Annotated in this window: 54 protein-coding genes, 1 tRNA gene and 3 pseudogenes (1 of these 58 cut by a window edge); 33 read left to right on the top strand and 25 right to left on the bottom strand. The window is 52.1% G+C overall.

Features of this window, described 5'->3' with window-relative positions; translation table 11 throughout:
• Together yghB and metC are read right to left on the bottom strand one after the other, a co-directional pair.
• Positions 1-213, bottom strand: the start of a protein-coding gene (gene yghB, locus ACKI5T_RS19405) for a DedA family general envelope maintenance protein YghB (RefSeq protein ID WP_407439538.1). Its footprint begins 447 nt before the window's first position; the window shows 213 of its 660 coding nt (coding positions 1-213); the start codon lies at positions 211-213; the stop codon falls past the left edge of the window.
• Between the two features lie 142 nt (positions 214-355).
• Complete coding sequence (gene metC, locus ACKI5T_RS19400; RefSeq protein ID WP_407439536.1) at positions 356-1543, bottom strand: cystathionine beta-lyase; 1188 nt, start codon at positions 1541-1543, stop codon at positions 356-358.
• A gap of 250 nt (positions 1544-1793) precedes the next feature.
• On the opposite strand from metC, the gene exbB reads away from it, so the two are divergent.
• Positions 1794-2525, top strand: coding sequence for a tol-pal system-associated acyl-CoA thioesterase (gene exbB, locus ACKI5T_RS19395; RefSeq protein ID WP_041689525.1), 732 nt, complete (start codon positions 1794-1796; stop codon positions 2523-2525).
• A 6-nt stretch (positions 2526-2531) separates the two neighbouring features.
• Positions 2532-2957, top strand: a complete 426-nt coding sequence (exbD, locus tag ACKI5T_RS19390) for a TonB system transport protein ExbD (protein WP_015960404.1) — start codon at positions 2532-2534, stop codon at positions 2955-2957.
• Between the two features lie 43 nt (positions 2958-3000).
• Here exbD and ACKI5T_RS19385 read toward each other — a convergent pair whose 3' ends face one another.
• The 3 genes from ACKI5T_RS19385 to ACKI5T_RS19375 form a co-directional block, all read right to left on the bottom strand.
• Positions 3001-3897 carry an SDR family oxidoreductase gene (locus tag ACKI5T_RS19385; protein ID WP_407439535.1) on the bottom strand — a complete coding sequence of 299 codons (897 nt, stop codon included), beginning with the start codon at positions 3895-3897 and terminating at the stop codon, positions 3001-3003.
• Between the two features lie 143 nt (positions 3898-4040).
• The gene (locus ACKI5T_RS19380) at positions 4041-4493 is read right to left on the bottom strand and encodes a cytoplasmic protein (protein ID WP_407439533.1); all 453 of its coding nucleotides are present in this window, start codon (positions 4491-4493) and stop codon (positions 4041-4043) included.
• Positions 4486-4890 (bottom strand): hypothetical protein, encoded by a 405-nt coding sequence (locus ACKI5T_RS19375; protein ID WP_133631415.1) that lies wholly within the window; start codon positions 4888-4890, stop codon positions 4486-4488. The genes ACKI5T_RS19380 and ACKI5T_RS19375 overlap by 8 nt, the downstream gene beginning before the upstream one ends.
• Positions 4891-4991: 101 nt before the next feature.
• Between ACKI5T_RS19375 and ACKI5T_RS19370 the strand changes: the two genes are divergently transcribed.
• Complete coding sequence (locus ACKI5T_RS19370) at positions 4992-5495, top strand: ESA_00282 family adhesion-associated protein (protein WP_407439531.1); 504 nt, start codon at positions 4992-4994, stop codon at positions 5493-5495.
• A gap of 81 nt (positions 5496-5576) precedes the next feature.
• Positions 5577-6074: a TIGR00645 family protein gene (locus ACKI5T_RS19365; RefSeq protein WP_015960399.1), complete on the top strand. Its 498-nt coding sequence runs from the start codon at positions 5577-5579 to the stop codon at positions 6072-6074.
• A gap of 47 nt (positions 6075-6121) precedes the next feature.
• Here the strand turns inward: ACKI5T_RS19365 and ACKI5T_RS19360 are convergent, their stop codons facing one another.
• Positions 6122-7162 (bottom strand): aldo/keto reductase, encoded by a 1041-nt coding sequence (locus ACKI5T_RS19360; RefSeq protein ID WP_407439529.1) that lies wholly within the window; start codon positions 7160-7162, stop codon positions 6122-6124.
• Between the two features lie 82 nt (positions 7163-7244).
• On the opposite strand from ACKI5T_RS19360, the gene yghX reads away from it, so the two are divergent.
• Positions 7245-8132 carry a YghX family hydrolase gene (yghX, locus tag ACKI5T_RS19355; protein ID WP_407439527.1) on the top strand — a complete coding sequence of 296 codons (888 nt, stop codon included), beginning with the start codon at positions 7245-7247 and terminating at the stop codon, positions 8130-8132.
• Positions 8133-8176: 44 nt separating this feature from the next.
• On the opposite strand, the gene ACKI5T_RS19350 is transcribed toward yghX, so the two are convergent.
• On the bottom strand, positions 8177-10723 hold the full coding sequence (locus ACKI5T_RS19350) for an autotransporter domain-containing protein (protein WP_407439525.1): 2547 nt from the start codon (positions 10721-10723) through the stop codon (positions 8177-8179).
• 548 nt (positions 10724-11271) lie between these two features.
• Here ACKI5T_RS19350 and ACKI5T_RS19345 point away from each other — a divergent pair.
• Positions 11272-12909, top strand: coding sequence for a methyl-accepting chemotaxis protein (locus ACKI5T_RS19345; protein WP_407439523.1), 1638 nt, complete (start codon positions 11272-11274; stop codon positions 12907-12909).
• A gap of 103 nt (positions 12910-13012) precedes the next feature.
• Entirely contained in the window at positions 13013-13300 is a 288-nt protein-coding gene (locus ACKI5T_RS19340; protein WP_407439522.1) for a DUF2623 family protein, read from the top strand.
• Here the strand turns inward: ACKI5T_RS19340 and fucR are convergent.
• From fucR to ACKI5T_RS19325, 3 genes are all read right to left on the bottom strand, one after another.
• The gene (fucR, locus tag ACKI5T_RS19335) at positions 13282-13998 is read right to left on the bottom strand and encodes an L-fucose operon activator (RefSeq protein WP_407439520.1); all 717 of its coding nucleotides are present in this window, start codon (positions 13996-13998) and stop codon (positions 13282-13284) included. The two genes, ACKI5T_RS19340 and fucR, sit on opposite strands and share 19 nt — an antisense overlap.
• Positions 13995-14978 carry a diguanylate cyclase domain-containing protein gene (locus tag ACKI5T_RS19330; RefSeq protein WP_407439518.1) on the bottom strand — a complete coding sequence of 328 codons (984 nt, stop codon included), beginning with the start codon at positions 14976-14978 and terminating at the stop codon, positions 13995-13997. Before ACKI5T_RS19330 ends, fucR begins: the two co-directional genes overlap by 4 nt.
• 313 nt (positions 14979-15291) lie before the next feature.
• Positions 15292-15900: a helix-turn-helix domain-containing protein gene (locus tag ACKI5T_RS19325; RefSeq protein WP_407439516.1), complete on the bottom strand. Its 609-nt coding sequence runs from the start codon at positions 15898-15900 to the stop codon at positions 15292-15294.
• Positions 15901-16204: 304 nt separating this feature from the next.
• Between ACKI5T_RS19325 and ACKI5T_RS19320 the strand changes: the two genes are divergently transcribed.
• The 3 genes from ACKI5T_RS19320 to ACKI5T_RS19310 all read left to right on the top strand — a co-directional run bounded on the left by ACKI5T_RS19320 (position 16205) and on the right by ACKI5T_RS19310 (position 17993).
• A complete protein-coding gene (locus ACKI5T_RS19320) occupies positions 16205-16465 on the top strand; it encodes a hypothetical protein (protein WP_407439515.1) in 261 nt (86 codons plus the stop codon).
• 311 nt (positions 16466-16776) lie between these two features.
• Positions 16777-17370 carry a LuxR C-terminal-related transcriptional regulator gene (locus ACKI5T_RS19315; protein WP_407439513.1) on the top strand — a complete coding sequence of 198 codons (594 nt, stop codon included), beginning with the start codon at positions 16777-16779 and terminating at the stop codon, positions 17368-17370.
• An 8-nt stretch (positions 17371-17378) separates the two neighbouring features.
• Positions 17379-17993, top strand: coding sequence for a helix-turn-helix transcriptional regulator (locus ACKI5T_RS19310; protein ID WP_407439511.1), 615 nt, complete (start codon positions 17379-17381; stop codon positions 17991-17993).
• Positions 17994-18044: 51 nt separating this feature from the next.
• Here the strand turns inward: ACKI5T_RS19310 and ACKI5T_RS19305 are convergent, their stop codons facing one another.
• Genes ACKI5T_RS19305 through mscS form a run of 3 tightly spaced genes read right to left on the bottom strand, consistent with a single transcriptional unit; the run spans position 18045 to position 20328 of the window.
• Positions 18045-18377: a glycine zipper family protein gene (locus ACKI5T_RS19305; protein WP_407439509.1), complete on the bottom strand. Its 333-nt coding sequence runs from the start codon at positions 18375-18377 to the stop codon at positions 18045-18047.
• Positions 18374-19456 carry an AI-2E family transporter YdiK gene (gene ydiK / locus ACKI5T_RS19300; protein ID WP_407439508.1) on the bottom strand — a complete coding sequence of 361 codons (1083 nt, stop codon included), beginning with the start codon at positions 19454-19456 and terminating at the stop codon, positions 18374-18376. Before ydiK ends, ACKI5T_RS19305 begins: the two co-directional genes overlap by 4 nt.
• Positions 19453-20328, bottom strand: a complete 876-nt coding sequence (gene mscS / locus ACKI5T_RS19295; protein WP_407439506.1) for a small-conductance mechanosensitive channel MscS — start codon at positions 20326-20328, stop codon at positions 19453-19455. The genes ydiK and mscS overlap by 4 nt, the downstream gene beginning before the upstream one ends.
• 167 nt (positions 20329-20495) lie before the next feature.
• Between mscS and ACKI5T_RS19290 the strand changes: the two are divergent.
• Both ACKI5T_RS19290 and ACKI5T_RS19285 read left to right on the top strand, forming a co-directional pair.
• Positions 20496-21209, top strand: a pseudogene (locus tag ACKI5T_RS19290) (ABC transporter substrate-binding protein); the annotation flags it as partial.
• Positions 21210-21342: 133 nt separating this feature from the next.
• Positions 21343-21663, top strand: a complete 321-nt coding sequence (locus ACKI5T_RS19285; RefSeq protein WP_407439613.1) for a substrate-binding domain-containing protein — start codon at positions 21343-21345, stop codon at positions 21661-21663.
• 27 nt (positions 21664-21690) lie between these two features.
• On the opposite strand, the gene yghU is transcribed toward ACKI5T_RS19285, so the two are convergent.
• Positions 21691-22560, bottom strand: coding sequence for a glutathione-dependent disulfide-bond oxidoreductase (yghU, locus tag ACKI5T_RS19280; protein ID WP_407439504.1), 870 nt, complete (start codon positions 22558-22560; stop codon positions 21691-21693).
• 257 nt (positions 22561-22817) lie between these two features.
• Here yghU and gss point away from each other — a divergent pair, with 257 nt between their 5' ends.
• From gss to ACKI5T_RS19245, 7 genes are all read left to right on the top strand, one after another.
• Complete coding sequence (gene gss / locus ACKI5T_RS19275) at positions 22818-24680, top strand: bifunctional glutathionylspermidine amidase/synthase (RefSeq protein ID WP_407439502.1); 1863 nt, start codon at positions 22818-22820, stop codon at positions 24678-24680.
• A gap of 504 nt (positions 24681-25184) precedes the next feature.
• Positions 25185-25730, top strand: a complete 546-nt coding sequence (locus tag ACKI5T_RS19270; RefSeq protein WP_407439500.1) for a YfaZ family outer membrane protein — start codon at positions 25185-25187, stop codon at positions 25728-25730.
• Positions 25731-25864: 134 nt separating this feature from the next.
• Positions 25865-26416 (top strand): peroxiredoxin, encoded by a 552-nt coding sequence (locus tag ACKI5T_RS19265; protein ID WP_407439498.1) that lies wholly within the window; start codon positions 25865-25867, stop codon positions 26414-26416.
• Positions 26417-26445: 29 nt separating this feature from the next.
• A complete protein-coding gene (locus tag ACKI5T_RS19260) occupies positions 26446-27678 on the top strand; it encodes a protein-disulfide reductase DsbD family protein (protein WP_407439496.1) in 1233 nt (410 codons plus the stop codon).
• 5 nt (positions 27679-27683) lie between these two features.
• Positions 27684-28259 carry an RNA polymerase sigma factor gene (locus tag ACKI5T_RS19255; protein ID WP_407439494.1) on the top strand — a complete coding sequence of 192 codons (576 nt, stop codon included), beginning with the start codon at positions 27684-27686 and terminating at the stop codon, positions 28257-28259.
• Positions 28246-28872, top strand: coding sequence for a DUF1109 domain-containing protein (locus ACKI5T_RS19250; RefSeq protein ID WP_407439492.1), 627 nt, complete (start codon positions 28246-28248; stop codon positions 28870-28872). Before ACKI5T_RS19255 ends, ACKI5T_RS19250 begins: the two co-directional genes overlap by 14 nt.
• A 98-nt stretch (positions 28873-28970) precedes the next feature.
• Positions 28971-29759, top strand: coding sequence for an HNH endonuclease (locus ACKI5T_RS19245; RefSeq protein WP_407439490.1), 789 nt, complete (start codon positions 28971-28973; stop codon positions 29757-29759).
• 79 nt (positions 29760-29838) lie between these two features.
• Here the strand turns inward: ACKI5T_RS19245 and ACKI5T_RS19240 are convergent, their stop codons facing one another.
• Both ACKI5T_RS19240 and ACKI5T_RS19235 read right to left on the bottom strand, forming a co-directional pair.
• Positions 29839-30459 carry a DUF2238 domain-containing protein gene (locus tag ACKI5T_RS19240; RefSeq protein WP_407439489.1) on the bottom strand — a complete coding sequence of 207 codons (621 nt, stop codon included), beginning with the start codon at positions 30457-30459 and terminating at the stop codon, positions 29839-29841.
• A 117-nt stretch (positions 30460-30576) separates the two neighbouring features.
• Positions 30577-33498, bottom strand: a complete 2922-nt coding sequence (locus ACKI5T_RS19235) for an autotransporter domain-containing protein (protein ID WP_407439487.1) — start codon at positions 33496-33498, stop codon at positions 30577-30579.
• Between the two features lie 190 nt (positions 33499-33688).
• Between ACKI5T_RS19235 and ACKI5T_RS19230 the strand changes: the two genes are divergently transcribed.
• Positions 33689-34534, top strand: coding sequence for an alpha/beta fold hydrolase (locus tag ACKI5T_RS19230; protein ID WP_407439486.1), 846 nt, complete (start codon positions 33689-33691; stop codon positions 34532-34534).
• Between the two features lie 25 nt (positions 34535-34559).
• Here the strand turns inward: ACKI5T_RS19230 and ACKI5T_RS19225 are convergent.
• Positions 34560-34868: pseudogene (locus ACKI5T_RS19225) on the bottom strand (HlyD family secretion protein); the annotation flags it as partial.
• Here ACKI5T_RS19225 and ACKI5T_RS19220 point away from each other — a divergent pair.
• Positions 34867-35403 (top strand): annotated as a pseudogene (locus ACKI5T_RS19220) (AraC family transcriptional regulator); the annotation flags it as partial. The pseudogenes ACKI5T_RS19225 and ACKI5T_RS19220 sit on opposite strands and share 2 nt — an antisense overlap.
• A gap of 200 nt (positions 35404-35603) precedes the next feature.
• On the opposite strand, the gene ACKI5T_RS19215 reads toward ACKI5T_RS19220, so the two are convergent.
• Positions 35604-35679, bottom strand: a tRNA-Phe gene (locus ACKI5T_RS19215).
• Between the two features lie 95 nt (positions 35680-35774).
• Positions 35775-36488 carry a DUF554 domain-containing protein gene (locus tag ACKI5T_RS19210; RefSeq protein WP_407439484.1) on the bottom strand — a complete coding sequence of 238 codons (714 nt, stop codon included), beginning with the start codon at positions 36486-36488 and terminating at the stop codon, positions 35775-35777.
• A gap of 397 nt (positions 36489-36885) precedes the next feature.
• Between ACKI5T_RS19210 and ACKI5T_RS19205 the strand changes: the two genes are divergently transcribed.
• Entirely contained in the window at positions 36886-39021 is a 2136-nt protein-coding gene (locus ACKI5T_RS19205) for an ornithine decarboxylase (protein ID WP_407439483.1), read from the top strand.
• A 330-nt stretch (positions 39022-39351) separates the two neighbouring features.
• Here ACKI5T_RS19205 and ACKI5T_RS19200 read toward each other — a convergent pair whose 3' ends face one another.
• Together ACKI5T_RS19200 and ACKI5T_RS19195 are read right to left on the bottom strand one after the other, a co-directional pair.
• Positions 39352-40044 carry a response regulator gene (locus ACKI5T_RS19200; RefSeq protein ID WP_407439481.1) on the bottom strand — a complete coding sequence of 231 codons (693 nt, stop codon included), beginning with the start codon at positions 40042-40044 and terminating at the stop codon, positions 39352-39354.
• Positions 40034-41671: an ATP-binding protein gene (locus tag ACKI5T_RS19195; protein WP_407439479.1), complete on the bottom strand. Its 1638-nt coding sequence runs from the start codon at positions 41669-41671 to the stop codon at positions 40034-40036. Before ACKI5T_RS19195 ends, ACKI5T_RS19200 begins: the two co-directional genes overlap by 11 nt.
• Positions 41672-42016: 345 nt before the next feature.
• On the opposite strand from ACKI5T_RS19195, the gene ACKI5T_RS19190 reads away from it, so the two are divergent.
• Genes ACKI5T_RS19190 through citG form a run of 8 tightly spaced genes read left to right on the top strand, consistent with a single transcriptional unit; the run spans position 42017 to position 49338 of the window.
• Positions 42017-43378 (top strand): 2-hydroxycarboxylate transporter family protein, encoded by a 1362-nt coding sequence (locus tag ACKI5T_RS19190; protein WP_041689518.1) that lies wholly within the window; start codon positions 42017-42019, stop codon positions 43376-43378.
• A gap of 17 nt (positions 43379-43395) precedes the next feature.
• Complete coding sequence (locus tag ACKI5T_RS19185; protein ID WP_186752198.1) at positions 43396-44259, top strand: fumarylacetoacetate hydrolase family protein; 864 nt, start codon at positions 43396-43398, stop codon at positions 44257-44259.
• 10 nt (positions 44260-44269) lie between these two features.
• Positions 44270-45295, top strand: coding sequence for a [citrate (pro-3S)-lyase] ligase (gene citC, locus ACKI5T_RS19180; RefSeq protein WP_407439477.1), 1026 nt, complete (start codon positions 44270-44272; stop codon positions 45293-45295).
• Between the two features lie 16 nt (positions 45296-45311).
• Positions 45312-45605 carry a citrate lyase acyl carrier protein gene (gene citD / locus ACKI5T_RS19175; protein WP_235134035.1) on the top strand — a complete coding sequence of 98 codons (294 nt, stop codon included), beginning with the start codon at positions 45312-45314 and terminating at the stop codon, positions 45603-45605.
• The gene (citE, locus tag ACKI5T_RS19170; RefSeq protein WP_133631378.1) at positions 45602-46477 is read left to right on the top strand and encodes a citrate (pro-3S)-lyase subunit beta; all 876 of its coding nucleotides are present in this window, start codon (positions 45602-45604) and stop codon (positions 46475-46477) included. The genes citD and citE overlap by 4 nt, the downstream gene beginning before the upstream one ends.
• 9 nt (positions 46478-46486) lie before the next feature.
• Positions 46487-48004 carry a citrate lyase subunit alpha gene (gene citF, locus ACKI5T_RS19165; RefSeq protein ID WP_407439475.1) on the top strand — a complete coding sequence of 506 codons (1518 nt, stop codon included), beginning with the start codon at positions 46487-46489 and terminating at the stop codon, positions 48002-48004.
• Between the two features lie 4 nt (positions 48005-48008).
• A complete protein-coding gene (citX, locus tag ACKI5T_RS19160; RefSeq protein ID WP_407439474.1) occupies positions 48009-48548 on the top strand; it encodes a citrate lyase holo-[acyl-carrier protein] synthase in 540 nt (179 codons plus the stop codon).
• Positions 48526-49338: a triphosphoribosyl-dephospho-CoA synthase CitG gene (gene citG, locus ACKI5T_RS19155; RefSeq protein WP_407439473.1), complete on the top strand. Its 813-nt coding sequence runs from the start codon at positions 48526-48528 to the stop codon at positions 49336-49338. Before citX ends, citG begins: the two co-directional genes overlap by 23 nt.
• A gap of 20 nt (positions 49339-49358) precedes the next feature.
• Here citG and ACKI5T_RS19150 read toward each other — a convergent pair whose 3' ends face one another.
• The 4 genes from ACKI5T_RS19150 to mutY all read right to left on the bottom strand — a co-directional run bounded on the left by ACKI5T_RS19150 (position 49359) and on the right by mutY (position 53428).
• On the bottom strand, positions 49359-50615 hold the full coding sequence (locus tag ACKI5T_RS19150) for a nucleoside permease (RefSeq protein ID WP_407439472.1): 1257 nt from the start codon (positions 50613-50615) through the stop codon (positions 49359-49361).
• Positions 50616-50943: 328 nt separating this feature from the next.
• A complete protein-coding gene (gene mltC, locus ACKI5T_RS19145; protein WP_407439610.1) occupies positions 50944-52020 on the bottom strand; it encodes a membrane-bound lytic murein transglycosylase MltC in 1077 nt (358 codons plus the stop codon).
• 56 nt (positions 52021-52076) lie between these two features.
• Complete coding sequence (locus tag ACKI5T_RS19140) at positions 52077-52349, bottom strand: oxidative damage protection protein (RefSeq protein ID WP_059177561.1); 273 nt, start codon at positions 52347-52349, stop codon at positions 52077-52079.
• 26 nt (positions 52350-52375) lie between these two features.
• Positions 52376-53428: an A/G-specific adenine glycosylase gene (gene mutY / locus ACKI5T_RS19135; protein ID WP_407439608.1), complete on the bottom strand. Its 1053-nt coding sequence runs from the start codon at positions 53426-53428 to the stop codon at positions 52376-52378.
• A gap of 144 nt (positions 53429-53572) precedes the next feature.
• Here mutY and trmB point away from each other — a divergent pair, with 144 nt between their 5' ends.
• The 3 genes from trmB to ACKI5T_RS19120 are packed head-to-tail and all read left to right on the top strand — an operon-like array spanning position 53573 to position 55384.
• Positions 53573-54292 carry a tRNA (guanosine(46)-N7)-methyltransferase TrmB gene (gene trmB, locus ACKI5T_RS19130; protein WP_059177563.1) on the top strand — a complete coding sequence of 240 codons (720 nt, stop codon included), beginning with the start codon at positions 53573-53575 and terminating at the stop codon, positions 54290-54292.
• A complete protein-coding gene (locus tag ACKI5T_RS19125; protein WP_133631614.1) occupies positions 54289-54615 on the top strand; it encodes a YggL family protein in 327 nt (108 codons plus the stop codon). Before trmB ends, ACKI5T_RS19125 begins: the two co-directional genes overlap by 4 nt.
• Before the next feature lie 49 nt (positions 54616-54664).
• Positions 54665-55384 (top strand): DUF2884 domain-containing protein, encoded by a 720-nt coding sequence (locus ACKI5T_RS19120; protein WP_015960353.1) that lies wholly within the window; start codon positions 54665-54667, stop codon positions 55382-55384.
• The last annotated feature ends 627 nt before the right edge of the window (positions 55385-56011 follow it).

The following is a 56011-nucleotide window of genomic DNA, read 5'->3' as shown; positions in this document are numbered from 1 at the left end:
GGTAGGGGCGAAGTCCATGACGCCTTTACCGATTAACGCACCTGCCAGTAACAGCAGGCTATCCCCTGGAAGAAACGACGCGGGAAGCAAACCATTTTCCAAAAACAACGTTGCGAACATGACAAAATAAACAATGCCCACAACGTGTGGATCCGCCAGCGCAGCAAAATCGTGATGCCAGAGCGCAGCGATAATATCTTGAATGACAGCCATGGACTTTCCTGTGGAACAACTTATATGCGGCTATTGTACTCCTCATTTCACCCGCTGGCGTTGATCGCTCACGCAACAAATGCAGACTTTTCTGCTAATGGCGTCGATAAAACGGTTCGGGAGTACAGTTTAAGCCTGCACATTACACGATACGCTCAAAACCTGCCGATAAATCCGCAATCAGATCGTCAACATTCTCTAAACCGATGTGCAGTCGGATCAGCGTGCCGGTAAAATCCACTTCGCCGCCGGGACGCAGGTCGGCAATCTGTTCTGGTTGGTTAGGCAGAATCAGCGATTCAAACCCGCCCCAGGAATACGCCATGCTGAACAGCGTAAAGTTATCCAGATAGGTTGCCAGCTCGTCATTGCTCAGACGTTTATTCAGAACAAATGAGAACAAGCCGCTGCTGCCCGTAAAGTCACGTTGCCAGAACTCATGGCCTTTACTGCCCGGCAGCGCCGGATGATTAACGCGAGCCACCTGGGGATGTTGCGCCAGCCACTCGGCCACTTTCAGACTGCTTTCATGATGCTGACGCAGGCGTATACCGAGCGTGCGTATTCCGCGGCTGGTCATATAGGCGGTATCGGCATCCACCATTTGGCCCATCAGATAGGCATTTTCACGCAGTTGATCCCAACAGCGGGCGTTAGACACCGCCGTACCGATCATGCCGTCAGAGTGGCCGATAAGGTATTTTGTGGCGGCCTGAATGGAGATGTCGATGTCGAAATCCAGCGCTTTGAACAATACACCTGCGGCCCAGGTGTTATCGATCATGATAATGGCGTCCGGTGCGACGCGACGCACGGCGCGAACAATCGCCGGAACGTCATGCACTTCCATGGTGATGGAACCCGGTGATTCCAGGAATACAATCCGCGTATTTGGCTGAATAAGTTCCGCAATGCCTTCGCCAATCAACGGATCAAACCAGCCGGTCGTGACGCCAAGCTTGGTGAGGATTTTGGTACAGAAATCCTGGCTAGGTTCGTAGGCGGTGTTGGTCATCAGAATATGATCGCCCTGTTCAACAAACGCCAGAATAGTATTCGCGACAGCCGCCGCGCCGCATGGGAACAGGGCACAACCGGCACCGCCTTCCAGTTCGCACATCGCATCCTGCAGCGAAAAATGGGTCAACGTGCCGCGACGACCATAAAACAGTTCGCCTTTCGCGCGGTTGCGGGTGGCATGTTTTTTGGCTTCGACGGTTTCAAAAACCAGCGAGGAGGCGCGCTGGATAACGCTATTTACCGAACCCTGAGTGTACTTTTTACTGCGTCCGGCCTGGACAAGCGTGGTATCAAGATGTTTCTCTGCCATGTTCGCTAAACCTGTTTTATCCGTCTGGACGTCCAGACTACCATGAATGTGAAACTCTGCACCCCAATGCTTAGCGAATAAGCACATTATTTTCTAAAAAATATGCATAAGAAATTTTTACTGTGTAAGCGCAAGGAAAATGAGCGGAAATTACGGCAGTATGTAAATACTAATGAGAACCACTATCAATTCGATGCGGTTTTGATATTATTATGCTCAGAAAATGTGATTTGCGTCCTGGAGATACAGAGTGGGTAATAATTTGATGCAGACGGATCTGTCCGTCTGGGGCATGTACCAACATGCTGACATCGTGGTTAAGATTGTGATGATCGGCCTGATTCTGGCGTCCGTGATCACCTGGGCTATTTTCTTCAGCAAAAGCGTTGAGCTGATTTCCCAAAAGCGTCGCCTGAAGCGCGAACAACAGCAACTGGCTGAAGCACGCTCTCTGGATCAAGCAAATGACATGACGTCGGCGTTCCATGCGAAAAGCCTGACCTCGATGTTAGTGAATGAAGCGCAGAACGAGCTGGAACTTTCCGCAGGCAGTGAAGATAACGAAGGCATCAAAGAGCGTACCGGTTTCCGCCTGGAACGTCGCGTTGCTGCCGTCGGTCGTCACATGGGGCGCGGAAACGGTTATCTGGCTACTATCGGTGCGATTTCCCCGTTCGTTGGTCTGTTTGGTACGGTTTGGGGCATCATGAACAGCTTCATCGGTATTGCCCAGACGCAAACGACCAATCTGGCCGTTGTGGCGCCAGGTATCGCAGAAGCATTGTTGGCAACAGCTATCGGTCTGATTGCAGCAATTCCTGCGGTGGTTATCTATAACGTCTTTGCCCGTATGATTGGCAGCTTCAAAGCGACGTTGGGCGATGTTGCCGCGCAGGTTCTGCTGCTGCAAAGCCGCGATCTCGACCTCAGCGCCAGCAACGTTAAGCCGGTTCACTCTGCTTCGAAACTGCGTTTAGGTTAATCAATTATGGCAATGCGTCTTAATGAAAATCTGGACGATAATGGCGAAATGCATGAAATCAACGTGACGCCGTTTATCGACGTTATGTTGGTTCTGCTGATTATCTTCATGGTTGCCGCGCCTCTGGCGACTGTGGATGTGAAGGTCAATCTGCCGGCGTCCTCCAGCCAGCCGCAGCCGCGTCCGGAAAAACCGATTTATATCTCAGTGAAAGCCGATAAATCGATGTTTCTGGGCAACGATCCGGTGACGGATGACTCTGTTATTCCCGCGCTCGACGCAATGACGCAAGGTAAGAAAGACACCACGGTCTTCTTCCGGGCGGACAAAACCGTCGACTACGAAACCATGATGAAAGTGATGGACACGCTGCACCAGGCGGGTTATCTCAAAATTGGTTTAGTCGGCGAAGAGACGGTCAAACCGAAATAAAAAAAGCTGGCGAAAGCCAGCTTTTTTGTCTCCAGTACAGTGGTTATCCCAGGTGTTCCCCGCCACATACGCCATGCACTTCTGCCGTGACGTAGCTTGATTCCTGACTCGCCAGATAAACATAGACCGCTGCCAGTTCAGCCGGTTGCCCCGCGCGCTTCATTGGCGTCTGCTGACCAAACTGTGGGATTTTTTCCTGCGGCTGACCGCCAGAAATTTGCAGTGCCGTCCAGATTGGACCCGGTGCGACCACGTTTACCCGAATGCCTTTCTCCGCAACCTGTTTTGCAAGTCCACGGCTGTAGTTGAGGATCGCGGCTTTTGTTGAAGCGTAATCCAGCAGATGTGGACTGGGCTGATAGGCCTGAATCGAAGAGGTCGTCACAATGCTGGACCCGGCTGGCAGGAGTGGAATCGCCTCCTGAGTTATCCAGAAAAGCGCCAGCACGTTCACCGCGTAAGTCTCTTTAAACTGTTCCGTGGTGAGGTCGGCAATGTTTTCGACCGCAGTCTGTTTACCCGCGACCAGCGCCAGCGTATCCAGCCCGCCCAGCGCGTCGTGTGCGGTATGCACCAAAGAGCGGGCAAACGACTCATCGCTTAAATCGCCTGGGATCAGCACCGCTTTATGGCCAGCTTCTTCGATGAGCTGTTTAACCTGCTGAGCATCTTCTTCTTCGGCGGGCAGATAGTTAATCGCTACGTCTGCACCTTCACGTGCGTAAGCAATTGCCGCTGCGCGTCCGATACCGGAGTCACCCCCCGTGACCAGCGCTTTGCGCCCACTTAGCCTGCCGCTTCCTTTATACGTCTTCTCGCCGCAGTCGGGGACGGGCGTCATCTTCGATTGCACGCCGGGAGCAGGTTGTTTCTGTTTAGGGAAGTCACCGGTGTGATACTGGGTAGTTGGATCCTGGAATGTTGTCTGGTGATTTGCCATAGGGAATCTCCTTGCTCGCGTTGTAAAACAATAAGCGTAGATGATTCATCCAGGCTTTAGGGATTATTCAGGATAATCCTTAATCCCAGGACGGAACACGATCAGACGGGCTAATAAAGGCGACACAAGGGGAGAGGTTAATTCTAGGGCGTGTTCGAGGAAGTATCTGTTTTAGAGGCCAGCGCGTCTTCATCCAGCGCAACCGTGGTGACATTGGATGTGCGATAGTCGCCATCAGCCAGTTTACGGGAGAGGCGCAGGGTGGCGGTTTCTCGGGCCAGTAAATATTGGTAATTTGTTTCCAGGCGGCCCATTATTTTATCTTTCAGCTCGGGCTTAAGTTCCATCACTGCATTCATCATCGCACCGTAGATTTCTTCTTTAACCTGCAAAGAATATATTTCATGACGGTTTTGCCATTTCAAACGGACGACGGCTGCCGGGATCGATACCACGTCTTGTGCAATGCGGGCCATCTCGTCTTTTTTATGTTTTTTCAGGGCCTCGAGATTTTGCTTTAAGATAAACTCATCACTTTTATGGTTATCTAAAGTCAAATAAACGTTATTATCTTCAACTTCTTTCACGTTAATCATCCTCTAGTTTATAAAAAATAGGGTTGTTTTTCTCTCTGGTAATAAGATTAAGCCAAATTTCGTTGCCTGCTTCATTTATTTGTTCGGTCTTTTCAGCCATTATTTGACTTAATGTCTGGGCATCTATTTCGCCTTCGGCCTGCAGGTCGTTAAGGAGATGCGCAAAAGCTTCGATCTTTATCACGCGAAACAGTCGGTCTTTAATATGTCTGTCGTGCTCTTCCAGTAGCATATTACGGGATTTACCGGTACGGGTAACACCAATTAATATGTCGGCTTCGAAATCGGAAAGTTTTCTTTTTCCCTGAGTGAAATTAGCATGGCTTTCTGCTTCCCCCGATTTTGGAACCACAGACGCGATGTGGAACCTGACCGGGACGAGATTCTCGGGCAGCATTTTTATTTCCTTTAATTTCAACCGGGTAGGATCAGATAGGGCGTGAGATTCGTTGACAATAACATGAGGCAAATTTAAAATCAAAAAAAATGGAGCCAACCATGAACAGCATTTCTTATTCTGTCATTACATTACTTTTGCTTACCGCTGGCGTTCTTTTATTGATGCGCGAGTTCAATAAAACGAAAGACGCACGGCCACTCGGCGAGCAGCCTCAGCCCATTCCGATGACCAAGGAAGAGGGGGAAGATCATTTCTCGCTGCTGATGAATTCGATAACTCCGGTATGGTACTGGCGCGTCAATCACGAATATATCGATTTTCTTCATGCAACAATCAAGCGAATGAAGATGACCGAAATAAATGATACGCCGGGCCTTTTTGAAGCACAGCGCCGTTGCAGTGACCTGAATTCAGCAGTTTATAAATATTACGACAATATCAAAAAGCGCTGTCTTAACGGCGAAAAGGTCTCTTATTCAGACCTCGACGTGTTGAACCTGCGTCAGTGTTTTCGTGAGTTTAGTCTGGAAGCCTATCCGGATCTGGTGGTGATCGTCTGGCCGGAATATCAACGCCCGTTGGTTAACCCCTCAGAAGTGTAAGGTTTTTGTTGGTAAGTTGTTGCAAACAGTTCACCGCGCTGCGATATAATGCAGCCTGGTTTCGCTTGCTGACAGGACTTTATGGAACGCTTTTTTGAAAATGCAATGTACGCTTCGCGCTGGTTATTAGCACCCGTCTATTTTGGGTTATCACTGGCACTCGTCGCGCTGAGCATCAAATTTTTCCAGGAAATTTTTCACGTTCTCCCCAATATTTTCTCAGTGGCAGAGTCCGATCTGATTCTGGTGCTGCTGTCGTTAGTGGATATGACGCTGGTGGGCGGGCTGCTGGTCATGGTGATGTTCTCGGGCTACGAGAATTTCGTCTCTCAGCTGGATATCGCCGAGCACAAAGAGAAGCTCAGTTGGCTGGGCAAAATGGACGCCTCGTCGCTAAAAAATAAAGTTGCGGCATCCATTGTGGCGATCTCTTCCATCCACCTCCTGCGCGTGTTTATGGATGCGAAAAACATCCCGGATAATAAACTGATGTGGTACGTCATTATTCATCTGACGTTCGTGCTGTCGGCGTTTGTCATGGGGTATCTGGATAAAATCAATCGCAGCGGCAAGTACTGATTCCCTTCGCCCTCTCCGCCAGGAGAGGGCATCTGGTAGCACAAACACTATTTATCCGACGACGCCTGCCATAAATTCAACTGCCCATCTTCGACATGTTGATCAATGCTTTTCAGCTCATCTTCGCTAAAGCGCAGATTGTTCAGCGCTTGCACGTTCTCCTCCAGCTGTTCCGGACGGCTGGCACCAATCAATACGGACGTCACGCGCTCGTCTTTGAGCAGCCAGCTTAACGCCATTTGCGCCATCGTCTGACCTCGCGCCTGCGCCATTTCATTGAGCAAACGCAGGCTATTGAGGTTTGCCTCGGTCAGCATCTTCTCCGTTAAACCGCGCACTTTTTTGCCTTCTCGCTGCATGCGGGAGCCATCAGGAATGCCGTTCAGGTATTTTCCGGTTAACAAACCCTGCGCCAGCGGCGTAAACGCAATACACCCGGTGCCGTTGGCATGCAGCGTATCCAGCAGGCCGCTCTTATCCACCCAGCGATTAAGAACGTTGTACGAAGGCTGATGGATAAGCAGCGGGATTTTCCATTCACGCAATAAATCAGCCATCTCCTGCGTGCGCTCGGGTGAATAGGATGAGATCCCGACGTAAAGCGCTTTTCCGCTCTGAACGGCGTGCGCCAGCGCTGAGGCGGTCTCTTCCATCGGCGTATTTTCATCAACGCGATGCGAATAGAAGATGTCGACATACTCCACACCCATGCGCGTGAGGCTCTGGTCGAGGCTCGCCAGCAGATATTTGCGCGAGCCGCCGGAGCCATACGGGCCAGGCCACATGTCGTAACCGGCTTTGGTAGAGATGATTAACTCATCGCGATACGCCGCGAAATCATGGCGCAGCAGGCGGCCAAAATTCTCTTCGGCACTGCCCGGAGGCGGACCGTAGTTGTTGGCCAGATCAAAATGGGTGATGCCTAAATCAAACGCTTTGCGCAGCAGGGCGCGCTGGGTATCGAGAGGTTGCACGTGGCCGAAGCTGTGCCACAGGCCGAGTGATAGCGCGGGCAGACGTAAGCCGCTTTTACCGCAGTATCGATACTGCATATTTTCGTAGCGGCTTGGGTAGGGGGTCCAGGTCATGATGTCTCCTTTCATAGCGATGAATTTTCGAAACAGTGTTTTCATTCTATCCTTATACAATCACAATTCCTGGAGATATGCGATGACGCGCCTGACCGCTAAAGATTTTCCGCAAGAGTTGATCGAATATTACGACTACTACGCGCACGGCAAAATTAACAAACGCGAGTTTCTGAATCTGGCTGCACGCTACGCTGTGGGCGGTGTGACGGCGCTGGCGCTGTTTAATATGCTCAAACCGAATTACGCTCTCGCGGAACAGGTGAAATTTACCGACCCCGATATTCTCCCTGAATATATTCACTACCCTTCGCCGAACGGGCACGGGGAGGTGCGCGGCTATCTGGTGAAGCCAGCCAAAGCGACGGGAAAGGTGCCTGCGGTCGTTGTCGTGCATGAAAACCGGGGGCTGAATCCGTATATCGAAGACGTCGCCCGACGCGTGGCAAAAGCGGGATACATTGCGCTGGCGCCGGATGGGCTAAGTTCGGTCGGCGGCTATCCCGGCAACGATGAAGAAGGGAAAGTGCTGCAACAAAAAGTCGATCCGACCAAACTGATGAACGATTTCTTCGCCGCCGTTGAGTTTATGAAAACGCATCCGGAGGCGACCGGAAAAGTGGGGATCACCGGATTTTGCTATGGCGGTGGCGTGTCGAATGCCGCTGCGGTGGCGTATCCCGAACTGGCGTGCGCAGTGCCGTTTTATGGCCGTCAGCCAGCGGCCAGCGATGTGCCTAAAATCAAAGCCCCATTGTTGCTTCACTATGCCGAGTTAGATAAGAACATTAACGAGGGGTGGCCCGCTTATGAAGCGGCGCTGAAAGCGAATAATAACGTGTACGAGGCTTACATTTATCCCGGTGTAAATCACGGATTCCACAATGATTCCACGCCGCGTTACGACGAGTCCGCCGCAGATCTTGCGTGGAAACGGACCCTGGGCTGGTTCGAGAAGTATTTGAGTTAAGCGTCTGGCCGGGCGGACGTTCGCGCTGCCCGGCCATTTAACGATTAGAAGCTGTAGCTCATACCCGCCTGAACGCTGGCGTCGTTATCCGCATCGCCCGTTCCCACGTATACGCCCGTGTTGATCGTAAAATTATGGGCAATCGTAGCGTTAACACCCGCACCGAAAATGCCCATGGTGTTGTTGTGACCTGAAGTATTGTGATAATCCGCCGCTTTGATATCGGTGTCGTCGCTGAATTCTTGCTGGAAGCGAGCATCAACCCACGGCATCACCTGCACGTTTTTATTCAGATCGCGAAGCGTAGTCGTCAAGCGCACGCCCGCGCCGCTGTTCCATGAAGAAACCTGGCTGTCGGCAAAGGTCACTGCGCTATCGGAGAAGCCGTTCGCTTTGGTTTGATCCCAGCCTAACGTGACGTAGGGCTGCAACAGCGTTTCGCCCGGCAGCACGACGTTTACCCCGGTGCGCCCCTGAGCCCTATACAGACTCCCGTCGGTCGAACCGTGAAGCGCCTCGGTCATGCCGCTGGTATCGCCGGTAACGTTATTGGCGGATAGTGAATAGCGCATATCGCCATAGCTCATGCTGCCGTCAGTAAACATCCCCCAGGATTTGCCATTCAGCGCTTGCTGCCAGCCGCCGTAAAGGCTGTAGTAATTACCGTAAACGCTGTCTTTGAAGCTGTCTGCGCCCTCGTCGGTATCCTGTACGCGGCTGCGGGTCCATGCCAGAGCGATACCGGCTGTTACGCTATCGCCATTATCCAGATGTGCTGTCCAGTCAACGCCGCCCTGGGCACCCTGGGTAATGCTTTTATAATCGACATCGCTACTGTAGTTGCCGTTCTGATACAGGAAATCCCCCCATATCTGGGCACCATTCGGTTGCTCACCGTACAGATTCGCGAGATGGACCTGATTCATGTGGTTACTGATGTCATCTGCCACCTGTTGTCCGGCCTGTTCTGCAGCATCCAGACCTGCAATCAGCCCCTGGACGTCACTCGCCAGCGAACCTTTCGCGCTAGTAAATTCGATATTCCAGCTCTGGCTGTTATCCGCCGCACGTTGTGTTTGCGGCGCGCTGTCGGCGGCAACAATATTCAGCTCATTGTTATAATTATATGCACCGCTGCGGTTCTCGACACTCTGCTGACCATTCGTAAACGTCGCCCCCGCGTACGCTTGCGGCGTGTTAGTCCTGGCGGTATTGAATGTCCCCAGAATGACATTTTTCTGATTGCGTACAGAAGCGGTAATACTGCTCACCACCACCGCGTTATTCGCGCCTGTAATAGTGCCAAAATCCACAAAACTATCGGTGCTCATCGTAACGGCCGCATTGCTGCCGGTGGACTGAGCAACAAGACGTGAGCCGTTTTGCAGATCCCAGGTGGTGGTATCGTTAATTTTATCGATGCTGATGCTGTTATTACTGGTGGTATTGACCGTTTCGAACTGACTAATTTGTCCGGAAATTGAACTTCCGGCATCCATCGACAGCGTATCGCGTCCGTCACCGCCGTTGACATTTCCATCAACGCGCGAATTATTGGTCAATATAAGCGTGTCATCACCTTTACCGGTGGTGATATTGCCGTTAACGGCGGCATTATTTTGCAGTGTGATGGTGGTATTGCCGCTATTCTGGCTGGCATTCACATTGCCATTAACCGTGCTGTTATCCACCAGAAGGTCATTCGCAGAATGACCTTCTAGCGTGACGTCACCCTTGACCACGCTGTTATTAGTCAGGGAAAGAGTGGTTGCGCCGTTTTCATTGATAATACCAATATCGCCCGTCACCGTGCTGTTATTGAGCGCCAGCGAATCGTGGGTTGTGCCATACATGCCGATGGCGACATCACCAAAAGCATCGACATTCATATCGCTGAAGGGCTTGTATTGACTCAGTTTTGCCGCGAGAGCATCGATGTTTTGTGCGATTTCACTTTGAGCTGCATCGACAGAAGATCGCGTCAGCGTAATTGTGGTATCGGCTTTATCGCTCCCGGCGTAAATTCCGCCCTTATCCATCGAACTGTCACTTAAGGCTATATTTTGCGCGCCCGCACCACCACTAATTATGCTGCCATGAAGGACGCTGCCGTTAGTAATATTCACCGCGTGTGTTCCTTTATCCATTGGATCGAGATAGATAGCAGAACCCATCATGTAATCTTTAGGATTATTGTAATCCCCGCTCGCGTTTTCACCATTGAGAGTGGAATGATCAACGTTCACCATTGTGTTAGTGGTTGAACCAGGTGTACCGGCTTCAATCATATCAACCGTTGCATTATTATTTACGGTTATGTTTACATTGCCACCATTGCTGCCCTGAATGTACCGTCCCGACATATCCGTTCCGGAAACGGTTAATGACTGCGTTTCACCGTCTCCTCGGGCACCGTCCATATAAATATTATCCGACGTTGCATCTGCCATTACGGCATCAGTGACGCCTTTGTCCTGATAGTAGCTCCCGTTATTATATTGCGACAGACCACAAGTTTGTGCTGTGCTGTTATTAGAGCAAGGTGTGTCAGTAGATTTCGCAGCAAAGGCTGATAGAGAAGTTAACGACATTAATACACATTGTGAAAGCAATGAGCGTTTAAGTAATTTACGCATTTTATCATCTCGAAGGTTTAAGTGGGATTGGCTCCTTTTTAAATGAATGCTGCTTATTTAAGAATGTTCTTATGGTGAAATGATGTAATGAAATATTCGGGTTTATTTGGAGGGGAAATAACCTGTGAAATATAAAAACCTGATTAATCAAATAAATTATATTTACACGACAAATGATAATGATTAATTAGCACGCAAATTATGCGGATAATGAACTTAAAGTGCCTTGATTGATAGATTCAGCCTGAAGTGAAATTAGTCCTTCAGAGGGGTAGGGTTAATTTAATGAAAGCTTGTTTTACATTCCCTTATCTTCTGACATGTTAAAAAACTATTCTAAATGAGAATTAAACTCTTCAGGAAAAATTCGCATAACATCAGTCAGTCTGTGAATTATTTTTAAAATTACGTGCGTGAATAGGTATAAGTTCGCCATTTTCTGCCGATAACGAAAGTAAGACTCGCCTTTGGGCGAGTTTTCCCTAACGGCAAGGATAACTCTTATGCATATGCTTCGTAATTTTACCATCCGTTTCGTCGTGCTGGCGATTCTGGGTGTTTTTTGTTTAATGTGGGCCGGGGTTGGATTTTATAGCTCATGGTCACTTTCCAGGGTCTCAGAAGGTAATGAAACCGATCGTCAAATTGTCAAAAAAATGACAATCCTTGGACAGGGCAACGATCAATATTTCCGCTTCGTCACACGCCTGAGTCGTGCGATGGAAGCCAAAGCAGCAGGAGGCACGCCCGATTTAACGTCTGCACAAACGGCGCTAGACAACATGAGCAAACGTCTTGAGGAGATGAAAGCGGTCTCGCACGGCGCGATGAATGAAGCGGTCTTCGCAGAAGTCATCAGCACCTGGCAGGCATTGCTGGAACAAGGCATCGCACCGCAGATGTTAAAGGCGCAGCAAGGCGATGACGCGGGTTACCGTCAGCAGGCAAATATGGTTACTCCGCCGCTCAGTCGCGCGTTTGGCGCAGCCGCGGAGAAATTCAATCATGAGGCTGGCAATACGCTCGAAGAGACGCGTGTTGTCGTCGATGGCCTGACCAGTATGACTCGGACCGTGATTATCAGTGCCATGGTGCTTGGTTTGTTGATTCTGATCTTCACCGATCGCTATTTGGTCACCATGTTGGTTAAGCCTTTAGGACGTATTCGCGAACATTTCCGCCAGATTGCACAGGGCGATCTCAGCCAGTCGGTAGAGCCATTTGGACGCAATTGCGTGGGCCAGCTCGTCCCGCTGCTGACGGCTATGCAGGACAGTTTGCGTGAAGCGGTCAGCTCAATTCGTTCCGGTAGCGATAATATCTGGCGCGGTGCAACGGAAATCTCCAGCGGAAATAACAACCTTTCTTCACGTACCGAAGAACAGGCCGCTGCACTGGAAGAGACGGCTGCGAGTATGGAACAGCTCACAGCGACCGTGAAACTCAACGCGGATAATGCGCGACAAGCAAGTGAACTGGCCGATGTGGCTTCGAGCACAGCCAGTCGCGGTGGTTCGCTGGTTCAGGAAGTGGTCACTACTATGTCCGGGATTTCAGCCAGTTCGAAGAAAATCGCGGAGATCACCACTGTCATTAATGGCATTGCGTTCCAGACGAACATTCTCGCACTCAATGCGGCAGTTGAAGCCGCGCGTGCCGGGGAGCAGGGACGTGGGTTTGCTGTGGTGGCGGGTGAAGTGCGAAATCTCGCCAGCCGAAGTGCTGATGCGGCGAAGGAGATTGAAGGGCTGATTGCTGATTCGGTTTCACGCGTCGAGCGCGGGGCGAAAATTGTGGATGATACAGGAACCACAATGGAAGCGATTCTGCGGGCGGTGACGGAAGTGACGACCATCATGAAGCAAATCGCCTCTGCTTCAGAAGAACAGAGTAAAGGCATTTCGCAGGTGGGGATCGCGATTACACAGATGGACGGCGTGACGCAGCAAAACGCCTCGCTCGTCGAACAGGTCTCCAGTGCCGCTTCGGCACTGGAAGCCCAGACCGAAGAACTCCAGCGTTCGGTGCAAAAATTCCGTCTCTCTTCTCAGGAATCCGCCAGCGTCGTGGGCGTCTCATCGCCTAAAGCCATCGTTAGGGCAAAAACCACCGGCAAAACGGACGAGTGGGTTTCTTTCTAATTCCTCTCTAAACAAAAGGCCGCTCAGGCGGCCTTAAAATAGCATTAGGCATCGCTCAAAATTTCGCTATATAATTTATTGCATATCGAATGAGGGGAAAGCGATGAACAATCACTTTGGTAAAGGACTGCTGGCCGGAATGCGAGCCGAACAGGCCGGCACCGCGCAAAACGCGGCACACTTTTGTTCTGACTATAAACGTGGATTTGTGCTGGGTTTTTCGCAACGCATGTTTGAGCAAACGGGTGACCGTCAGCTTAGCGCCTGGGAAGCGGGTATTTTGACGCGTCGTTACGGGCTGGATCGCGAAATGGTGATGGACTTTTTTAAAGAGAACCTGTCCAGCACGACGCTGCGCTACTTTATGGCGGGTTATCGGCTTGAGGGATGAGCGTCACTGACGATTTGCGTGACCTGCGAAAGGTCACCAATTTTTACTTCGCTTGCGCGCTGAAATTTACTCTTATCAATGAGTAGCAGCGACTGGCTGGCACGTTTAAGAAGCTGCGCCTTAAATCCTGCGCTCTGTTCCGTTGGGTCCCACATGTTTCCCGCTTCATCTACGCCTTCGCACGAAAAGATAAACAGATCGACTTCAATGCTTTTCAGCAGCGTCACCAGCGCAGGATTAACGTAGCAGCGGTATTTCCGCTCCAGTATTCCACCAGAACAGATCAGCGTGATTTTTTCGCGTTTCGCCATTTCATGGCATATCGGCAGGCTGTTGGTAAACACCGTCAGTTCGATATCGGGAAGCTGACGCGCGAGGTGAAAACAGGTCGAACTGGCATCCAGCGCGATGGTCATCCCTTCGCTGAGATAACCTAACGCGTGCCGGGCGATATCGGCCTTATCAGCATAATGGCTTTTTAGCCGTGCGCCAAAAGGTTCCCCTCCGTCACGATTGTCGGCCTGGATGGCGCGCGCGCGCCCGTGGTGGCGCACCAATTTACCCTGCTGTTGAAGCGCCTTCAGGTCACGACGGATCGTTTCTTTACTGACGGCCAGTTGCGCGGCCAGTGTGTCGGTGGTGAGTCCGTCGCATCCGCTCAACAACTGAATAATTTGCTGCTGTCGGCTGCTTTTCACGCGTCCGTTCCGGTGCGGGAGATGGAAATCAACGTGGAACCGATCGCCACGCCGTTTTTGCCGGTGTGTTTAATTTGATACATCGATTGGTCAGCGCGACGCAGCGCGTTAATAAAGTCATCTTCCGGTTGCACTTCGTCAATGCCAATTGACGCGCCAACCCGCGCCTGACCGTTGTCCAGCTCGAATGGCGTGAGTGCCGCTTGCAGGCACTTATGCGCAGTGCTATTGACCCACAAGCTGGACAAGGTAAAAGGGAGTAGCAGGACAAACTCATCGCCGCCAAGACGGCCCACAATGGAGCCTTCGGGGCAGGTTTTACCTAATCGTTTACTCAGTTGAATCAGCAATTCATCGCCGCTACGGTGGCCGAAGGTATCGTTAACGGATTTGAAATCATCAAGATCGATAAAAGCAACGCAAAGCGGCCCCTGCTCTTTGAGCTGAGCAAAATGTTTGACGAGCGCATGGCGGTTTGCCAGCCCAGTGAGCGGATCATGGTTCGCCAGCAGCGCGAGCTGTTCCTCGTACTGCTTCTCTTTGGTCATATCAATGTGAGTGCCTGTGACCCTGAGGGGATTCCCGTGCTCATCCCTTTCACTGACGCGCCCACGATCCAGCACCCAACTGATGGTGCCATTTTTATGCTGCATGCGGTGCAGCGCTTCATAGAAGGGGGTTTTGCCGTTTAGATGGTCATAAAAGGCATCCAACACCATTTGCCTGTCATCGGGATGAAGATGTTCGCGCCAGACATCGAACTGCGCATTCAGCTCTTTCGGCTGATAGCCGAGCATCGATCCCCAGCGCCGATTGTAGATAATCAGTTTTCCACTCGGGACGTCGAGTTGCCACAGACACAGGCCGGTTCCGTCCAGCGCAGCACTCAGCTTACTGCGGGCGTCACGCGCCAGCCTGGCAAGCCGGGCATTGTGCTTTTTCAGATTTTGGATCTGTTGTTTCAGCGCCTGTTCTGACATAAGACATTTCTTGGGAAAATAAGAATGATTCTTGCCAGTTTAGCCTGTGCTTGTAAATATGAAGTTGAAAAAAAGAAAGGGTTTTGTGTCGAATAGACTTTTATTACGCTTTAGTCTGTCGGCAAATTCTTGATGTTAAGAATGATATGCAAAATAGCGTCCTTTACATGTACAAACAGTCGCTTTCTATGCCGCGATTGTCACGTTGATGCGATCACCCTTTTCGGCATCGTGTGCACACGGCTTTACCGATTGGCGAGATTTATTGCCTTAAGTTAAATTTAAATGAGTGTTCGAGCTGGCCAATGTTAAATCAATATTTTGCAGGCAGATTATTGATCGTTATGAGTACTCCACGATGCAACTCTATATGACCACCATGCTTAAGATCCCTGAGCATTTTCATAATACCACTGCGCGATAAGAGTGTTTTTTCCTGAATGTAATCACAAGTGTTAGTCGCCAGGCGAAGATCTTCGTCTTCATTCATTAAGGCGATGAGATTGTTGCGCACTAAATCGTAAGTGGAAACGCCGCTGGATATAAAGTTGTTCTGCAGAAAACGTTTTGAACTAAACATAAAATAATAAGCAAGAGGCTCCCAAAGATCTTGTTCTTTAATGTTTTTCTCAAAGCGAGAACGTGGAACGATCTCGTAGGCAACAGAACTCCGTGCCTGGAAATAGAGTTCACTGTTCTTTTCGAGCAAGAGATTAAGTCCCATGATATGGGGCCCTTTAATATGCGACAAGAGAAGATGATCGTATCCACGATATATTGCCGCGGTTCCCTTATGCAAAATGAAACACATGGGATCGGTATATTGTTGTAGAGAGATGATTTGTCTTTCTCTGCTATTTTGAATACGAGTACTGTCAGATACTGACGTAATAAGTTTAGTAATATGTTCTGCTGGTTTCATGGCAAGCACCATAGATAAAGGGGACAACGCATCATAAAAAACACACAGTAAATGCTAGCATGCGGGAATCGACATTTCTACTTGTGAATCCAGTTTTGGATTTCATAAGTAAGTTCTGTTAACAAAGTGTTTATAGAACTATTTGAAGTATATGTACCGCCGATAAATTATTTGGAGTGTATATTGCCAGTTCAGAGAATAACTGTTGAACGTATATGTATTCCAAAAATGGATTTTTTGAGTTGAGCGTGTTATCGACTAGTTGAGTAAACTACTTTGCTATTTTTTTGATAAAGGTAGTCATATGCTCAATTTTTCTGAAGTACTCAAAGAAACCATCGCCGTTTCCGTCCTGTCCTTAGTTTGCGCGTTTGCAGCCCATGCCACCGAGCAGGCAGAACAGCGTCAGGAGGCGCGTGACGTCAGGCAGGACACGCGATCACAGGCGCGTCATGACAAAAGGGAATGCAAACACAATGATGAAAAAAGTAACCATGAATGCCGTGAAGAGAAGCGTGGTGCTAAACAGGATGGTCGGCAAAAAGCGCGAGACATAAAGTATTAATTATTTAATCTCTTCATTGCCTTCGCGTATGTCTTTACTTGCGTATATAAAAGCATGGTTTTTAAGAGGTTTTTTGTAGTTATTTTTAATTATCCGAATTACAAAATCTAACGCAAATGAGAAATATCTATAAAGCAGTCATGTCGGTGATTTTGTACGTTACATGACAGACTCATTTAATGGTTACAGTAAACCTCTCATAAAATCATAGGGTTTCACACGACATCTTTTTTTGGAACGATTTCTCATTGAATAAAAACCCCTAAGAATTATCTTGTCGAGGTTTTTATTTGATATAAGCAATGGAAGCGATGAATTCTTTACCTGTTATCATTTTGTATGAACCTCGTATATTGCTACGAAGAGGTTTAACCGCTCTCCTTCAGGATGAAGGTCATCAGGTTGTGTCGTGCACGTCAACTGAGCAACTGACTGAAGAAATCTGTCTGCAAACAGGTCACCTCAGGGTGCTACTGGTGGGTGTCGGAGGGCTTGGCAATACGTTATTCAGAATATTGCGTACGCTTCATGCCACCCATAAGTTGTCGCTTAAAACGGTAGTCTACCTTCCTCAACATGACGACGTGCTGGCGCGTATGTTCAAAGGGGCCGGGGCAAGTCATTGTCTCACGGAAGATGAACTTGAAAGCCAATTGCTCTCGCTTATTCCTGGCCCTTCAACAGAGTATCGCCGCGGTGTGTTTTTGACACCTTCAGAACTTAATGTGTTGATTGATTATGCGTCTGGTTTGCAAACGAACGAAATCGCGACTCGCCGTAATTGCAGTTATAAAACTGTCAGTACCATTAAACTGCTGGTACGGAATCGTTTGAATATAGAAACAAAAAGTAGCTGGGTCAATCTGCTCACCCATATCGATCAGCTCACTTCGTTGTACAAATAAGGACTATTATGTTTACCTGCCAAATTCGCTATGTTGCTCGCAATGATATTTATCTTTCTGGGATTCGATCGGGTCTTGAAAGTATTGTGACCGCTAACCCCGGCTGGCATTGCCAGTTTTCTCCTTTGTCACCATTAGTACAGGAAGAAGAACACCTGATTATTATTGACGCGACAGGGTGTGAAAATATCACTACTCTTTCACCGGAAAGGATGAGCGTGCTGAATAGCAAGCATACGCTGGTCATGGTAAGGGCGGTTCAACGGTGGTTAATTAAAAAACTTCTTCAGCAATATAGCTGTTCCATTTTGTGCGTGGATGAGATTAATTTCCAGATGAGAGATATCATACAGCAGACAATGGAAAATAAACGCTATCTCAGTCCTCTGATCATTCGTCAGCATCACGCAGCTTCTTTGGCTAAGCCTGTCGTTTTTACGCCTGCAGAATCCACGGTTCTGGAATATCTTCGCAAAGGCTGTTCTGGTTCTGAGATATCTAGACTGTTGTTTCGCAGTGAGAAAACAATCAGTTCGCATAAGCGGAATATTATGGGGAAATTAGGCGTAAGAGATGATTTTGAGCTAAATAGCAAAATTAATACGTCTGTCGCGGTGAGTTAAATTGCGCTCTTTACGCCGGGCAAGCCAAAGCGGCTACCCGGCGTTGTGCGATTAATGCGTCGCTTGTCCGATCAAACTTCCTGTCCCGGCACCTACCGCAGCACCTTTCAGAACACTTTTCCCGGTGACTGCCGCCGCTCCAGCGCCAACCACCGCACCTACGGCGCCGCCTTTACGCGCTGCTTTACCCGTTTTGCCGCCTTTTAGCATTGCACCTGTACCGGCTCCAACGACGGCACCGCCAACGGTGGATTTCACACTTTTACCTGTAGCTGCGCCGATGGCTGCACCGGCAACGGCTCCGGCGGCAGTTTTATCCATCGCCATGCCCGAGGTGGAGAAAATCAGAGCGCTTATAATCAGTATCGTTTTAATCATATTCATGACAGTTCCTTTGCAGAGATAGGTTGATAATGTGCTTCGCTCACCCATGTGGAGAGCAATTTCCAGGATACTGCCAGTAACACTGGACCAATCATTAGGCCAATCATGCCCCATGTCAGCATGCCGCCTATAACACCGGTCATGATCAGCAGCAGCGAGGTATCCGCGCCGCGTTTAATCAATATCGGTTTGAGAATGTTATCCAGTGAACCGGCTATCACCGTCCAGACAAGTAACACTGCCCCATTCCAGTGTTCACCCTGGTAAAATAGCCAGATAAATGCCGGTAGCATGATAATCACGGGGCCGAGCTGCATCAGGCAGAGTACAAATATAATGCCTGTCAGCAGGGCGCTTGACGGGATATGGCAGACTGCCAGCCCCACTCCCGCAAAGATGGATTGAATCACGGCCGTCAGAACGACGCCCATCGCCACGGCCTGAATTGTTGTTCCGGCGAGCAGCACCGCGTTGTCGCCACGAGCACCTGCAATGCGGAAAGCGAACTGACGCAGACCACGGGCGATAGTCGTTCCATAAAGGTAAAATGCCAGACAGGCGAGAAGCATCATCAGCCCATTCACAAACAATGCGCTAAATTGCGAAAGGCCTTGCGCCAGTATCACGATAACTTTTGTGATCCATGGTTTTAGCGTATCAAAAATACTCTCAGCATTTTCATGAATCAGCGCCAGCCATTTGCGATGTAAATGCTCACCAACCAGCGGGATATGCGTCAGGAAGTCCAGCGAAGGCAGGTGAGATTTATCGAGATGCATCAGCCACTGCAGCAGGTCTTCAAACAGTGTTGAAAGCATCCCGGCACTGAAAATTATCGGCAGCAGAAATATCGCCGTCAGAAAAACCATCATGGCTGTTATCGCGAGCTTTCTACGGCCACCGAGTTTGCGTTGAACAGTGGTATAAAGCGGCCAGGTCGCAATAACGATCAGACCAGCCCACACGATGCTCAGCAGAAAAGGGTGCAGGATCCAGATGGCGGAACACAACAATGTGAGGATGATAAGGATGCCAAAAAGCGTTTGTGGTAAATCGCGGGGATGTTTAATGGCATTCATTGTTGCATCAACTCCAGCGAAGGCGAGCGTTGACGCTGATCGTTTACATGCACATCCAACTGCGGGTACGGCATCTGAATCTCATTGGCATCCAGCGCATTTTTGATGTTTTCCATCAGATCGTAATACACATCCCAGTAATGTTTATTTTCAGTCCATACGCGAACCACAAAATTCAATGAGGAAGGGGCAAACTCATTGAGACGTATGATGTGACCCTTGTCGTGGTGAATGCGTGGATCGAGCAGAATGACCGTTTTAATGACATTTTTAAGATGTTCAATTGAGGTGTTATAGGCCACACCCAGCGTAATATCGACGCGACGTTCCTTTTGACGGGAAAAGTTAGTGATCTCGCTGGCGATAATTTTACCGTTGGGCACCACGACCATTTTATTGTCGGATGTGCGCAGGGTGGTTGAGAAAATATGCACTTCTTCAATCGTGCCAGCCACGGCTCCCACGCTCGCGTATTCACCCGCGCGAATAGGGCGCAGCGTCACCAGTAAAACGCCCGCCGCGAAGTTCGCGAGTGAGCCTTGCAGCGCCAGGCCGATCGCCAGCCCGGCAGCACCAATCACCGCGATAATGGATGATGTCTCAACGCCGATGCGCCCAAGTGCGGCAATTGCCGCAAATGCCACCATAGCGTAGCGCAACAGCGCGCTGCAAAACTGGGTAATGGTTTTATCGATGTGGCGGCTTAAGAGTAATTTTTTAAATCCGCTGCTGGTGATGCGCGCGATAAAAAGCCCTATAAATAAAAGAAAAATAGCGCCAAATAGATTGGCGATCCCCTGCACGATAACGGATTCGTTATTAATGACCCAGTGGATTAACTGCTTGATCCCGGGAAAAGCTTCGAACTTCATGACGGTATTCCGGTTATATAGAAAACCCGCATTTTAGTGAGTGCCCAGCGCGATCCCGCCGGGTATTTAATCCAAATTTAGAGCGAAATTCGCTACTCCCGAAGAGGGGCACAACGTTCGAGTTTATTCGTTATATAATAATTTGCATAACGAAAGGTGAGGACATGATGAAAAAACAATTTTGGCGGGGTGCAGCGTTTAGTTTACTGATTTATCTACCGTTATCATCGGAGGCCGCGCGGCAGATAACGGCTCAAATCGGACGCCAGGTGACAATTCCTGATGAAGTAGATCGTGTAGTGGTTCTCCAGCATCAGACCCTGAATTTGCTGGTGCAAATGAACGCTACCGACAAAATCGTCGGGATTCTGGCGAACTGGAAGCAACAGCTTGGAGAGGGTTACGTGCGCCTTGCGCCGGAGCTAAACCAAAAAGCGACGCTTGGCGATCTCACTCACGTTGATCCTGAAAAACTCATCGCGCTGCATCCGCAGGTGGTGTTTGTGACCAACTACGCACCGCAGGAGATGAACGACAAGATCAGCAGTTTAGGCATTCCCGTGGTGGCCATTTCGCTGCGCCATGATGCTGCGGGCGAGAAAGCCAAAATGAATCCAACGCTGGCTGATGAAGAAAAGGCCTACGATCAGGGGCTGCGCGAAGGCATTACGCTGATCGGTGAGATCGTCAATAAACCCCGGGAAGCAAAAGTGTTGATCGACGCGACAGTTAAAGGCCGCAAAAGGGTCAGCGATCGCCTGAAAGATATTCCTGAACAAAAACGTATTCGCGCCTACATGGCGAATCCGGAACTGACGACGTACGGTTCTGGAAAATACACGGGCCTGATGATGGCACATGCCGGCGCAATAAACTGTGCCTGACTATTCGCAGCGATGTGATGCACAACGGCGACGACTGGCGTTCATTGCTAAACCGTACAGACTTGCGTCTCGCGACCTCAACGGCGGGGTGCGTCCTTCTGGCGACTATACGCAGGAACTGTTTAACCGGATGGGCACGGAAGGCAATACCGCGCGACAACGTGCAATGGCGCTGGTCGGCGGGCGCAGCTCTGCTCCCATTCCACCAGGAAAAATGGCGGCTCAGTGGGTGATTGAATCTCGGCAGGCGGAGATGTTTATTGGATACGCCAGCTACGCGAAAAAACGGCGACACACGGAGGGGGTAACCGTACTCGCTATTCCTGAACCCTTTAACCCCCGTGCGCAGTATGCACTTGCGATCCTGACGCCCAAAGCACAGCGGCTGGCAGAATTTTTACAATCACAGAAAGCAAAAGCGATACGGCTTGAGGCGGGGTTTGGCGTTTAACCGGGCGGTAAACCGCCCGGACAATCATTACGCCTGACGTTTGTCTTCGGTTTGGGTATCGAAGTCGCTCGCCGCATGGCGTTCATGTAACTGCTCGGATGGCTCGCCAAAGGTACGATTGACGATACGGCCGCGTTTCACTGCCGGGCGCTGCGCGACCTCTTTTGCCCAACGCTGCACGTGTGTGTATTTCTCGGCGTCGAGGAATTCGGCGGCGTTATAAACAGTGCCGAGCACCACGCTGCCAAACCACGGCCAGATGGCAATATCGGCGATGGTGTACTCTTCACCCGCGATGTAACGACTCTTCGCAAGCTGTTTATCCAGCACGTCGAGCAGGCGTTTTGCCTCCATCGTGAAGCGGTCGATCGCGTACTGAATCTTCACCGGCGCATAATTATAGAAGTGACCAAAGCCTCCGCCGAGGAACGGCGCGGAGCCTTGCAGCCAGAATAACCAGTTTAACGTTTCGGTACGTCCCGCCGGATCTTTTGGCAAAAGGTGACCAAATTTTTCTGCCAGATACAGCAGAATATGGCCCGATTCAAATACGCGCGTCGGCGGGTTCGTGGAATGGTCCCGAAGTGCCGGAATCTTCGAGTTCGGGTTAACGTCCACAAAGCCGCTCGAGAACTGGTCGCCTTCGCCAATGCGAATCAACCACGCGTCGTACTCCGCCTCGCTGACACCCAGCGCCAGCAGCTCTTCGAGCATGATTGTGACTTTCTGACCGTTCGGCGTACCCAGTGAATACAGCTGCAAAGGATGCTGCCCGACGGGCAAATCTTTCTCGTGCGTGGCGCCGGAAATGGGGCGATTGATATTCGCGAACGCGCCGCCGTTACCGTTCTGTTCCCATTCCCACACTTTCGGTGGCTGGTAGTTGTTGTCTGACATGTTGATCTGCCTTTTGCGTGATGTGTTGAGGCAGTGTAGCAGGAGATTTGTGAACGCTTTAACGTTGCGAGCGCAATAGATTTTCCGCTTTTCTTGTCTGCGCGCTGTACACCCGTCGTCCGGCATTTTGCGCCAATTTGAAATTTAAATGATGTCACTCAGAGGTGTATGATAAATCCACCTCTGTCTGGTTAATCACATTGTGCAGACGACGACAACCCTTCAAAAATTGCCGCCTGCCTGTTTAGGTTGGATACATGCGTAAAGGAAAGTTAAGCAGTGACGCTCCGTTTGGGACGTTGTTAGGTTATGCGCCGGGAGGCGTGGCGATTTACTCCTCGAATTACAGCAGCCTTGACCCGCGCCAGTACCCGGAAGACGCGGAGTTTCGTAGCTATATCGGCAACGAATATATGGGGCATAAATGGCAGTGCGTCGAATTTGCGCGCCGCTTTCTGTTTCTCAATTACGGCTATGTCTTTACCGATGTTGGCATGGCGTGGGAGATTTTCTCGCTGCGCTTTCTGCGTCAGGTTATTAACGATAACCTCCTGCCGTTACAGGCTTTCGCGAACGGTTCAAAGCGCGCACCCGACGCTGGCGCGCTGCTCATCTGGCGCAATGACGGCGAATTCAGTGAAACCGGACACGTTGCTATCATCACCCAGTTGATGGGCGATAAAGTGCGTATTGCAGAACAGAACGTGCTGCATTCGCCGCTGCCGATTGGGCAGCAGTGGACGCGCGAGCTGCGCTTATCAGTCGAAAATGGCCGCTATACGCTGCATGACACCTATACCGATACCCACATTCTTGGCTGGATGATCCAGACCGATGACACCGAACACAGCTTGCCGCAGCCGGAAATCGAGCGTGAGTTGCTTAACCTTACCGGCGCGCGACTGCAAAACAAACGCCAGTTCGACGGTAAATGGCTCAATGAAAATGACTCGCTACAGCAGGCGTATGTCCGGGCGAACGGTCACGTTATCAATAAAGATCCCTGCCAGTATTTCACTATTACCGAAAGCGCCGAGCAGGAGCTGATCAAGGCGACCAACGAACTGCATCTCATGTATTTGCACGCCACCGACAAAGTGTTGAAAGACGATAATCTTCTGGCACTTTTCGACATCCCGAAAATCCTCTGGCCGCGCTTGCGTCTTTCCTGGCAGTGGCGCCGCCACCATATGATCACGGGCCGTATGGATTTTTGCATGGATGAGCGTGGGCTGAAGGTTTACGAATACAACGCGGATTCAGCGTCCTGCCATACCGAAGGTGGTCTTATCCTCGAAGAGTGGGTGAAAAATGGTTATCGCGGGACGGGGCATAATCCGGCGGAAGGCTTGCTGGAGGAACTGACCGGCGCATGGAAACACAGCAATGCGCGTCCGTTCGTTCACATCATGCAGGACAATGATATCGAAGAGGATTATCACGCGCTGTTTATTCAGCGCTCGTTGATGCAGGCAGGCTTTGAGACCAAAATTCTTCACGGGCTGGAGACGTTAAGCTGGGATGTTGCCGGTCAACTGGTGGATGATGAAGGCCGCCACGTCAACTGCGTGTGGAAAACCTGGGCGTGGGAAACCGCGATCGAGCAGGTCCGTGAGGTCAGTGAAACTGAATACGCCGCCGTACCGATTCGTACCGGTCATCCACAGAATGAAGTGCGTTTAATCGATGTGCTGCTGCGCCCGGAAGTGCTGGTCTTTGAACCGCTATGGACGGTGATTCCTGGCAACAAAGCGATTCTGCCGGTACTGTGGCAACTGTTCCCGAATCATCGCTATCTGCTGGATACTGATTTTGAGGTCAATGAACGGCTGAGCAAAACCGGCTATGCGGTGAAGCCTATCGCCGGGCGATGCGGCAGTAATATCGATCTCATTAGCGCTCAGGAAGAGCTGCTGGATAAATCTAACGGTAAGTTTGTTGATCGAAAAAATATCTATCAGCAGCTGTGGTGTCTCCCAAACGTGGACGGCAAATATATTCAGGTCTGCACTTTTACCGTGGGCGGAAATTACGGCGGGACCTGTTTGCGCGGGGATGATTCGCTGGTGATTAAAAAAGAGAGTGATATCGAACCGTTAATTGTGGTGAAAGATAAATAGGTCTTTTTAAAACAGTATGTAACAGGTATCCGCACGCTTGGCTTGCGGATGCCTGTGTACGATTCACCTTTTATTGGCATCAGCGTATATTCACACCCAGACTTAATTAATTAAAAAAACCAAATTTTCTCCCATGATGTATGGCAGAGACAGGGAACTCAGCGGGAATACCACGGTCTACAGAGGTGTTGTTTTTTAATGAAGTGTAAATCCGCGTAATAAAATATGATTATTGAGACTTTTCGCTCAATTATTCAATTCCTAATTAATGTAAATCGAAGGGTTTAATCTTTGATGTTCAGGTTTTGTTTAGGGATAAACCTAAATGAAACCTAAACAGCCGGAGATAATTCATTGACGATGAATTTAAAATAAGAAAATGCAACGGAATTAATACAAAAAAACATCATGAAAATATAATGAGTCAATATTTAGTCACGTTTGCATGTTGACGTTTTGGTTGTTAATTTACGACCAAATCAATTTGCTTAACGAGGCTTTAATATGAAAAAGATTAATTTTGTACTGATGGGTATTCTGGCAGTTTCTTCTGGTTCTGCATTAGCAATGGGCGTTGGCATTGAGCAGGGGAAAAACTTCACTAACCTCAATGCGGAATTAGGCAAAGACTCTTCAGGCATCTATACGGAAGGTCACTGGCTTAAAAATACCCAGGACGGTACTCAGGTCGGTGGCGTGGGTGCCGGATATAATTTCGAAGTCGGCCCGGTCATGCTGAATGCAGGTGCTAAAGCTGTTTATCTGGGACCTAAAAAAGGGGATAACGGCGTGGCCTTCCCGTTCGGTGGCGGCCTTAACGTCGCGCTGACCGACAGCGTGAGCGTATTTGGCGAAGGATATGTTGCGCCTGATGGATTGAACAACAGCGTGAAAAACTACGTTGAAGCTAACGGCGGTGTGAGCTGGACGCCGGTAAAACCGCTGACGCTTAAAGTGGGTTATCGCTACGTGAGCGTCGATGGCAAAGATGGCCGTCCGAACCACACTCTGATTGACGGCGCGTATTTCGGTGGTGGCGTCAGCTTCTAACGAATCATCGCGTGACTCTCTTGAACATCCGCAAGTCTCCCTTGCGGATGTTTTTTTATGGCTGGGCGAAACTTTTCAGGAACACCGGGCGAACTATTATTCAGATAGCTCATTTCCCCCTGAGGAGTCCGACCATGAAACGTTTGAAAATCATCTCCGCTGCAATTGCTCTCACTTTTTCCTTATTTGCCGTGAATGTGCAGGCCGCGCTTGAGGCTGGCGCGAAAGCGCCTGATTTCAGTTTGCAGGGCGCGCTGGGCGGTAAACCTTTGACCTTCTCCCTGCAGCAAGCGCTGCAAAAAGGGCCGGTTGTGCTCTACTTTTTCCCGGCCGCCTTTACCAAAGGCTGCACGCTCGAAGCGCATGCTTTTGCTGAAGCAACAGATGACTTTAAAAAACTGGGCGCAACCGTGGTGGGCGTAACGGCTGGCAATGTCGATCAGGTTGATGAATTCTCCAAACTGGAGTGCCGCGATAAGTTTGCGGTGGCCGCCGACCCAGGGGCAAAAGTGGCTGCAGAATACGAAACATTGATGCAAATGAACGGCAAAACCGTTTCCGATCGCACCTCTTTCGTCATCGCTCCGGATGGCAAAATTCTGCTGAGCTACACTGACCGTAACCCTGACGCGCATATTCAGAAAACGATGGATGCGGTTAAACAATACGCGAAGTCACACTCGTAATTCACCCTGATTTCGCATCGAGGTTCGCCATGTTAACCGCTATTCTGGCCGCCTTTTTGGGCGGCGTTATCCTCAATTTTATGCCCTGCGTATTCCCAGTCATTTCCTTAAAAGCGCTGGGAATCATGCGCCATCAGGGTGATACCGCCAGCGCGCGGACGGAAGGTCTGGGTTTTTTAGCGGGGGTGATTTTTACCATGATGGCGCTGGCGGCCGTTTTGCTGGCGCTGCGCGCCGGTGGAACCGCCGTGGGATGGGGATTCCAGCTCCAGTCGCCGCTGGTGATTTCCATTCTGGCGCTGATTATTCTTGGCGCAGCGCTGAATCTTCTCGGCGTATTTGAGGTTGGACTTTCCCTGCAGCGAGCAGGTGAAATCTCGCTTGGGCGCGGTGCATTTGTCCGCTCGGCGCTGACCGGCGCGCTGGCTATCATCGTTGCGACGCCGTGCTCCGCACCGTTTATGGCGGGGGCTATCGGCTATGCGTTGCTCCAACCGCCCGCGGTTTCACTGGCGATTTTCCTCTCGCTAGCGCTCGGTTTCGCGGCTCCCTTTACGCTGGTTTCGCTCTTCCCGGCGATTGCCCGTCGATTACCCCGTCCGGGTGCGTGGATGGATTTTCTCAAGAAAGGGCTGGCGTTTCCGATGTTGGGTGCCTTTGCCTGGCTGGTGTGGGTTCTTGCGCAGCAGGCCGGAACGGCAGCGCTGGCGGCGCTGTTGGCCTGTGCGGTGATCGTCAGTTTTGCCGCCTGGCTGTACGGTATCGCCCAGCGCAGGCGCTATCAGGGACAATCTTATAAGATTCTTTTGGCATTCACCGTGGCATTTTTTGCCGTCGCGATTGCGCCATTGCCGAATGTCATGAAAATGGGTGAAGCGCAAACGGCCACGCAACGTGCTGAAAATGTCGGTCCGGTGAAATGGTCGCCGCAGAATGTGGCGGAAATGCGCGGCCACGGCAGAGCGATTTTTGTGAACTTCACCGCATCGTGGTGCATCACCTGTCAGGTCAATGACCGTACCTCTTTATCCACGCAGACCGTGAAACAGGCCATTGCGCGCACGGGAACCGTCTATATGGTGGCTGATTCAACCTCGTTTAACGCCGATATCGATGACGCGATGAATGCGTTCGGGCAGGGCGGATTGCCGTTATATGTGGTGTACCCGGCGGACGGAAGCGCGCCAAAAGTATTGCCGCAGGTGCTGACGCCGTCGATTGTGGTCACCGCTCTCGATCAGGCTTCTGGCAAAAAAGCATGAGGTAAATGTCATGGCGAAATATGGATAACGTTTTTGCGCCGCGTGAAGCATGGCCCGCTTTGATGGTAAAAGCCCAGGCGGGGGATCGCGACGCTTATACGCAGCTATTGCGCGCTATTGTTCCGGCTATCAGGGCGATAGTGCGCAAACAGGTGTCCGACCCGGTGTTGGTCGAAGATGTCATTCAGGATGTCCTTTTGACGGTCCATCGGGTGCGCCATACCTACGATCCCGCCTGTCCTTTTTTGCCGTGGCTGATGGCGATTTCGCAGGCGCGAGCGATCGATGCGCTTCGCCATCGCGGACGCTCTCAGCGACGGCAAACGACAGTCGAAACACCGTTATCGGAATATGCTGCGCGGGATGATTCAGAACATCAGGACATTCAGGAAGATCTGTCGCGCATATTAGACCGGCTGCCTTCTCGTCAGCGACTGATTGTGCAGCATATCCACCTCGAGGAAATGACGCTCGCCGAGGCCGCTAAACGTCACAATCTGAGCCTGTCAGCCGTGAAATCTTTATTACACAGAGCATTAACGAATCTTCGCCGGATGGGAGCGAATCATGACCAATCATGAATTGTTTATCGAAAAACTAAGCCAGCAAGCGTTGCCGGTTAAGCGACCCTGGCACGCAGGCTGGCGCGTGCTGGCGTGGACGCTGATGGCGCTGCCGAGCGGTTGGTTAACCAGCCTACTGGTGCAACGCGTGGCGACCGACTGGAGCCAGTCCGGAGCGTTGGTAGCCACATTGCAACTGTCGCTGACTTTCGCCATCGGGATGATGGCGATCGGCAACGCCTTTTTAATCAGCATTGCCGGGCGAAGACCGTTGAGTTGGCGTTGGTTTGTGCCACTGCTGGTGCTGTGGCTGGGATGTGTGATGTTCAGTTTGAGCCAGGCATTACCCGTGAACCCTCATGCAGAGGCGAGCTGTTACACCTTTATGCTGGTGGTCAGCACCCCAATGATCGCGCTGGTGATTGGCTATTTGCGCCGCACCCGTTCATTGCATCCGCTGCGCAGCCTGGCGGCAGCGGGCGCGGGCGTCGCCTTTATGGCGCTGACGCTGCTGTCGTTTTGCCATCCGATTGAGGTGCATCCGTTGGACTTTGCATTACATATTGCGGCGATCATCACCATCGTGGCTTTCACTGTCCTTTTGGGCTGGAGATGGGTAATGATTCGTTAAATACCTCCACGTTCGCTGATAACGCCGTCTTAAGCTCAGATCCTAAATATATAAATAATGCTGCCGATAATATTGTTATAAATAATAGGGATTTGAGTATGAATTATTTTTACGCTTATCACGGCCCGGCAAATAGGAATGATTTTGAGTTTGAAAAGGGCTATGGAGTCGGGCGCGAGTCGACATGGCATCGTGTTAAAAAGGGCGATTGTGTTTTTGTGATTCAACATCCTGAAGGACAGGAGGATTATAAGCTTTGCGGTCTCTACGAGATTGCAGGGCATTATCAGGAACCGGCCAGCATTTATCCTCTCAGATTTGAATTAAACAATATTACCCCCGGTGAAGGCTTTATTCGTCTCGATGAGACGATCCTCAATGCACAGCTACCCGACATTTACGGAGACAAACGCCTCGGTATTTTTAAACAGCATTTCTGCCGTCAGGGGGCGACGTTCCAGGCTCCGCTTGAACACCCTGTGGTTTCGATTCTGAGTGAGTTGCTTGACGTGACGGAACAGTATGCTGAGCCCGCCGCGTTTCGTGAAGATGGTATGCAAATGGTTAAAGTCCGCCGCGGGCAGGAACTATTCCGTAAAAAGATCCTGGCAAACTGGGAAAATAAGTGCGCAATTACCGGTTGCACGCTGGCGCTGGAAGCTTGCCACATTATCAGTCATGCCACTAAGGTCAATTATACGCTTGAGAACGGTATTGTTTTAACGGCCGATTTACATAAGCTTTTTGATAACGGCCACCTGAGTATTAAAAATAATACTGTGTTTTTATCGCCAGCGGCACAACAAGAACCCCGGTATGCGCGATTACATAATCAGCCGCTGCGCAAGCCGCTTCAGCCGGTGCATCTTATTTCTGGCGTTGTTTGAAACGACTTTCGGCTTGAATAACGTCACGTTGCTGACAATAAATACCAAGCCGCCGTGAAGCGGCTTGTGCGTCGCGGTGTCAGCCGGGAAGGCGCGCCAGTTGTCGCTGGTGATATCTGCTAAGCACCAGCACGGTGGTCAGTGCGCCGAGCAGGGCGCAGAACATATCTGATTGCGTATCCCACGGGTCACCCTGCGTACCGAGGAAATCATCCGCGCCTTGCCCCATGGCAAGTGCCGCCCACCATTCAATCAGCTCATACGTGGCGCTGATCGCCAGGGCAATGCAGCACACCAGAAACCCCGTCATTTTGCGGCCATTAACATAGCCGCCTCGCAGCAGGATCTCGCGAGCCGCCAGGGCAGGCACCAGGCCCTGGAAAAAGTGCCCCAGCTTGTCGTACGGATTACGGCTCAGATTGAACATCTCCTGAACCTCAAAACCGATCGGTACTTTGGCGTAGGTGTACATGCCGCCAACCATCAAAATGATCGCGTGAAAGAAAATGAGTGTATAGAGCAGGGGCGTGAGCGGATAGCGTCGATGGGTTGCGAGCAGAAGCGGCATAATGATAATGACCGGCGTGACTTCCATCAGCCAGGTGGCTCTGTCGCCGGTGAGCATTCCCGTATAAACCAGAATGACGAGCAAGAGCAGCGCGCCGATTTTCAAATAAGGATTGAGAGCTGAAGCATTCATATCGTTTTTCGTATGAGAAAAACGATAACTATCGACCCCCTAACGGAAAAACTCAATCTTTTGCAATACATAAAAAAAAGGGGCCCTTTTCAGGCCCCCGTTTATTCATTATATGACTTAGAACATTTTGCGCAGACGCAGGCTGAAGGTATGCGCCTGATAGCGCTCGCCCGCTTGCAGATCGTAGCGAGCGTCGAGGTTCAGCTCGTTCGCTTCATACAGCGTGCTGCCGATCGCGACGCCAGCCATGTCTTCCACTGGCGATGCGCCTTTGGTCGTAAAGCTGGTTTCACCAACCGTATCAGCGGCGTAGGACGCGCGGCTGCTGACCTGGCGGTCATCGTACTGATGCAACCACGTCACCTGGGCGAATGGCGTCAGATTGCCAAGACCGGTCACGAAGGTTTTCTCGATGCGCGCACCGATATCGCTCACGACGGACTGTGCGTGGCTGCTGCCCACATCCAGCGCCATACCGTTTCCGCCCGTCTCTTTGTATCCATCAACGTGCTGATAGCCGTAAGTCAGGCTGGCAAGCGGTGTCAGAACCACGCCAGCTTGCAGCGTCAGCGGATAGCCGAATTCAGTCTGCAGCGTGACCGATTGACCGTTGAATTTACCCTGCGCTGCACCGGAGAAACCGGTGAAATCCGCGCGACGAACGGAGGTATAGTTCTGACGGTTCACACCCGCCGACAAGTTCAGATACCACGGATCGCCCGTGAAGCCGGCGTAACCGATGACGCCGTAGTTATCAGCCGTTGACGTATTTCCGTTCAGGTTTCCTTTACCGTGAACAGACGTATTGCTGTAGTTCACCGCCGCACCCAAACGCCAGTCGTCGCCCAGCGAACGATCCGCACCCATGATCAGGCCGCCAAACTTAGCGCTGTAACCACTGACTTCAGCCGTGCTGTCCTGACGCGCATAGCCGCCGAACGGTTGGCCCCAGACAATCCAGTTGCTGGCGTAGTCATCCCCCGTCGCCACGCCGCTGGTACCGGCGTTGGCTGGATTACGGACTGCATCAATGTGCGCACCTACCACGGCCTGAGCGGTCGACGTTGCCACCGCAGCGGCTGAACTGGTGTTGATGTTTTGACCCGGAGACAAACTCTCGCCTACGCGGTTCGCTTCACTTTTGCTGTCAATCGCCAGCGAGGCGTTGAAAAGCTCCAGTAATTGCGGAGACGCAATCCCTGTGTAGTTCCCCAGACCGCCGAGTGATGCGGTAGCGCTTGGAATCGTCGCCAAACCGCGATCCGGCTGAGTTGGCTGCGTCGGAGGTGTTACAACTGGTGGTGTGATGACCGGAGCTGTCACGACAGGCGGTGTGACTCCCGGTGCAGTGACAACTGGAGATGTCACAACTGGCGGAGTCACTGTCTGCTCAGCACCGACGGTTAAGACCAGCGCTTTATTCTCGCCGTCATCGAAGACAGAACCTTGTACTGCGCCACGGTAGCCAATGGCTTTATACTTCAGTTTATCCGCGTTGTAATTCGTCTCTGCGCCTCTGGCATTCACCACCACATAGCGCTGACCTTCCGCGAATTTATAGGTATTTCCTGTGCGTATCAGATTGACACTGGAACCTTGATCAAACGTAGCGTTGCCGCTGACATTCAGGCGACCATAGCCGGTTTCGGCCATGAGATCGGTTCTGGAAATCGCAACATCAGAGATACCCGAGGTAAGCGTGGCCGCGGCTTTCTGATGGTAATCGCCCGTCACAGTAATGCTGTTATTCACCTGCAATGAGGCGGCATTGTTGACAACAGTGCTGGCGACGACATTGTCGTTAAGCAGCAGTGAGCCGGTACCAAACTCCACGTTAGAGCGGGTACTGGTAATGATCCCAATGCCGTTCAAACCGGTTAATGTGCCCATGGTGGCGGTTCCACCATTAATTTTTAACGGGGCAAAATTATTGGCCATAATATCACCCGCAATCACACCACTGTTGGTTAACGTGATATTCGCCAGTGAAGAGGGGTTGCTATCACTATTGAGGCTAAGGGCGGCCATGGTTCCACTGAGCAGCCCATTGTTTATAATATTTGTTTCCTGGCTTTGGCTGTAGCTTATTATGTAAATGCCATAACTGGCACCGCTCATTTCGCCATTATTCACGATTTTGTCGATAGTGGTGGTGTTGGAAATATTTGCAAAAATACCAAAATTTGTTGCGGTAATCTTACCGTTATTCTCAATAGTGCCAATTGCACCATAGTTTTGAATACCGAATGAACCCCCAATGATTTTATCATCATTGATAAGGGTATCAATCCTACCAAAGTTAAAGATTCCGCCACCATCATGACTATAACGGGAAATGGACTGGATGGTTCCGGTATTATGCAATGTACCAATACTGCTATTCATATTATTGTAAATAGCGGCATTTTGTCCCATCATCATTCCGTTATTACCTGTATCAGAGGTAATAACACCCGCATTTAATAACGTGTCAATTCTGCCCTGATTGTTGATGCCGGAATATCCGGTAATCTTTCCATCAGCAGTGTTAGTCAGCGTTTTAATATAACCAATATTCGCGACAGCACCGGTGTTATCCATACCTGGATTAAAATTATCAGGCGCGGTTTTAATCGTGCCACTGTTCGTGAAATTATCAATTTCACCTGATGCGCCCACCGCGACTATGCTGCCGTAGTGATACTGATTATTGCTCGAGATAGTCCCGGTATTTTCGAATGTCGTTACCGCGCCATTAATCTGAACGATGTTAACGCCATCATTATTACTGTTAGTACCGTTATCACTGATGGTGCCATCATTAAGCAGCGTTGCTAATGTGGCATTCTGTTCCACGGTTAATGCTGTGGTCGGCGCGCCAGTAATCGAGCCCGTGTCGGTGATATGCAGCGAGTCATTTGTGCCGGCAACATTAATGCTGGTGGCCGATGAGTCGATAACTGAACCAGAGACTGCTAAAGCATGGGTGGTCAGCAGCCCCTGTGCTGCCGTCGAAGCTACCAGCAAGGAGATCAGCTGGCTGAGGTATTTTTTTTTCATGGTGAGCCGTCACAAGGTTGCGATAGTTGTAAAAATGCAAATGAGATAATCTTCGGATTAATCCGATATTATTCGGGCGGAGAATATACAGTTTGTTGCAAAAAACAATAAGTTTTGCTTAATTATTTCTTGGTGAAATAATTCCACATTTTTTATAGTGTTATTGATTTGGCTTAAGGTAATTCAGGGTATGAGAATAAAATATAATATATTCTTTGGCGGCTTATTGATTAGTTTATCTTTTTTATTAGCGGGCTGTGTTTCAGACGATTCACGCATTGCCGCAAAAGATATTGCTCAGCATTCCGGGCTGAGCAAAAATGACATCCAAACAAAAACATTTTTGATCGCGACCTGGTCCCGCATTACCCCCCCGGCTCATTCACTGCGTGTCTATATCGAGGGCGATGGGTTTGCATGGAAGAGTCGCACGCAGCCTTCAGATGACCCCACGCCACGAAATCCGATCGGATTAACGCTGGCCGCTGCGGATAAAAATCAAAACGTGCTGTATATTGCACGCCCTTGCCAGTTTATCGGTCCGTCTTTACCTGCTCATTGCGAAATGAGCGTGTGGACAAAGGACCGATTTTCACCCTCAGTCATTGATGCCATGAATGACGTGCTCAATCACTTTGTGAAGCAATATCCCGGCGTGAAGCTTGAACTGATCGGTTATTCCGGTGGCGGCAATATCGCCGCCATACTGGCTGAACGCCGTACCGATGTTCGTTCGTTACGCACCGTGGCGGGAAATCTGGACGTGGCGTATGTGAATGCGACGCATCATGTGAGCGCGATGCCCGATGCCGTCAGCGCCATCGACCGTGCTTCTGCCCTCCAAACAATGCCGCAACTCCACTTCAGCGGTGACGTCGATAAAACCGTGACGCCTGAGGTCGCGCAACGCTTTCAGCGTGCAGTTGGTGGGCATTGTAGTCAGGTTGAAGTGGTCAGCAACATGGCGCATGGTTCGGATTGGGCCGCCATCTGGTCGCAGCTGTTGGCGAAGAAATTGCCGGAGTGCGAAGAGTGATTTGCTGCCCGTTGATGAGCACTCATTAAGGCATGATGGAAACGCTCGCGGATAATCCTGCCACTAACACAATCCCCTCAGGTAACGCATCTAACTGGATACGTACAGGCACTCGCTGCGCCAGGCGTACCCAGTTAAACGTGGGATTAACTTCCGGCAGTCCCAGCCCACCGATCTCGTCATTGCTGTCACCGATCCCCCGTCCGATACTCTCCACATGCCCCGTAATGATCGGATCAAATCCCATCAGCGAAATCCGCGCGGTGTTCCCAACGTGGATATACCTCAGCTTGGTCTCCTCAAAATAGCCCACCACCCAGAAACAATTCGCATCCTATTTATTTATTGAACCCGGCGCCGTCGCACTGCCGGAGAAATGCTGCACGCTGGTGATTTCACCGCTGATTAAAGCGTTAGTTGACCGCTTAACGCATGAGGGCGCTGATTGCGCACCCGATAGCCATGCCGGCAGGCTGACGAGAGTGACGCTCGATGAACTTGCCACGATGCCGCAGCAGAAATTGAGTCTGCCGGTGTCGGCAAATCCTAAAATCCTCGCTATGGCTGATGCGCTGGTCAGTCATCCGGAGGATCGAAGCACGTTTAAAGCCTGGGCGAAGCGGCTAGCGCTCAGAGAACGTTCATTAGCACGTTTAATGCTGAGTGAGACCGGCCTGACTTTCGGGCGATGGCGTCAGCAGCTGCATTTGATCATTGCGCTTCGTGAGCTGGCAAGTGGCGTATCGGTGCAAAACGTGGCGGCTAATCTGGGCTATGAGTCGGTTAACGCGTTTATCACCATGTTCAAAAAAACGATGGGCAGCACGCCAGTACATTATTTTGCCACACAAAGAACGACGGATTCCTGATTCATGCGCAGGTGAGCAGACACAGTTATCTGGCCAGTATTCATGAAGGAAACAGTGTTTATGGAGAGTGTGAAGGTCTGTAGACACAGGCTTTGTGGCAGGCGAGAAAGGCAGGGCGATGAAATCAGTGGTCGACAAGACCAGAAATCCCGGAATCCAGAAAGCAAAAAACCAGCCCGTAGGCTGGTTTCTTTAAATAGTGGTGCCCGGACTCGGAATCGAACCAAGGACACGGGGATTTTCAATCCCCTGCTCTACCGACTGAGCTATCCGGGCAACGGGGCGCATTAAACCCGATTCGCCTCTTTTCGTCAACGAAATTTGTCATTTCCGCTACAGACTGCACACTCTCTCACCAGTTTGTTGACCGCTTAAGCGAAAAAGCGGGTCCACAGGGCGGAAAGCGGCATGGCGAGTACCAGCGCGGGCAGCATATTCACCACCGCAAACATCTTAATCCCGCAGATGCGCAAACCGGTTGCCAGCAGCAGCAAGCCGCCAACAGCGGTAAAATCCGCCATCATCGCAGGCGTGGTAAACGGCAAAATCAACGTGGCACAGCTGGCGAGAGCGAGCTGAATGGCCAGCATCGGGACACAAATGGCGGCAACCGCAATGCCGAGCGTCGTGGCGAAAATGGTCGCGGTGAAGAAATCGAGAAACGCCTTAGCAATCAAAATACTGGGGTCGCCGGTCATTCCCTCTTGCATGGAGCCAAAAATCCCCGTTCCGCTCGCACAAAACAGAATAATGATCGCCACGTAATTTTGAATAAACGTCTCATGGGAGTCGTTTTTGGCTTTGCCCGGGCGGGATATTAGATTTTTGGCTTTGCCTACCGCACCGCTAATCCCTTTTTCCAGGTAGCAAAATTCGCCAACCAGTGCGCCCAGAAGCGTTGCCAGGACCATCACCGGCAGGTTAGCGCATTTGATGACCAGCAAAACGCCGATGCCCAGCGAGGCCAAACCAAAAATGGAGGGCATGGATGAGCGAATACGTTCCGGTAATCGCTGGCTTAAAACGGCGCCCAGGACGCCACCCAGCAACACCGCTCCGGCGTTGATAAACGGTCCAATAACCAAAATACACTCCCACTATTTACTCATTGATATTGCATTATTATGACATGGAGAGGGCGTTACATGGCGATATTTGGGCGCACGCTGTGCATAAGGATTCTTCCTTGCACCCAAAAATAAAAGGTGACATGATTGCGCAAATTTTCCCCTCACGGATACGGAGCTGCCACTGATGATGACGTCTGCCACTGCGCTTAGCCCTGTCCGTACCAGCACGTTCTATCCTACTCTCATCATGCGGTGAGGGTAACGCCTGTTCTTTGCAGGACATCAGTAAAACCAGACGCGCTCTGATTTTACTGATGTCTGGCGATCGGAGCGACGTTCCAGTCAGACACCTTCGTTGGGCAGATTAAACTGTCCGGGGTTTTTCACTCCCCTGAAACGGGTATTTGTGCATATGAAATCATTAAAAATTGCCGTCAGCCACGAGCTGGTTTCCGCGCTTTCCACCCATCGTGAAGTGGTGACGCTGGATAACACCGATTTTACGGATGTCGCCGTGGTCATTATGACGGTTGCGCAAAGCCGCAGCGGTATTCTGGCGTTACTGAAACGCACTGGGTTCCAGCTTCCGGTCTTTATCTTCTCGTCTGAGCCTGTTGAGGTTCCGGAAGGCGTGGTGGCAGTGATAAGCGGCAACGCCCAGGAGTTATTGGAACTGGAAGCCGCAGCCTGTCGTTATGAAGAGAACGTGTTGCCGCCATTTTTTGACACTCTGAGTCAGTATGTTGCGATGGATAACAGCACGTTTGCCTGTCCAGGCCATCAGCACGGTGCCTTTTTTAAAAAACACCCCGCGGGGCGGCAGTTCTTTGAGTTCTTTGGCGAGAACGTGTTTCGCGCAGATATGTGCAATGCCGATGTGAAACTGGGTGACTTATTGATTCACGAAGGTTCTGCGAAAGATGCGCAAAAATTTGCGGCGAAAGTGTTCAACGCAGACAAAACCTACTTTGTGCTTAACGGAACATCTGCGGCCAATAAAGTTGTCACCAATGCTCTGCTGACGCGCGGTGACCTGGTGTTATTCGACCGTAATAATCACAAATCTAACCATCATGGCGCGTTGATTCAGGCTGGCGCGACGCCGGTCTATCTGGAAGCAGCGCGTAACCCGTTTGGTTTTATTGGTGGCATTGATGAGCACTGTTTTGACGATGCCTACCTGCGCGAACTGATCAACGAAGTCGCTCCCGAAAAGACGCAGGACGCGCGACCGTTCCGCCTGGCCGTGATCCAGCTCGGTACCTACGACGGCACCGTTTATAACGCCCGGCAGGTGATCGACAAGATCGGCCATCTGTGCGACTACATTCTGTTTGATTCGGCGTGGGTGGGGTACGAGCAGTTTATCCCGATGATGGCCGATAGCTCACCGCTGTTGCTGGAACTGAATGAAAATGATCCGGGCATATTTGTGACCCAATCGGTGCATAAGCAGCAGGCAGGTTTCTCGCAAACGTCGCAGATCCACAAGAAAGACAATCACATTCGCGGTCAGGCGCGCTTTTGTCCCCATAAGCGTCTGAATAACGCATTTATGCTTCACGCCTCGACCAGCCCGTTTTATCCGTTGTTTGCCTCGCTGGATATCAACGCCAAAATCCATGAAGGCGAGAGTGGACGCCGACTGTGGGCGGAATGCGTCGAGCTAGGGATCGAGGCGCGTAAGGCGATCGTGGCAAACTGTAAGATGATCAAACCCTTTATTCCTCCCGTGGTGGCAGGGCGTCCGTGGCAGGATCATCCGACGCACGCGATTGCCAGCGAGCGCCGCTTCTTTAGCTTTGAGCCTGGTGCTAAATGGCACGGCTTTGAGGGGTATGCCAGCGAGCAGTACTTTGTCGATCCCTGCAAGCTGCTGCTGACCACGCCGGGTATCGACGCTGAAACCGGCGGTTACACCGACTTTGGCATTCCGGCGACGATCCTCGCGCATTATCTGCGTGAAAATGGCATTGTGCCGGAAAAATGCGATCTCAACTCGATCCTTTTCCTGCTCACGCCTGCTGAAAGCGCCGAAAAAATGGCGCAACTGGTGGCGATGCTGGGGCAGTTTGAACAGCACATCGAAGACGACACGCCGCTGGCAGACGTCTTACCGAGCGTCTTCAATAAATATCCGGTGCGTTATCGCGATTACACCCTGCGTGAGCTTTGTCAGGAGATGCACGATCTGTACGTCAGTTTTAACGTCAAAGATCTGCAAAAAGCGATGTTCCGTAAAGCGGATTTCCCGGCGGTGGTGATGAACCCGCAGGATGCCAACCAGGAGTACATTCGCGGCAACGTGGAGCTGGTGCGTATCAGCCAGGCGGAAGGGCGTATCGCCGCTGAAGGTGCGCTGCCGTATCCACCGGGGGTGTTGTGCGTTGTGCCCGGAGAAGTCTGGGGCGGGGCGGTACAGCGTTATTTCCTGGCGCTGGAAGAGGGCATTAATGTGTTACCTGGCTTCTCGCCAGAACTCCAGGGCGTTTACAGCGAGAAAGATGCCGATGGAATTAAGCGGCTGTATGGGTACGTGCTGAAGTAAGTGCGGGCTGCTGCCCTCACCCTAACCCTCTCCCGTGGGGAGAGGGGACGATTTTCTGCTTCCCTCTGTTTTCCCCCTCTCGCTCGGTGAGAGGAGATGGTTACCTGCTTCCCTCTGTTATCTCGCTCTGTGAGAGGAGATGGTTATCTGCTTCTCTCTGTTATCTTGCTCTGAGAGAGGGGATAGTTTGCTCTTTCACGTTAACGCTCTTTCTGATGTTTTCTCCCTCTCCCTTTGGGAGAGGGCAGGGGTGAGGGAAAAAGACGGCTCCGGGCGGTTCCTTCTTTCTCTTTGGGGAGAAGGTGAGGATCAGGGATTCACACCGCCTCATCACGCCTCTGCGCGTTTGTACATTCTGCGCGGATGCCCAATCTTTCCGTAAAGCATTTCCACATTCAAAAAGCCCGCTTCGACACAGTGCTCCAGATAGCGCCGCGTCGTGGTTTTGCTCAAGCCGGTTTCGCTCACCACGTCGTCTACCGAAAAACAGTGCCCGGCCTGGTCGTTAAACAGCGTCTGTACCCGCGCCAGCGTCTTCTCCTCAATCCCTTTGCTGCCGTTATCCTGCCGGTAATTTTTGGCCTGAAGCTGGTAAAGCGAATCGACATTTTGCTGGTCAACAATCTTCCAGACGCGCTGTTGTTCGGCAAATTGCACAAAGCGTTCGAGCGACTGGCTGAGCCGTTTCCAGGAAACGGGCTTCAGAATGTAATCGAATGCACCGTTGCGTATCGCCAGACTACAGGTATCCATATCGCTGGCGGCGGTGATGAAAATGATGGAGCAATTCGCGGGCATCAGCAGGGGGTTGCTGATTAACGTAATGCCCTTACCGTCCGGCAAATAGTTATCCAGCAGAACCAACTGCGGCTGCAAGCGGGTGAGCTTGGCCTGCGCATCGGCGAGTGACGAGGCAATGCCCACCAGCCGCAGGCGCGGATGTTTACTAATCAGCTCGGCGTGAAGCTGTGCCAGTTCGTTCTCATCTTCAACAATCAATACGTCGATATGTTCATGTTGCATAGTCTGTATCTTCCAGTTCCTGAGCGGGGCGTCGAGCGATTCCCGTGGCGGGAATAAAGAGTGAGAAAATAGCGCCCCGAGGCGAGTTATCGGCAACTTCGATGGCGCCGCCAGCCTGGGTGACATAACTGTCGATCAGGTACAGGCCAATACCGTGATCGCCACGCGTTTTGGTGGTAATGCCGCGTTCAAATATTCGTTCGCGGATGTCCGGTTTAATGCCCACTCCCTGATCCGCTACCTCAATAATCAGCTCGCGCTCATTGAGTTTTATCAGCACTTCTACCGGCTCATGCGGGAGCGGCGCGCGCTGTGTGGCTTCGATAGCGTTATCCAGTAAATTACCAATAATGGAGATCAGTTCGGCTTCGTGAAGCGGGGCGAAAGGTTTCTCCATGCGACAGGCGGGATCGAAATTCAGCTCAACGCCTTTCTCGCGCGCCCGCGCGGATTTCCCGAGCAGCAGACCGCACAGCGTGGGTGAACTGAACCGCGAAGAGATAAAGTCCAGCAGCTCCTGCGCATGTTCCGATTGCGCCTGAATAAAGCCAATTGCCTCTTCATAACGGCCCATATGCAACATGCCGGAAAGCGTTGTCATGCGATTCAACTGCTCATGACGCATGATGCGCAGATTGTCGACATAACGTTTTACCTGACTCAGTTGGGCGCTGAGCGAGTCGATCTCATTGCGATCGCGAAAGGTGACCACCCAGCCCTGAAGTGAATCCTCCAGCATGATCCGCACCCGGCTGGCGATCACCGTGAGATCGTTAAAGTGGCAGATCTCATCGTGCGTGTCTTTCGCCAGCATCGTTTGCGGCGTGAAGAACGACACCGGGTTGATAACCTCGCTAATCAATTGCCCACGCAGTTCACGCGCCGGATGCTGTAAGCCCAGCAATTGACGCGCGGCCTGGTTGATCACTTCGATCCGCAAATGCGCGTCGATGGCGATCACCCCTTCGTAAATTGACTCCATCATCGCTTTTTGCTGGCGCACCAGCAGGCCAATTTCGCGCGGCTCGAGAGAAAAGATCTGCTTTTTTATGCTGCGGGTGAAATACCACGAGAAGATAAACAGGGCGATAAGCAGCAGCACGGCCGCGATAAGGATATTCACCACTTTGCTGACGGTAATGGTATCAAGATAGCTGGTGAGATAGCCCACCGAGACGATGCCCACGACCTGTCCGGCATCGTTGAAAACAGGCGCTTTGCTGCGCAGCGAAATCCCTAAACCACCTTTACGGATGGTGGTGATGTTTTTGCCCTGCAACACTTCGGCGTTGTCGCCGCCAACCAGGGTGGTCCCCACACGATCCTCAAAGGCAGAATGAAACAGGTGCCGACCGTTATTATCCCCAATCACAATAAAACTGGCGTCGCTGTGATCCGCTATTTGATGCATAAAAGCATGGATTGCTTTGATATCTTTTTCTTCAACCTCTTTACGCAAAGTAGGAATAAGCGCAATTTCTTCTGCTTGTATTTTCGCCCGAGTGCTCATTTCTTGATAAAGTTGTCTGCTGACGTCGATATAATAATATCCACCCAGCAATGCAAACAGCACTGAAAAGAAAGCCACCAGCGAAATAAATAACTTAATCTGAAACGAAACCTTCATAACTATCACGCGCGGTATTAACGGATTAGGTGAATATATCATCTTTTTTTTGACAGGATTAGGCTTTGCCCAAAACTTGTGATCCCTTGCACAGCGGTTATTGCAAAAGCATTTTAAGAATTAGACGAACGTTTAATATAAAACAAATAAATGTTATTCATTTGTTCATTCTGGAAAAGAAACCATTAAAACCACGGCAATAAATAAGTCATTAATCACATTCAATAAAAGAAACCATTAAAACCATAGAGGCCATTAAAACTTCGGTTTTAATATGCCGTTCCTCACATAAAGCCCGCGCTGACAACTTTAAGCTTAATGCACAAATAACCAAGAGGCTTAATGATGAGCACTACTGACGATTCTTTCTCTGTAACGCACGATCCGATAGATATTCAGCGGCCGACGCTCAAAGAGCGCTGGTGGCACATTATGGATACCTGGAAAGTGGGGATCATTCCGCTGCCGCTGTTTGTATTAGCTGGCGTGCTGATTGCTATCGACTGCCTGGGCGGCAAGCTGCCAAGCGACATTGTGGTGATGGTCGCGACACTCGCTTTCTTCGGCTTCGCCTGTGGCGAGTTCGGTAAGCGTCTGCCGATTGTTGGCAAGCTCGGCGCAGCGGCGATTTGCGCCACCTTCATCCCGTCGGCGATGGTCTACTACGGCCTGCTGCCTGATGTGGTCGTGGAGTCCACCACCAAGTTCTACAAATCCACCAACATTCTCTATCTGTATATCTGCTGCATTATTGTCGGCAGCATTATGAGTATGAACCGCACGGTGCTGATTCAGGGCTTCCTGCGCATTTTCTTCCCGATGCTGTGCGGCGAAATCGTCGGCATGCTTGTCGGAATGGGCGTGGGCATGGCCCTCGGTCTTGAACCGTTCCAGATCTTCTTCTTTATTATTCTGCCGATTATGGCAGGCGGCGTCGGTGAGGGCGCAATACCGCTTTCGATCGGATACGCCACGTTGCTGCATATGGATCAGGGCGTCGCGCTCGGTCGCGTACTGCCGATGGTCATGCTTGGTGGCTTAACCGCCATTATCATCTCCGGCTGCCTGAACCAGCTTGGTAAACGCTACCCGCATCTGACCGGCGAAGGCCAACTGATGCCAAACCGTGCTAATGCTGATGCGACGGCTTCCCAACCGGCGTTCTCCGGTAAAGCGGACGTGACCACGATTGCCTCCGGCGCATTGCTGGCCGTGCTGCTCTACATGCTGGGTATGCTTGGTCACAAGTTGATTGGCCTGCCAGCCCCGGTCGGCATGCTGTTTATGGCCGTGCTGGTCAAACTGTGCAACGGCGCGTCTCCGCGTCTGCTGGAAGGCTCGCAGGTGGTTTACAAATTCTTCCAGACCTCCGTTACCTATCCGATTCTGTTCGCCGTTGGCGTGGCGATTACGCCGTGGCAGGAACTGGTCAACGCGTTCACCGTCAGCAACCTGCTGGTGATTATCAGCACCGTCTCTGCGCTGGTGGCTACCGGGTTCTTCGTCGGTAAAAAGATTGGTATGCACCCGATTGATGTCGCCATCGTCTCTTGCTGTCAGAGCGGACAGGGCGGAACGGGCGACGTGGCAATCCTGACCGCAGGTAACCGCATGAGCCTGATGCCATTCGCTCAGATTGCGACGCGTATTGGCGGGGCGATCAACGTCTCTATCTCGCTGCTGATTCTGGGCAACTTCCTCGTTTAAGTTTTCAGGAAAGAACAATGAAACTCGCAAGCTTTATTTATAAAGGTCAACGCAGCTACGGCATCGTGAAGGCCGACGGTGTGGTGAATTTAGGTCGCCGTTTGGGTGACCGCTACAGCGACCTTAAAGCGCTGTTGCAGGGTAACGGTATGGCAGAAGCCACGCGTTATCTCAACGATGCCGTTGACGTGCCGTTGGACGCAATCACCTTTTTACCGGTGATTGAGCATCCAGAGAAAATCCTTTGCGTGGGCATGAACTACGCCGAGAAACGCCAGGAGTTCGATCAGCATAACCCGGCTCCTACGCTGTTTGTCCGCTTCCCGGATTCTCAGACCGGACATAACTCTCCGGTGCTGAAACCGCGTCACTCCAGTGAGTTCGATTACGAAGGCGAACTGGCGGTGATCATTGGTAAAGGCGGGGAAAACATCAGCAGGGATGACGCTCTGCGCCATGTGGCGGGTTACAGCTGTTACATGGATGGCTCTGCGCGTGACTGGCAGCATACCTGGTTTACGGCAGGCAAAAACTGGCGACAAACCGGCGCGTTTGGTCCGTGGATGGCGACTGCCGATGAAATCCCCGATCCGCACCAGCTGGCGATCCGCACCTGGCTGAACGGCCGCATGGTGCAGGAAGACAACACCAGCAGCATGATTCACAAGGTCGCGGAGCTGATCGAATACATCAGCACCTTTACCCGCTTAAGCCCGGGCGATGTGATCATCACCGGATCGCCAGGCGGCGTGGGTAAAAAACGCAATCCGCCGCTGTTCATGCAAGAGGGCGATCGCATTGAAGTGGAGATCGAAAATATCGGTCATCTGAGCAATGTGATCATGGAAGCGCCAGCGCAGTTGCTGACGGCTGCGCACTAGGTAAGAGGCCATGGACAGACACTCCGCCATCGATTTCCGCCTGACCGACGTGGCGAAACACCCGGAACGCTTAAGCCAGATTCGCTATCTGCTGGCGGACAGCGGCCTGGGGCTGGACAACGACATCACCCTGTTTGTGGAGGCGTGGTCCGGTACACAACTGGTGGGATGCGCGGGGCTAGCCGCAAACGTCATCAAATGCGTGGCCGTTGATGAGCAACTGCGTGGCGCGAATTTGAGCGCGCGCCTGCTGGCTGAAGTGGAGAATGCCGCGCTCGTGCGCGGCCATTTCCACCTCTTTTTGTGTACGCGTCCGTGCAACAAAGAGCGTTTTGCCCGCAGTGGTTTCTGGCCGATTGCCCAAAGCGGTAATAACGCGGTCCTGCTGGAAAATACCCCGCAGGGGATTGAGCGTTACTGCCGTTCGCTTGCTGCTCAGCGCAAGTGTGGCGAGAAGATTGGCGCGATTGTAATGAACGCCAATCCGTTCACCCTTGGACATCGTCATCTGGTGGAGCAGGCGGCTCAGCAGTGCGACTGGCTGCATCTGTTTGTGGTGCGCGAAGACGCGTCATTCTTCTCGTTCCGCGATCGTCTGGACATGGTGCGCGCAGGCGTGGCGCATCTGTCGAACGTATCCGTTCATGAAGGGTCGCAATACATCATTTCGCGCGCCACCTTCCCGGCCTATTTCCTCAAAGAGAGTGGCAAAGTGCAGCAGGCGTGGAGCGAAATCGACGTGCTGATTTTCCGTGATTTTATCGCGCCCGCACTGGGGATTACCCATCGGTTTATCGGATCAGAACCGTTTTGCGATATCACCCGCCAGTACAACCAGACGCTGCACCAGCTGCTCGCTCCGCAGATTGAGGTGGTGGAAATGCCGCGCATTAAGGCTACCGGAAATGCTATTTCGGCATCGGAAGTGCGCCGTTTACTCAAGACACAGCAGTTTTCCCGCATACGGGAGATTGTCCCGGAGTCCACTTTCGCGCATCTCGAAGCGCACTACAGCGCACGCACGGAAGTCGCATAACTATCAGGAATTTATCATGAAAATTGTAAGGGAGGCGCTGGCCGGAACGCAGGAGTCCAGCGACCTGATGGTGAAAATCGCCCCCGCCGACGGCGAGCTGGAGATTGTCATCCACAGTGAAGTGATTAAGCAGTTTGGCGATCAGATTCGCCAGGTGGTCAATGAAACGCTGCACGCGCTGGAGGTGCGTCAAGGTTTGATCATCGTTGAGGATAAAGGGGCGCTCGACTGTGTGATTCGCGCCCGCCTGCAAAGCGCGGTTCTGCGCGCTGCTGAAGAGCAGCCTATCGACTGGAGCAAAATGTCATGAACAAACTCCGTCGCAGTATGCTGTTCCTGCCTGGCGCGAACGCCGCCATGCTTTCGACCGCATTTATCTATCGCCCCGATTCCATCATGTTTGACCTCGAGGACGCCGTCGCCCTACGCGAGAAAGATACCGCGCGTCTGCTGGTGTTCCACGCTCTGCAGCATCCGATGTATCGGGATATCGAAACCGTGGTGCGCATTAACCCGCTGAGCACGCCGTTTGGTCTGCTGGACCTTGAAGCCGCCGTCCAGGGAGGCGCGGACGTGATCCGTCTGCCAAAAACCGATACGCCGGAAGATATCCACGAACTGGAAGGCCATCTGGAGCGCATCGAACGCGAGTGTGGTCGAGAAGTGGGCTCCACCCGCGTGATGGCAGCGATTGAGTCGGCGATTGGCGTTATCAACGCCGTGGCAATTGCCCGCAGCACCCCGCGCCTGATCGGCATCGCGCTGGCGGGTTTTGATTATGTGATGGATATGCAAACCGAACGCGGCGACGGTACCGAGCTCTTTTACGCTCGCTGCGCCGTGCTGCATGCCGCACGCGCGGCAGGTATCGACGCATTTGACGTAGTGTGGTCAGACGTCAACGACGAAGCCGGATTCCTGCGCGAAGTCGAACTGATCCGCAAGATGGGCTTTAACGGCAAATCACTGATCAACCCGCGCCAGATCGATCTGCTGCATAACGCTTACGCGCCAACCCAGCAGGAAGTGGATCACGCTATGCGAGTGATCGAAGCGGCAGAAGAGGGCGCGCGCAACGGCCTGGGCGTCGTGTCGCTCAACGGCAAAATGGTGGATGCCCCGATTATTGATCATGCCCAGAGAGTGCTGGAACGTGCAGCGGCCTCCGGCGTGCGTCGCTAAGGATGACAAATGAATCAGACTGAACTTCTCCATGTGAATTTCCCCCATCTCAGGGGCTTAACACCGTTTGATACGGCCCACAGCGCAACACCCTGGCTGGCTGATATCGAAGCAAAGTATCAGCGTAAGCTGTGCGATTCCGTAGAGGACGCGGTGAAACGCTGCGGATTGCAGGACGGGATGACGATTTCGTTCCATCATGCGTTTCGCGAAGGCGATCGGGTGATCAATAGCGTGGTCGCGCTGCTGGCAAAAATGGGCTTTAAAAATCTCACTTTGGCCTCCAGCTCCTTGATGACTTGCAACGATGCGCTGATCGAGCACATCGAAAGCGGCGTGATTACCCGTATTTACACCTCCGGAATGCGCGGCAAACTGGCGGATGCCATTTCTCACGGGCTGATGGACGAGCCGGTGCAAATCCACTCTCACGGCGGGCGCGTGAAGCTGCTGCAGGACGGTGAGCTGAACATCGACGTGGCGTTTCTAGGCGTGCCGTGCAGCGATGAGTTTGGCAATGCCAATGGCACGCACGGGAAATCCAGCTGCGGATCGCTGGGCTATGCGATGGTTGATGCGCAGTTTGCCCGCAACGTGGTGCTGCTCACCGAAGAGATCGTACCGTTCCCGAACATGCCCGCCAGCATTGTGCAGGATCGGGTGGATTATATCGTGCAGGTCGACAGCGTCGGCGACCCGGCGAAAATCAGCGTCGGCGCAGCGCGCGTCACCAGCAACCCGCGCGAGCTGATGATCGCCCGCTTTGCGGCGGACGTGATTGAACACTCGGGTTATTTCAAACCCGGCTTCTCGATGCAGACCGGTTCGGGCGCAGCGGCGACCGCCTGCACGCGCTTTATGGGCGAGAAAATGGAACGCAGCGGCGTGACCGCGCGTTTTGCGCTGGGCGGCATTACCGGCAGCCTGGTCGATCTGCATGAGAAAGGGTTAATTGAAACGCTGCTCGATACCCAGTGCTTTGACGGTCAGGCGGCGGCTTCGCTGGCGCGTAACCCGAATCACGTGGAGATTTCGACAAACGTTTATGCCAATCCGGGCAGCAAAGCGGCAAGCTGCGATCAGCTCGACGTGGTGATTTTAAGCGCGTTGGAAATCGACACGGATTTCAACGTGAACGTGATTACCGGTTCAGACGGGGTGATGCGCGGGGCGTCTGGCGGGCACTGTGACGTGGCCGCTGCGGCAAATCTCACGATTGTTGTTGCGCCGCTTTTGCGCAGCCGCATTCCAACGGTCGTCAAACGCGTCACCACGCGCCTAACGCCGGGCGAGAGCATTGACGTCCTGGTGACGGACCACGGCATCGCGGTGAATCCGGCGCGCCCGGAAATCCGCGAACGGCTGGAAGCCGCCGGACTGAAAATCGTTGATATCGAAGCGCTCTACGCGCGGGCGATCTCGTTGACCGGCGAACCGAAACCGATCGAATTTACCGACAAAATCGTCGGCGTGATCCGCTACCGTGACGGCAGCGTGATCGACACCGTCCGACAGGTGAAGGAGTGACATCATGACGATAGCGACACCCGTGCGTGCGGGTGTCGGCCTCGAAGCGCTGCTGGCGGCAAAAGAAAACCGCGCAGCGCGACAGGCTGACTGGCTCACGCACTACCAACAACCGGTCATTTCCCTCACGTTAGTTACGCCGGGGGAAGTGAAAGACAGCCTGCGCTATCGCAACAGCATGGGCGTGGCGTTGCAGATGTGCGATCAGCTGCTGTGGGAACACCGCTGGCAGGTGCTTGACCGCCAGGTGCTGTGGCTGTCTACCGGGCCAGAAGCGCTGTGGTGCGTGGCCCATCAGGCCCCGGAAATCAAAGCCCACTGCACGGAACTGGAGCAGAGTCACCCGCTCGGCCGGCTCTGGGATATTGATGTGATTTGCCCGACGGATGGGCATGTCGGACGGCAATCGCTGGGGTCGCATATGCGTCGCTGTCTGATCTGCGATGAACCGGCGCACGCCTGTTCACGTTCGCGTCAGCATCCGGTTGAACAAGTGGTGGCTCGCGTGGAGAAGATGATTGATGACTGGTTTGCTCGCGACTAAACCGCGCTGCGTTAGCGTGCCGGAGCTCGCCGAAGAGGCGCTGTGGCACGAACTTGAGTTAACGCCCAAGCCCGGACTGGTGGATAAGTTCAATAACGGCGCGCATCGCGATATGGACCACGCGCTGTTTGTCCGCAGTATCAAAGCGATTGCCCCCTGGTTTGTGCGCTTTGCAGAACTGGGGAGTGAACATGCGGATAAAGCCGCAGCGGAGCAGCTGCGGCTGATTCGCCCAATGGGCATCGCGTGCGAGCAGGCGATGTACGCTGCAACGGACGGGGTGAATACACATAAAGGCGGGATTTTCTCGTTGGGTTTACTCTGTTTCACTGCCGGACGCGTGCAAAATGCGACGGCCGACACGCTGTGCTGTGAGATCCGTAACATTTGCCGTGGGCTGGTTGAGCGTGAACTCGCGGGCCGCAGCGGTATGTCGACGGCAGGCGAGCGGCAGTATCAGCAGTTTGGTCTGACCGGCGCGCGCGGCGAAGCGGAGAGCGGTTTCGCAACGGTGCGCAATGTGTTGATGCAGTGGCAGGGCGGCCCGCTTCACGATCTGCTTTTGCGCCTGATGGCGGTGAATCAGGATAGCAATCTGGTGTCGCGCGGCGGAATGGACGGACTGCGTTATGTGCAGAATTATGCACGGAATTTACTGACCCACGGTTGGGATCGCGAGGCGCTGATCGAGATGGATCAGGCATTCATTGCGCGGAATTTGAGTCCAGGTGGCAGTGCGGATTTACTGTCGGTGGGATGGGTTTTAGGAACACTGTCCCTCTCCTGTTAAGGAGAGGGATTTGAGCACGTTTAGTGCGCGATAGGCTGTGCACCAGTCGGAACGCGAACGTGTTTGTACTTGAACAAAGCAATGAAGGCAAAGAACAGTACCAGCGAGTAAGCCGCGAAGATCAACCACACTGGCTGCCAGTCGGTAATGCCGTTAGTGGTGTAGGCTTCAACCACTTTTCCGCTCACCACGCCGCCGAGAATACAGCCGAAACCGTTGGTCATCATCAGGAACATACCCTGAGCACTGGCGCGGATTTCAGGCTTCACTTCTTTTTCGACAAACACCGAACCCGAGATATTGAAGAAGTCGAAGGCGCAACCGTAAACAATCATCGACAGAACCAGCAGCACGGTACCGAATGCGCTTGGGTCGCCGTAGGCGAACAGACCGAAGCGCAGCATCCATGCCGCGATACTGATCAGCATGACGTTCTTGATGCCGTAACGGCTCAGGAAGAACGGAATGGTCAGGATGAACAGGGTTTCAGAAATCTGCGAAATCGACATCATCACCGAGGCGTGTTCAACGATAAAACTGCCTGAGAACAGCGGATTGTTATCGAAGCTGTGCAGGAAGGTGTTGCCGAACATGTTGGTGATTTGCAGCTCTGCGCCCAACAGCATGGAGAAGATAAAGAAGACCGCCATGCGTTTGTTTTTGAACAGCGCGAACGCGTCCAGACCGAGCATTGAGCTCCAGCTCTGCTGTTTCTGCTGGTTCGAAACCGGGACATGAGGCAGCGTCAGGGTAAACAGCGCCAGCACCAAAGACAGCGCAGCACCGATGTAAAGCTGCATATGGCTCAGTTCAAAGCCTGCAAAGCTCACGCCCCACATCGCCATGATAAAGCCGATAGTGCCCCAGATACGGATTGGTGGGAAATCCGTCACGATATCCATGCCCGCAGATTTAATGCGGTGGTAGGAAATGGTGTTGATCAAGCCAAGCGTTGGCATGTAGGCCAGCGAGTTGAGCAAGATAACCATAAACATCGCGCCTGGCGTGGTGACGCCGGCCGCCATAAACAGCGTACCAGCACCGACCAGATGGCAAATCGCATAGAGCCATTTGGCGCTGATCCATTTATCCGCCACGATGCCCAATAGCGTTGGCATGAATACCGCCGCAATACCGAGCGAGCTGTAAACCGCACCAATAGACGCACCATCAAACTTCAGCGTCACAAACATGTAGGAGCCAAGCGTGGTTAGCCAGCTCCCCCACAGACAGAACTGCAGAAACGACAATATTTTAAGCTGCAGCTTAAGGTTCATGTTACTTTCCTCACAATTGAGCGGGAGATATGTTGTTTTGTAAACATTCAGGGGTTTAATTTGATGCAATTCTATCAGCAGGGAACAATATGTTTTGTTACCTCCCGCAAAAAAATGCAATCCACATTAATTTGCAGTTTGGATTGTGATGCAAATAACGTTTTCGTATGGATGGGGTTGGATGAGTGCGGTCTGATGCCCTCACTTTGGCCCTCTCCCGCTGGGAGAGGGATTAGGACGCCCTCTCTCGGGGAGTCAGGACACCCACTCGCACAGGGCAAGGGAATCAGGACGCCCTCTCCCAGCGGAAGAGGGCGAGGTCAGGAAACTACCGGCGGCGGTAGTTTTTTTGCGCGGTATTCACTTTGTACAGATAACGGCGGGATTCCCCTGACGGATGACGCGTGGTCAGCGTCTGGTAAACATCGCCCGGTGCCATGCTGTTAATGATGTTCGCGGCCTGCACTTTGTCGCTTGAGAACACGCGCAACACGCTGCCCGCGCCGCCGTTGTAGGCGGTAATCACTGCGTAACGACGTGAGGTTGGGTTAACAATTCCGCCCAGATAGACATTGTTTAGCATCGCCAGATAGGCGGTCCCGGTATCAATGTTGCTCTGCGGATCGAACAAATAGCTGCGGCTCGGCGTGCCGGATTTCCCCTGCGAGCGGAACACGTCTTTCCCCGCGCTATGCTGAACAACCTGCATGAGCCCTAACGCGTCGGAACGACTAACGGCATACGGGTTGAAGGAGGATTCGGTTTGCATAATCGCCAGGATTAAGGATTCATCAACGCCATATTTCCGCGAAGCCTGACGTACCATGCCCACGTATTTATGCGCACGTTTGTCGAGGTGGTTCGGCACCAGATTGATGGTGACGCTGTAGATGATTTTCAGGCCATTGGTGCGGCTTTTGAGGCGTGTTTGCAGCAGATAATCCGCAAATGTGGTCGCGCGACCTTCCCAACGAATGGGCTGGCCAGTCTGATCAACGACCTGACCGTACAGGTACGGTTCTTTGGAGATAGTCACATCGTCGGCGTCTGAATAGAGGTCAATTGAGCCAGGATCGTCACCCATCAGCAGGGTTTTCACGATCGCCTGACGCAAATGCGCTGCCGGTTCAGTCCCCGCGATGGTTTCGATGGTGATCGTGCCGTCATCAAAGTTGATGTGGCTACGGGTCTGGTAAGCGTCGGTATATTTAACGTAGTCCTTGGGTCCCGCGATCAGGACTTCGTTAAAACCCCAAATGTTTTCGATGTTATGGGCAAACTGCCCCATCAGAATGTCAAAACCGTTCGTGTCCTTTACCCAGGCTTCGTTATAGCTATCGCCTTTTTTACTGGAACAAGACACAAGCAACGGCGCAACAAGGGCTAGCGCTAATAATTTTTTCATCATTCCGGGACTGCGTGTTGTGTTTGCTTTAACGGCGGGGTTGTCCCCGCACGCTGTTATTTTTCTGGCGGCGTGTAGCCTTCGATGTGGACGTCTTTCCCTTCGAACAAGAAGTTCACCATTTCTGCTTCAAGCAGTTTGCGATGATCCGGGTTCATCATCGTGAGTTTTTTCTCGTTGATGAGCATGGTCTGTTTCTGCTGCCACTGCGCCCAGGCTTCTTTAGAGATCTCGTTAAAGATACGTTTTCCCAAATCGCCCGGATAAAGCTGAAAGTCTTGCCCTTCGGCGTCGCGCTGCAGATAGGTACAAAAAATTGTTCTGGCCATACTCATTCCTCTTGATGTTACCAAAGCTAAACCACTGCTCCGGCACGTAATTGTTGTAACAGGCGCTCCACCGGAGCGGCCAGCCCGACTGATGGCGGTTGCGCTAAGTTATACCAGAGACCCGTTCCTTCATCCATGCATGAGGTGAATGAGGACACGGGAAGCCACATTGGCACAATATCTAAATGGAAATGGCTAAACGTGTGGCGAAATGCAGTCAGTTGCGTGAGATTATCGGCGCCGATTCCACGATCTGCCAGCCACTGACGCAGCCCTTCTTCGGATTCGAACTGCGGGAAACAGAATAATCCGCCCCACAAACCGCTCGGCGGACGCTGGGCGAGATACACTTCATCACTGTGCTGCATCAGCAACATATACCCGGTGCGTTCCGGAATTGTCTGCTTGGGCTTTTTACCCGGATATTGCGCCCATGAATGATTCGCATAGGCCACGCAGAGATTATTAACCGGACAAAGCTCGCACTTCGGTTTTGAGCGCGTGCACACGATAGCGCCCAAATCCATCATCGCCTGGTTAAAACGCTCAACGCCTTTCGCCGGGGTGACGGCTTCGCTGATTTCCCATAAACGCTTTTCGACCTCTTTTTTACCCGGCCAGCCATCCACCGCATAACAGCGGGCCAGCACGCGTTTCACGTTGCCGTCGAGAATCGGAAAATGTTTGCCCAGGGAAAGGGACAACACCGCGCCTGCGGTGGAACGCCCAACGCCAGGCAGCGCAGCGACGTCTTCGTAAGTTTCGGGAAACTTGCCGTGATGAACCGTTGCGACCTGCTGCGCGGCTTTGTGCAGATTGCGCGCGCGGGCGTAATAACCGAGTCCCGTCCACAGGTGCAGCACTTCGTCTAAGGGCGCATTGGCGAGATCGGTGATGGTCGGGAAGCGCGTCATAAAGCGCTCAAAATAAGGAATAACCGTCGCGACCTGCGTTTGTTGCAACATCACCTCAGAGAGCCATACTTTGTACGGTGTTTTTTCAATTTGCCAGGGCAGGGTTTTACGCCCGTATTTGTCGTACCAGTCCAGCACCTGGGCTGAAAATTGAGAGGCATGCATGGTCATGGATTCACCTTATTTGGGACGCAGATTGCAGCACAGCGCCCTTCGGCTGTAAACCGGATCTTTCCCATGCTTGCATACAAGGCTTAACTTTGGATAATGCCCGTTTCCCGAACACTCTCACAAGCAGACTACTCTTTTATGAAAAATGACGTCATTTCACCGGAATTTGATGAAAACGGTCGCCCGCTGCGCCGTATTCGCAGCTTTGTCCGCCGTCAAGGGCGCCTGACGAAAGGGCAGCAGCACGCGCTGGATAACTACTGGCCGGTGATGGGCGTTGAGTTCAGCGAACAGCCTGTCGACTTCGCCGAGCTGTTTGGTCGCAATGGACCGATCACGCTGGAGATTGGTTTTGGTATGGGCACGTCGCTGGTAACCATGGCGAAAGCACGTCCGGAGCAAAACTTCCTGGGTATTGAGGTTCACTCCCCAGGGGTGGGCGCGTGCCTGGCAACGGCGCATGAAGAGGGCATCGAGAACCTGCGCGTAATGTGCCACGACGCGGTTGAAGTGCTGCACAAAATGATTCCTGACAATTCTTTGAACATGGTTCAGCTCTTTTTCCCTGACCCATGGCACAAAGCACGTCATAATAAACGCCGCATCGTTCAGGCAGAGTTTGCTGAGCTTGTGAAAAGTAAGCTAAAACTCGGCGGCGTCTTCCACATGGCGACCGACTGGGAGCCGTATGCGGAACATATGCTGGAAGTGATGTCGTCTCTGGATGGGTACAAAAACCTGTCTGAGAATAACGATTATGTACCGCGCCCGGATTCACGTCCGGTGACGAAATTTGAACAGCGTGGCCATCGTCTTGGTCACGGTGTATGGGACTTAATGTTCGAGAGGGTGAAATAATGGTAAACCGTAGCCGTCGTCTGCGTAAAAAGATGCACATCGAAGAATTCCAGGAAGTGGGTTTTTCTGTCGCGTGGCGTTTCCCGGAAGGCACCAGTGTAGAAACGATTGATAAGGAAGTTGACGCCTTTATCGATGAAGTCATCGAGCCAAATAAACTGGCGTTTGATGGCAGTGGCTACCTGTCGTGGGAAGGGCTGATCTGCAAGCAAGAAATCGGTAAATGCACCGAAGAACAGCAAGCACTTGTACGTAAATGGCTGGAAGACCGCAAATTCGAAGAGGTACGCGTCAGCGAACTTTTCGATATTTGGTGGGACTAACTAGCAAAGGGCCGGCAAATGCCGGCCCGTTTTGTCTTGAGGGATTGATATGATGCACAAAACGCTGCTGGCTGTGGCACTGATGACAACCGCGTTGACGGCGCATGCGGAATACAAATGTGAAGTCACACCGCGCGACGATGTGATCCTGAATCCGCAAACCGTCCAGGTGAAAGGTGAAAACGGCAATCTGGTCATCACGCCTGATGGCAATGTGATGTTTAACGGCAAACAATATACCCTGAGCGCGGCACAGCGCGAGCAGGCAAAAGATTATCAGGCCGATCTCCGCGCCGCGCTTCCGTGGATTGACGAAGGTGCGCTAACCCGCGTAGAGAAAGGCCGCGTGGCGCTGGATAAGATCATCGCTAAAGAAGTGGGTGAGAACAGCAATATGCGCTCTCGCCTGACCAAGCTGGACGCGCAGCTGAAAGAACAGATGAACCGCATTCTTGAGCATCGTACCGACGGCCTGACGTTCCATTACAAGGCTATCGATCAGGTGCGTGCCGACGGCCAAAACCTGGTGAATCAGGCGATGGGCGGCATCCTGCAGGACAGCATTAATGAGATGGGTGCGAAAGCCGTTCTGAAAGGCGGTGGCAATCCGCTTCAGGGCGTTTTAGGTAGCCTGGGCGGTCTGCAAACCTCGATTCAAAATGAGTGGAAAAATCAGGAAGCTGATTTCCAGAAGTTTGGCAAAGACGTGTGCAAACGCGTGGTGTCGCTGGAAGATAGCCGCAAAGCGCTGGTGGGATCGCTGAAGTAGGGTCTCTGCGCGCTGGGCCCCTCACCCTAACCCTCTCCCCATAGGGACGAGGGGATGGTTTGCTCTCTCTCCCCATAGGGACGAGGGGATGGTTTGCTCCCTCTCCCCATAGAGGCGAGGGGATGGTTTGCTCCCTCTCCCTATAGGGGCGAGGGGATGGTTTGCTCCCTCTCCCCATAGAGGCGAGGGGATGGTTTGCTCCCTCTCCCCATAGGGACGAGGGGATGGTTTGCTCCCTCTCCCCATAGGGGCGAGGGGATGGTTTGCTCCCTCTCCCTATAGGGGCGAGGGGATGGTTTGCTCCCTCTCCCCATAGGGGCGAGGGGATGGTTTGCTCCCTCTCCCTATGGGGGCGAGGGGATGGTTTGCTCCCTCTCCCTATGGGGGCGAGGGGATGGTTTGCTCCCTCTCCCTATGGGGGCGAGGGGATGATTTGCTCCCTCTCCCCATAGGGGCGAGGGGATGGTTTGCTCCCTCTCCCTTTCAGGGAGAGGGCCGGGGTGAGCAGCTGTGTTCAAAGTCAACGGCTGACTGCTATTCTGCCACCCATTTTTTATTGTCCCGCACCATCGCATTCAGGATTGTCACCAGCTTCCTGACACAGGCCGTCATCGCCACCTTAAACGC

It is taken from the genome of Lelliottia sp. (assembly GCF_045627565.1).
Lineage (GTDB): Bacteria > Pseudomonadota > Gammaproteobacteria > Enterobacterales > Enterobacteriaceae > Enterobacter.
This window is presented reverse-complemented; position numbering and strand designations above follow the sequence as displayed.

What these genes read in the sequence shown, in the direction of transcription:
- metC (WP_407439536.1), bottom strand. Translation starts at nt 1,543, where the DNA reads ATGGCAGAGAAACATCTTGATACCACGCTTGTCCAGGCCGGACGCAGT.
- exbD (WP_015960404.1), top strand. Translation starts at nt 2,532, where the DNA reads ATGGCAATGCGTCTTAATGAAAATCTGGACGATAATGGCGAAATGCAT.
- ACKI5T_RS19385 (WP_407439535.1), bottom strand. Translation starts at nt 3,897, where the DNA reads ATGGCAAATCACCAGACAACATTCCAGGATCCAACTACCCAGTATCAC.
- ACKI5T_RS19380 (WP_407439533.1), bottom strand. Translation starts at nt 4,493, where the DNA reads ATGATTAACGTGAAAGAAGTTGAAGATAATAACGTTTATTTGACTTTA.
- ACKI5T_RS19375 (WP_133631415.1), bottom strand. Translation starts at nt 4,890, where the DNA reads ATGCTGCCCGAGAATCTCGTCCCGGTCAGGTTCCACATCGCGTCTGTG.
- ACKI5T_RS19370 (WP_407439531.1), top strand. Translation starts at nt 4,992, where the DNA reads ATGAACAGCATTTCTTATTCTGTCATTACATTACTTTTGCTTACCGCT.
- ACKI5T_RS19365 (WP_015960399.1), top strand. Translation starts at nt 5,577, where the DNA reads ATGGAACGCTTTTTTGAAAATGCAATGTACGCTTCGCGCTGGTTATTA.
- ACKI5T_RS19360 (WP_407439529.1), bottom strand. Translation starts at nt 7,162, where the DNA reads ATGACCTGGACCCCCTACCCAAGCCGCTACGAAAATATGCAGTATCGA.
- yghX (WP_407439527.1), top strand. Translation starts at nt 7,245, where the DNA reads ATGACGCGCCTGACCGCTAAAGATTTTCCGCAAGAGTTGATCGAATAT.
- ACKI5T_RS19350 (WP_407439525.1), bottom strand. Translation starts at nt 10,723, where the DNA reads ATGTCGTTAACTTCTCTATCAGCCTTTGCTGCGAAATCTACTGACACA.
- ACKI5T_RS19345 (WP_407439523.1), top strand. Translation starts at nt 11,272, where the DNA reads ATGCATATGCTTCGTAATTTTACCATCCGTTTCGTCGTGCTGGCGATT.
- ACKI5T_RS19340 (WP_407439522.1), top strand. Translation starts at nt 13,013, where the DNA reads ATGAACAATCACTTTGGTAAAGGACTGCTGGCCGGAATGCGAGCCGAA.
- ACKI5T_RS19330 (WP_407439518.1), bottom strand. Translation starts at nt 14,978, where the DNA reads ATGTCAGAACAGGCGCTGAAACAACAGATCCAAAATCTGAAAAAGCAC.
- ACKI5T_RS19325 (WP_407439516.1), bottom strand. Translation starts at nt 15,900, where the DNA reads ATGAAACCAGCAGAACATATTACTAAACTTATTACGTCAGTATCTGAC.
- ACKI5T_RS19320 (WP_407439515.1), top strand. Translation starts at nt 16,205, where the DNA reads ATGCTCAATTTTTCTGAAGTACTCAAAGAAACCATCGCCGTTTCCGTC.
- ACKI5T_RS19315 (WP_407439513.1), top strand. Translation starts at nt 16,777, where the DNA reads ATGAATTCTTTACCTGTTATCATTTTGTATGAACCTCGTATATTGCTA.
- ACKI5T_RS19310 (WP_407439511.1), top strand. Translation starts at nt 17,379, where the DNA reads ATGTTTACCTGCCAAATTCGCTATGTTGCTCGCAATGATATTTATCTT.
- ACKI5T_RS19305 (WP_407439509.1), bottom strand. Translation starts at nt 18,377, where the DNA reads ATGAATATGATTAAAACGATACTGATTATAAGCGCTCTGATTTTCTCC.
- ydiK (WP_407439508.1), bottom strand. Translation starts at nt 19,456, where the DNA reads ATGAATGCCATTAAACATCCCCGCGATTTACCACAAACGCTTTTTGGC.
- mscS (WP_407439506.1), bottom strand. Translation starts at nt 20,328, where the DNA reads ATGAAGTTCGAAGCTTTTCCCGGGATCAAGCAGTTAATCCACTGGGTC.
- ACKI5T_RS19285 (WP_407439613.1), top strand. Translation starts at nt 21,343, where the DNA reads ATGGGCACGGAAGGCAATACCGCGCGACAACGTGCAATGGCGCTGGTC.
- yghU (WP_407439504.1), bottom strand. Translation starts at nt 22,560, where the DNA reads ATGTCAGACAACAACTACCAGCCACCGAAAGTGTGGGAATGGGAACAG.
- gss (WP_407439502.1), top strand. Translation starts at nt 22,818, where the DNA reads ATGCGTAAAGGAAAGTTAAGCAGTGACGCTCCGTTTGGGACGTTGTTA.
- ACKI5T_RS19270 (WP_407439500.1), top strand. Translation starts at nt 25,185, where the DNA reads ATGAAAAAGATTAATTTTGTACTGATGGGTATTCTGGCAGTTTCTTCT.
- ACKI5T_RS19265 (WP_407439498.1), top strand. Translation starts at nt 25,865, where the DNA reads ATGAAACGTTTGAAAATCATCTCCGCTGCAATTGCTCTCACTTTTTCC.
- ACKI5T_RS19260 (WP_407439496.1), top strand. Translation starts at nt 26,446, where the DNA reads ATGTTAACCGCTATTCTGGCCGCCTTTTTGGGCGGCGTTATCCTCAAT.
- ACKI5T_RS19255 (WP_407439494.1), top strand. Translation starts at nt 27,684, where the DNA reads ATGTCATGGCGAAATATGGATAACGTTTTTGCGCCGCGTGAAGCATGG.
- ACKI5T_RS19250 (WP_407439492.1), top strand. Translation starts at nt 28,246, where the DNA reads ATGACCAATCATGAATTGTTTATCGAAAAACTAAGCCAGCAAGCGTTG.
- ACKI5T_RS19245 (WP_407439490.1), top strand. Translation starts at nt 28,971, where the DNA reads ATGAATTATTTTTACGCTTATCACGGCCCGGCAAATAGGAATGATTTT.
- ACKI5T_RS19240 (WP_407439489.1), bottom strand. Translation starts at nt 30,459, where the DNA reads ATGAATGCTTCAGCTCTCAATCCTTATTTGAAAATCGGCGCGCTGCTC.
- ACKI5T_RS19235 (WP_407439487.1), bottom strand. Translation starts at nt 33,498, where the DNA reads ATGAAAAAAAAATACCTCAGCCAGCTGATCTCCTTGCTGGTAGCTTCG.
- ACKI5T_RS19230 (WP_407439486.1), top strand. Translation starts at nt 33,689, where the DNA reads ATGAGAATAAAATATAATATATTCTTTGGCGGCTTATTGATTAGTTTA.
- ACKI5T_RS19205 (WP_407439483.1), top strand. Translation starts at nt 36,886, where the DNA reads ATGAAATCATTAAAAATTGCCGTCAGCCACGAGCTGGTTTCCGCGCTT.
- ACKI5T_RS19200 (WP_407439481.1), bottom strand. Translation starts at nt 40,044, where the DNA reads ATGCAACATGAACATATCGACGTATTGATTGTTGAAGATGAGAACGAA.
- ACKI5T_RS19195 (WP_407439479.1), bottom strand. Translation starts at nt 41,671, where the DNA reads ATGAAGGTTTCGTTTCAGATTAAGTTATTTATTTCGCTGGTGGCTTTC.
- ACKI5T_RS19190 (WP_041689518.1), top strand. Translation starts at nt 42,017, where the DNA reads ATGAGCACTACTGACGATTCTTTCTCTGTAACGCACGATCCGATAGAT.
- ACKI5T_RS19185 (WP_186752198.1), top strand. Translation starts at nt 43,396, where the DNA reads ATGAAACTCGCAAGCTTTATTTATAAAGGTCAACGCAGCTACGGCATC.
- citC (WP_407439477.1), top strand. Translation starts at nt 44,270, where the DNA reads ATGGACAGACACTCCGCCATCGATTTCCGCCTGACCGACGTGGCGAAA.
- citD (WP_235134035.1), top strand. Translation starts at nt 45,312, where the DNA reads ATGAAAATTGTAAGGGAGGCGCTGGCCGGAACGCAGGAGTCCAGCGAC.
- citE (WP_133631378.1), top strand. Translation starts at nt 45,602, where the DNA reads ATGAACAAACTCCGTCGCAGTATGCTGTTCCTGCCTGGCGCGAACGCC.
- citF (WP_407439475.1), top strand. Translation starts at nt 46,487, where the DNA reads ATGAATCAGACTGAACTTCTCCATGTGAATTTCCCCCATCTCAGGGGC.
- citX (WP_407439474.1), top strand. Translation starts at nt 48,009, where the DNA reads ATGACGATAGCGACACCCGTGCGTGCGGGTGTCGGCCTCGAAGCGCTG.
- citG (WP_407439473.1), top strand. Translation starts at nt 48,526, where the DNA reads ATGACTGGTTTGCTCGCGACTAAACCGCGCTGCGTTAGCGTGCCGGAG.
- ACKI5T_RS19150 (WP_407439472.1), bottom strand. Translation starts at nt 50,615, where the DNA reads ATGAACCTTAAGCTGCAGCTTAAAATATTGTCGTTTCTGCAGTTCTGT.
- mltC (WP_407439610.1), bottom strand. Translation starts at nt 52,020, where the DNA reads ATGAAAAAATTATTAGCGCTAGCCCTTGTTGCGCCGTTGCTTGTGTCT.
- ACKI5T_RS19140 (WP_059177561.1), bottom strand. Translation starts at nt 52,349, where the DNA reads ATGGCCAGAACAATTTTTTGTACCTATCTGCAGCGCGACGCCGAAGGG.
- mutY (WP_407439608.1), bottom strand. Translation starts at nt 53,428, where the DNA reads ATGCATGCCTCTCAATTTTCAGCCCAGGTGCTGGACTGGTACGACAAA.
- trmB (WP_059177563.1), top strand. Translation starts at nt 53,573, where the DNA reads ATGAAAAATGACGTCATTTCACCGGAATTTGATGAAAACGGTCGCCCG.
- ACKI5T_RS19120 (WP_015960353.1), top strand. Translation starts at nt 54,665, where the DNA reads ATGATGCACAAAACGCTGCTGGCTGTGGCACTGATGACAACCGCGTTG.